Origin of the sequence: Streptomyces sp. NPDC085927, from assembly GCF_044540975.1 — a bacterium.
In the GTDB taxonomy this organism is placed as follows: domain Bacteria; phylum Actinomycetota; class Actinomycetes; order Streptomycetales; family Streptomycetaceae; genus Streptomyces; species Streptomyces hirsutus.
This window is the reverse complement of record NZ_JBITSN010000002.1, coordinates 200,010-256,863: the sequence shown is the minus strand read 5'-3', so window position 1 is coordinate 256,863 and position 56,854 is coordinate 200,010. Positions and strand designations below refer to the sequence as shown.

General features: G+C 70.3%; 51 protein-coding genes and 1 tRNA gene (2 of these 52 only partly in view). 27 read left to right on the top strand and 25 right to left on the bottom strand.

What is annotated here, in order from left to right; genetic code table 11:
- A protein-coding gene (locus ACIF80_RS06090) for a thioesterase II family protein (protein ID WP_399799956.1) crosses the window boundary here: on the bottom strand, positions 1–737 show its 5' portion. 40 nt of this gene lie to the left of the window's left edge; 737 of the gene's 777 nt are visible here — the first part of the coding sequence; it begins with the start codon at positions 735–737; the stop codon falls past the left edge of the window.
- Complete coding sequence (locus ACIF80_RS06085) at positions 734–1,729, bottom strand: LLM class flavin-dependent oxidoreductase (protein ID WP_399799954.1); 996 nt, start codon at positions 1,727–1,729, stop codon at positions 734–736. The genes ACIF80_RS06090 and ACIF80_RS06085 overlap by 4 nt, the downstream gene beginning before the upstream one ends.
- Before the next feature lie 198 nt (positions 1,730–1,927).
- On the opposite strand from ACIF80_RS06085, the gene ACIF80_RS06080 reads away from it, so the two are divergent.
- The gene (locus ACIF80_RS06080) at positions 1,928–2,293 is read left to right on the top strand and encodes a PaaI family thioesterase (RefSeq protein WP_399801191.1); all 366 of its coding nucleotides are present in this window, start codon (positions 1,928–1,930) and stop codon (positions 2,291–2,293) included.
- Between the two features lie 62 nt (positions 2,294–2,355).
- Here ACIF80_RS06080 and ACIF80_RS06075 read toward each other — a convergent pair whose 3' ends face one another.
- The 4 genes from ACIF80_RS06075 to ACIF80_RS06060 all read right to left on the bottom strand — a co-directional run bounded on the left by ACIF80_RS06075 (position 2,356) and on the right by ACIF80_RS06060 (position 8,253).
- A complete protein-coding gene (locus ACIF80_RS06075; protein ID WP_399799952.1) occupies positions 2,356–2,481 on the bottom strand; it encodes a hypothetical protein in 126 nt (41 codons plus the stop codon).
- 62 nt (positions 2,482–2,543) lie between these two features.
- Positions 2,544–3,224, bottom strand: a complete 681-nt coding sequence (locus ACIF80_RS06070) for a maleylpyruvate isomerase N-terminal domain-containing protein (RefSeq protein WP_399799950.1) — start codon at positions 3,222–3,224, stop codon at positions 2,544–2,546.
- A 218-nt stretch (positions 3,225–3,442) separates the two neighbouring features.
- Positions 3,443–7,975 carry a type I polyketide synthase gene (locus ACIF80_RS06065; protein ID WP_399799947.1) on the bottom strand — a complete coding sequence of 1,511 codons (4,533 nt, stop codon included), beginning with the start codon at positions 7,973–7,975 and terminating at the stop codon, positions 3,443–3,445.
- Between the two features lie 32 nt (positions 7,976–8,007).
- Positions 8,008–8,253, bottom strand: coding sequence for an acyl carrier protein (locus ACIF80_RS06060; RefSeq protein ID WP_399799944.1), 246 nt, complete (start codon positions 8,251–8,253; stop codon positions 8,008–8,010).
- A 227-nt stretch (positions 8,254–8,480) separates the two neighbouring features.
- Between ACIF80_RS06060 and ACIF80_RS06055 the strand changes: the two genes are divergently transcribed.
- A complete protein-coding gene (locus tag ACIF80_RS06055) occupies positions 8,481–9,038 on the top strand; it encodes a carboxymuconolactone decarboxylase family protein (protein ID WP_399799941.1) in 558 nt (185 codons plus the stop codon).
- 91 nt (positions 9,039–9,129) lie between these two features.
- On the opposite strand, the gene ACIF80_RS06050 is transcribed toward ACIF80_RS06055, so the two are convergent.
- Positions 9,130–9,221 (bottom strand) — tRNA-OTHER (locus ACIF80_RS06050).
- Between the two features lie 174 nt (positions 9,222–9,395).
- Here ACIF80_RS06050 and ACIF80_RS06045 point away from each other — a divergent pair.
- Positions 9,396–10,391, top strand: a complete 996-nt coding sequence (locus ACIF80_RS06045) for a DUF2156 domain-containing protein (protein WP_399799938.1) — start codon at positions 9,396–9,398, stop codon at positions 10,389–10,391.
- Positions 10,392–10,449: 58 nt separating this feature from the next.
- On the top strand, positions 10,450–10,620 hold the full coding sequence (locus tag ACIF80_RS06040) for a hypothetical protein (RefSeq protein WP_399799936.1): 171 nt from the start codon (positions 10,450–10,452) through the stop codon (positions 10,618–10,620).
- Positions 10,621–10,761: 141 nt separating this feature from the next.
- On the opposite strand, the gene serS is transcribed toward ACIF80_RS06040, so the two are convergent.
- Complete coding sequence (gene serS / locus ACIF80_RS06035; protein ID WP_399799933.1) at positions 10,762–12,039, bottom strand: serine--tRNA ligase; 1,278 nt, start codon at positions 12,037–12,039, stop codon at positions 10,762–10,764.
- 199 nt (positions 12,040–12,238) lie between these two features.
- A complete protein-coding gene (locus ACIF80_RS06030; protein ID WP_399799929.1) occupies positions 12,239–12,793 on the bottom strand; it encodes a flavin reductase family protein in 555 nt (184 codons plus the stop codon).
- A 697-nt stretch (positions 12,794–13,490) separates the two neighbouring features.
- Between ACIF80_RS06030 and ACIF80_RS06025 the strand changes: the two genes are divergently transcribed.
- On the top strand, positions 13,491–15,095 hold the full coding sequence (locus tag ACIF80_RS06025; RefSeq protein WP_399801189.1) for a long-chain-fatty-acid--CoA ligase: 1,605 nt from the start codon (positions 13,491–13,493) through the stop codon (positions 15,093–15,095).
- Between the two features lie 8 nt (positions 15,096–15,103).
- On the opposite strand, the gene ACIF80_RS06020 is transcribed toward ACIF80_RS06025, so the two are convergent.
- A complete protein-coding gene (locus ACIF80_RS06020; protein ID WP_399799927.1) occupies positions 15,104–15,418 on the bottom strand; it encodes a helix-turn-helix domain-containing protein in 315 nt (104 codons plus the stop codon).
- A gap of 607 nt (positions 15,419–16,025) precedes the next feature.
- Complete coding sequence (locus ACIF80_RS06015) at positions 16,026–16,601, bottom strand: TetR/AcrR family transcriptional regulator (protein WP_399799924.1); 576 nt, start codon at positions 16,599–16,601, stop codon at positions 16,026–16,028.
- A 75-nt stretch (positions 16,602–16,676) separates the two neighbouring features.
- On the opposite strand from ACIF80_RS06015, the gene ACIF80_RS06010 reads away from it, so the two are divergent.
- Entirely contained in the window at positions 16,677–17,750 is a 1,074-nt protein-coding gene (locus tag ACIF80_RS06010) for a zinc-binding dehydrogenase (RefSeq protein WP_399799921.1), read from the top strand.
- Positions 17,751–17,938: 188 nt separating this feature from the next.
- Here ACIF80_RS06010 and ACIF80_RS06005 read toward each other — a convergent pair whose 3' ends face one another.
- Positions 17,939–19,765: a flavin-containing monooxygenase gene (locus tag ACIF80_RS06005; protein ID WP_399799918.1), complete on the bottom strand. Its 1,827-nt coding sequence runs from the start codon at positions 19,763–19,765 to the stop codon at positions 17,939–17,941.
- 212 nt (positions 19,766–19,977) lie between these two features.
- Here ACIF80_RS06005 and ACIF80_RS06000 point away from each other — a divergent pair, with 212 nt between their 5' ends.
- Positions 19,978–21,015, top strand: a complete 1,038-nt coding sequence (locus ACIF80_RS06000; protein ID WP_399799915.1) for an SMP-30/gluconolactonase/LRE family protein — start codon at positions 19,978–19,980, stop codon at positions 21,013–21,015.
- Positions 21,016–21,027: 12 nt separating this feature from the next.
- Here ACIF80_RS06000 and ACIF80_RS05995 read toward each other — a convergent pair whose 3' ends face one another.
- The gene (locus ACIF80_RS05995) at positions 21,028–21,657 is read right to left on the bottom strand and encodes a TetR/AcrR family transcriptional regulator (RefSeq protein WP_399799912.1); all 630 of its coding nucleotides are present in this window, start codon (positions 21,655–21,657) and stop codon (positions 21,028–21,030) included.
- A 9-nt stretch (positions 21,658–21,666) separates the two neighbouring features.
- Positions 21,667–22,098 (bottom strand): ATP-binding protein, encoded by a 432-nt coding sequence (locus tag ACIF80_RS05990; protein ID WP_399799910.1) that lies wholly within the window; start codon positions 22,096–22,098, stop codon positions 21,667–21,669.
- A gap of 107 nt (positions 22,099–22,205) precedes the next feature.
- Between ACIF80_RS05990 and ACIF80_RS05985 the strand changes: the two genes are divergently transcribed.
- The 4 genes from ACIF80_RS05985 to ACIF80_RS05970 all read left to right on the top strand — a co-directional run bounded on the left by ACIF80_RS05985 (position 22,206) and on the right by ACIF80_RS05970 (position 25,701).
- Positions 22,206–23,054, top strand: a complete 849-nt coding sequence (locus ACIF80_RS05985) for a helix-turn-helix domain-containing protein (RefSeq protein WP_399799907.1) — start codon at positions 22,206–22,208, stop codon at positions 23,052–23,054.
- Positions 23,014–23,211, top strand: a complete 198-nt coding sequence (locus tag ACIF80_RS05980) for a DUF397 domain-containing protein (RefSeq protein WP_399799905.1) — start codon at positions 23,014–23,016, stop codon at positions 23,209–23,211. Before ACIF80_RS05985 ends, ACIF80_RS05980 begins: the two co-directional genes overlap by 41 nt.
- A 121-nt stretch (positions 23,212–23,332) precedes the next feature.
- On the top strand, positions 23,333–25,015 hold the full coding sequence (locus tag ACIF80_RS05975) for a DUF262 domain-containing protein (RefSeq protein ID WP_399799903.1): 1,683 nt from the start codon (positions 23,333–23,335) through the stop codon (positions 25,013–25,015).
- A 14-nt stretch (positions 25,016–25,029) separates the two neighbouring features.
- Positions 25,030–25,701, top strand: a complete 672-nt coding sequence (locus ACIF80_RS05970; RefSeq protein ID WP_399799900.1) for a RadC family protein — start codon at positions 25,030–25,032, stop codon at positions 25,699–25,701.
- Positions 25,702–25,714: 13 nt separating this feature from the next.
- On the opposite strand, the gene ACIF80_RS05965 is transcribed toward ACIF80_RS05970, so the two are convergent.
- The 6 genes from ACIF80_RS05965 to ACIF80_RS05940 all read right to left on the bottom strand — a co-directional run bounded on the left by ACIF80_RS05965 (position 25,715) and on the right by ACIF80_RS05940 (position 33,226).
- Positions 25,715–26,713, bottom strand: coding sequence for a restriction endonuclease subunit S (locus ACIF80_RS05965; RefSeq protein ID WP_399799897.1), 999 nt, complete (start codon positions 26,711–26,713; stop codon positions 25,715–25,717).
- A gap of 137 nt (positions 26,714–26,850) precedes the next feature.
- Entirely contained in the window at positions 26,851–28,359 is a 1,509-nt protein-coding gene (locus tag ACIF80_RS05960; RefSeq protein ID WP_399799895.1) for an N-6 DNA methylase, read from the bottom strand.
- A 50-nt stretch (positions 28,360–28,409) separates the two neighbouring features.
- A complete protein-coding gene (locus tag ACIF80_RS05955) occupies positions 28,410–29,291 on the bottom strand; it encodes a nucleotidyl transferase AbiEii/AbiGii toxin family protein (RefSeq protein ID WP_399799892.1) in 882 nt (293 codons plus the stop codon).
- On the bottom strand, positions 29,288–29,887 hold the full coding sequence (locus tag ACIF80_RS05950; RefSeq protein WP_399799890.1) for a hypothetical protein: 600 nt from the start codon (positions 29,885–29,887) through the stop codon (positions 29,288–29,290). Before ACIF80_RS05950 ends, ACIF80_RS05955 begins: the two co-directional genes overlap by 4 nt.
- 102 nt (positions 29,888–29,989) lie before the next feature.
- The gene (gene hsdR, locus ACIF80_RS05945) at positions 29,990–32,491 is read right to left on the bottom strand and encodes an EcoAI/FtnUII family type I restriction enzme subunit R (RefSeq protein WP_399799887.1); all 2,502 of its coding nucleotides are present in this window, start codon (positions 32,489–32,491) and stop codon (positions 29,990–29,992) included.
- 75 nt (positions 32,492–32,566) lie between these two features.
- The gene (locus ACIF80_RS05940) at positions 32,567–33,226 is read right to left on the bottom strand and encodes a pirin family protein (protein WP_399799885.1); all 660 of its coding nucleotides are present in this window, start codon (positions 33,224–33,226) and stop codon (positions 32,567–32,569) included.
- A gap of 290 nt (positions 33,227–33,516) precedes the next feature.
- Between ACIF80_RS05940 and ACIF80_RS05935 the strand changes: the two genes are divergently transcribed.
- The 5 genes from ACIF80_RS05935 to ACIF80_RS05915 all read left to right on the top strand — a co-directional run bounded on the left by ACIF80_RS05935 (position 33,517) and on the right by ACIF80_RS05915 (position 38,539).
- Positions 33,517–34,722 carry a helix-turn-helix domain-containing protein gene (locus ACIF80_RS05935; RefSeq protein ID WP_326752513.1) on the top strand — a complete coding sequence of 402 codons (1,206 nt, stop codon included), beginning with the start codon at positions 33,517–33,519 and terminating at the stop codon, positions 34,720–34,722.
- An 89-nt stretch (positions 34,723–34,811) separates the two neighbouring features.
- Positions 34,812–35,756 (top strand): ACP S-malonyltransferase, encoded by a 945-nt coding sequence (locus tag ACIF80_RS05930; RefSeq protein WP_399801187.1) that lies wholly within the window; start codon positions 34,812–34,814, stop codon positions 35,754–35,756.
- 22 nt (positions 35,757–35,778) lie between these two features.
- Positions 35,779–36,780 (top strand): ketoacyl-ACP synthase III, encoded by a 1,002-nt coding sequence (locus tag ACIF80_RS05925; RefSeq protein ID WP_399799883.1) that lies wholly within the window; start codon positions 35,779–35,781, stop codon positions 36,778–36,780.
- Positions 36,781–36,883: 103 nt separating this feature from the next.
- Positions 36,884–37,132 (top strand): acyl carrier protein, encoded by a 249-nt coding sequence (locus ACIF80_RS05920; RefSeq protein ID WP_004988657.1) that lies wholly within the window; start codon positions 36,884–36,886, stop codon positions 37,130–37,132.
- Between the two features lie 135 nt (positions 37,133–37,267).
- Entirely contained in the window at positions 37,268–38,539 is a 1,272-nt protein-coding gene (locus tag ACIF80_RS05915; protein WP_399799882.1) for a beta-ketoacyl-[acyl-carrier-protein] synthase family protein, read from the top strand.
- Between the two features lie 193 nt (positions 38,540–38,732).
- Here the strand turns inward: ACIF80_RS05915 and ACIF80_RS05910 are convergent, their stop codons facing one another.
- Positions 38,733–39,227 carry a DUF3145 domain-containing protein gene (locus ACIF80_RS05910; protein ID WP_381212611.1) on the bottom strand — a complete coding sequence of 165 codons (495 nt, stop codon included), beginning with the start codon at positions 39,225–39,227 and terminating at the stop codon, positions 38,733–38,735.
- A gap of 339 nt (positions 39,228–39,566) precedes the next feature.
- Here ACIF80_RS05910 and ACIF80_RS05905 point away from each other — a divergent pair, with 339 nt between their 5' ends.
- Both ACIF80_RS05905 and ACIF80_RS05900 read left to right on the top strand, forming a co-directional pair.
- A complete protein-coding gene (locus ACIF80_RS05905) occupies positions 39,567–40,493 on the top strand; it encodes an SGNH/GDSL hydrolase family protein (RefSeq protein ID WP_399799878.1) in 927 nt (308 codons plus the stop codon).
- 15 nt (positions 40,494–40,508) lie between these two features.
- On the top strand, positions 40,509–41,522 hold the full coding sequence (locus ACIF80_RS05900) for an aldose epimerase family protein (RefSeq protein WP_399799876.1): 1,014 nt from the start codon (positions 40,509–40,511) through the stop codon (positions 41,520–41,522).
- A gap of 242 nt (positions 41,523–41,764) precedes the next feature.
- Here ACIF80_RS05900 and ACIF80_RS05895 read toward each other — a convergent pair whose 3' ends face one another.
- Together ACIF80_RS05895 and ACIF80_RS05890 are read right to left on the bottom strand one after the other, a co-directional pair.
- Positions 41,765–42,592, bottom strand: coding sequence for an EI24 domain-containing protein (locus ACIF80_RS05895; protein ID WP_399799874.1), 828 nt, complete (start codon positions 42,590–42,592; stop codon positions 41,765–41,767).
- Positions 42,593–42,757: 165 nt separating this feature from the next.
- Complete coding sequence (locus tag ACIF80_RS05890) at positions 42,758–43,780, bottom strand: NADP-dependent oxidoreductase (RefSeq protein WP_399799872.1); 1,023 nt, start codon at positions 43,778–43,780, stop codon at positions 42,758–42,760.
- Positions 43,781–43,872: 92 nt separating this feature from the next.
- On the opposite strand from ACIF80_RS05890, the gene ACIF80_RS05885 reads away from it, so the two are divergent.
- Positions 43,873–44,340: a MarR family winged helix-turn-helix transcriptional regulator gene (locus ACIF80_RS05885; protein WP_399799869.1), complete on the top strand. Its 468-nt coding sequence runs from the start codon at positions 43,873–43,875 to the stop codon at positions 44,338–44,340.
- Between the two features lie 7 nt (positions 44,341–44,347).
- Here ACIF80_RS05885 and ACIF80_RS05880 read toward each other — a convergent pair whose 3' ends face one another.
- Positions 44,348–44,818, bottom strand: a complete 471-nt coding sequence (locus ACIF80_RS05880; RefSeq protein ID WP_399799867.1) for a hypothetical protein — start codon at positions 44,816–44,818, stop codon at positions 44,348–44,350.
- A 653-nt stretch (positions 44,819–45,471) separates the two neighbouring features.
- On the opposite strand from ACIF80_RS05880, the gene ACIF80_RS05875 reads away from it, so the two are divergent.
- From ACIF80_RS05875 to ACIF80_RS05840, 8 genes are all read left to right on the top strand, one after another.
- The gene (locus ACIF80_RS05875) at positions 45,472–46,635 is read left to right on the top strand and encodes a mandelate racemase/muconate lactonizing enzyme family protein (RefSeq protein ID WP_326752523.1); all 1,164 of its coding nucleotides are present in this window, start codon (positions 45,472–45,474) and stop codon (positions 46,633–46,635) included.
- Complete coding sequence (locus tag ACIF80_RS05870) at positions 46,632–47,693, top strand: zinc-binding dehydrogenase (protein WP_399799865.1); 1,062 nt, start codon at positions 46,632–46,634, stop codon at positions 47,691–47,693. Before ACIF80_RS05875 ends, ACIF80_RS05870 begins: the two co-directional genes overlap by 4 nt.
- 184 nt (positions 47,694–47,877) lie before the next feature.
- Positions 47,878–48,846, top strand: coding sequence for a hypothetical protein (locus ACIF80_RS05865; RefSeq protein ID WP_399799862.1), 969 nt, complete (start codon positions 47,878–47,880; stop codon positions 48,844–48,846).
- Between the two features lie 189 nt (positions 48,847–49,035).
- Positions 49,036–50,148, top strand: coding sequence for a multiple monosaccharide ABC transporter substrate-binding protein (chvE, locus tag ACIF80_RS05860; RefSeq protein WP_399799860.1), 1,113 nt, complete (start codon positions 49,036–49,038; stop codon positions 50,146–50,148).
- A 46-nt stretch (positions 50,149–50,194) separates the two neighbouring features.
- Positions 50,195–51,754 (top strand): multiple monosaccharide ABC transporter ATP-binding protein, encoded by a 1,560-nt coding sequence (gene mmsA, locus ACIF80_RS05855; RefSeq protein ID WP_399799858.1) that lies wholly within the window; start codon positions 50,195–50,197, stop codon positions 51,752–51,754.
- Complete coding sequence (mmsB, locus tag ACIF80_RS05850) at positions 51,751–52,995, top strand: multiple monosaccharide ABC transporter permease (RefSeq protein ID WP_399799856.1); 1,245 nt, start codon at positions 51,751–51,753, stop codon at positions 52,993–52,995. Before mmsA ends, mmsB begins: the two co-directional genes overlap by 4 nt.
- 55 nt (positions 52,996–53,050) lie before the next feature.
- A complete protein-coding gene (locus tag ACIF80_RS05845; protein ID WP_399799853.1) occupies positions 53,051–54,229 on the top strand; it encodes an aldose epimerase family protein in 1,179 nt (392 codons plus the stop codon).
- A 239-nt stretch (positions 54,230–54,468) separates the two neighbouring features.
- Positions 54,469–56,223, top strand: a complete 1,755-nt coding sequence (locus tag ACIF80_RS05840; protein WP_399799851.1) for a pyridoxal phosphate-dependent aminotransferase — start codon at positions 54,469–54,471, stop codon at positions 56,221–56,223.
- Positions 56,224–56,299: 76 nt separating this feature from the next.
- Here ACIF80_RS05840 and ACIF80_RS05835 read toward each other — a convergent pair whose 3' ends face one another.
- Positions 56,300–56,854 carry the end of a family 43 glycosylhydrolase gene (locus tag ACIF80_RS05835; protein WP_399799849.1) on the bottom strand. 879 nt of this gene lie beyond the right edge of the window, so only the last 555 of its 1,434 coding nucleotides appear in the window; its start codon lies beyond the right edge, outside the window — the gene reads right to left on this strand; it ends in the stop codon at positions 56,300–56,302.

Below are 56,854 nucleotides of genomic sequence, written 5' to 3'. Positions count from 1 at the left end.
CTGTGCTGGACGGCGACCGCGTGGTCGAAGAGGTAGAAGTGCCCACCCGGGAAGAGGGTGGAGCCGAGGAAGGGTGAACCGCGCCGCGCCCAGGTGTCCATGCCCCCGGCCGGGAGCAGCGGGTCGTCCGTTCCGCCGTACGCGGCGACGGGGCAGGGAGCGGGCGCCAGGTCGTCCTGGAAGCCGCCCGCCGCGAGGAGGTCCCCGCGCAGGGCCGGCAGGACGGTCGCCAGCACGGCCGGGTCGAGGGTCGCCCCGCGCGGCATCATCCCCAGCTCCGCCACCCGGTCCAGCAACTCCTCGTCCGACATGTCGGCCACGCTCTCCCGGGGCGGCCCCATCCCGGGCCCGGGAGCCCAGCCGGATGCCCCGAGGAGGGTCGGAGCGGGACCTCCGTCGGCCACCAGGGCGACCGCCAGCCGGTAGGCGAGCAGCGCGCCGAAGCTGTGTCCGAAGAGCAGGTACGGTCTGCCGTCGAGCTCCCCCTCGAAGGGGTCCTGGAGCACCTCCACGATCGAGTCCAGGTCGTCCATGGCCTCTTCGCGCAGGCGTTCCTGACGCCCCGGCAGCTGGACGAAGCGGGCCTCGAACTCGGGGGGCAGGGTGGCCGACCAGGAGCGGTACTGCGCCGCCGAACCGCCCGCGTGCGGGAACACGAAGACCGTGTACGGCGTGTCGTGGCCGGCCTCCGAGCCGGTGAACCAACGGGCCCGGGACGGGCCCCCGGTGGCGCTCACGCTCCCTCCGGTACGGCTTGCCGGACGGCGGGCAGCAGTACCTCGGCGATCTCCTTCAACTGGGTCTCCGGGCGCAGCGAGCCGATCCGGATCACGATGTGACGGGCGCCCTGGCGCACATAGCCCGCGAGCCACTCCGCGCAGCTCTCGCTCGACCCCCAGGCGTATGCCTGGATGGTGGACATCTGCTCCAGCGAGCGGCCGTAGTAGTGCTCGATGTAGTCCTCCAGACCGGCTCGGGCCCGCCGCTCGTCCGGGTCCACGCTGATGGTCGCGTACAGGCCGGGGGTGACCGCGCCCTCGGGCCGGCCGGCCGCCCGGCGCAGTTCCTCGATGCGCCGCCAGGCCACTCCGTACGCCTCGGCCGAGGGCAGGAACGGCATCCAGCCGTCGTAGAGCCGGGCGACCCGGTCCAGTACCCGGGGGGTGTCGCTGCCCGCGAGCCACAGGGGCGGGCCGTCGGGACGGGGCGGGCTGACGAGCCGGTCCAGGCCGGTGGCCTGCCAGTAGCGACCCTCGAACGCCTCCGGGGCGCCGGGGCGGTCGCTCGCCCAACAGGTGCGCCACAAGGCGGCGATCTCGTCGAGCCGCCCCGCCCGGCCGGCGAACGAGGCGCCCACCGCGGCGAACTCGTCCTCGGTCTCCGGGACGGGGAACCCCGATCCGAGACCGAGCACGAGTCGAGCGCCGCTGACGTGGTCGAGGCTGCTGACCATGTTGGCGCCGATCAGCGGGTGGCGCAGCGCGGGTGTCAGCGCGGCCGTCCCCAGGGTGATGCCGCGGGTCGCCGCGGCGACGGCGGACAGCACCACCAGGGGGTCCAGCCGCGGGCGGGCGGTGAGCGAGTCCCCCGTCCACAGGGAGTCGAAGCCGAGATCCTCGGCCCGCCGGGCGAAGTCCAGGAGCGGCGAGGCACTGTAGTCGCCGAGTATCGCCTGCTCTCGGGTGGGCAGCAGGACCCCTGTACGGACCGGCTGACGGACGACGCCCATCGCGCACCTCTTCCTTCTTCGATCAAAAGAACGGTTGTCACGATCCAACCAGCCCCGCCTGACGGGCTACTGACAGTCAGCTGGAGGTCAGTCAGCTGCAGTAGAGTCGGCCCTTCCCCGGCCGGGAGACATCCGTACAACCGCGAGGAGCCCGCAGTGACCCAGCCCGCCGCGCCTCTGGACGACCTGCTCGACCTGATGCCGTACGCGAGGACCACCGGAGTGCGGCTGACGGAGGCAAGCGCCTCGCTGGTCCGCGGCAGCCTGTCGTGGGCGCCCGAACTGTGCACGGCCATGGGTGTGCTCCACGGCGGTGCGGTGATGACGCTGGCGGACAGCGTGGGGGCGGTGTGCGCGTACCTGAACCTGCCGGCCGGCGCGACGACCTCCACGGTGGAGTCGAAGACGAACTTCTTCCGGGGAGTGCGCTCGGGCGCCCTCGAGGCGGTGGCACGGCCGCTGCACACGGGTGCGTCGTTCATCGTCGTCCAGACGGACCTCATCGACGACACAGGCCGTGCGGTCGGCCTGACCATTCAGTCGCAGGCCGTGCGGTCGGCCTGACCGGCGGGAGGGCAGGGCCCCGCCCCATGTACGGGCGGCCATGGCGCGAGACGCGTCGGGCGTCAGCTGACGACGTGCTCCAGCCAGTCCGCCATCACGTCGCCGTCGCCGGTCGTCCGGACACCGGGTGCGGAGAGCGGCACACGTCGCTTCAGCAGGGGCAGCAGGAGTTCGCCCGGGGCCTCCACGGTGACGTCGGGCCGTCCGGAGCCGGGCTCCAGCAGGACGGGGCCGGAGGGGGCGAGGTGGATCAGCCACTCTCCGGGCCCCCGGTGGAGCCGACGGCTCTCACCAGGATCCGTTCGCCGGATTTCCGCAGCCGTGCGAACCGCGGGTCGAAGAAGGGGGTGGAGGACGGGTGCGCCACGACTTCGAGTGTGAAGCCGGCCAACTGTTCGGCCACGTCGCGGTCGAGCTCGGGAGTGACGCCGAGCATCGCCTCGGCGTCCAGGCGGTGGACCCCCGCCTCCAGCGCGCCCCAGGCGGCCCAGAACCGGGACCGCGGTTCGCCGACACAGGTCCACACCGGACGGTCCGGACCGCCGGCCAGGAGCGCGTCGACCAGGGCGTCCGCCGACTCGGCGAGCGGGTCGCCGGTGTGTTCCCCGGCGATGCGCTCGCCTAGCGGTGTCTTGCGGTGGGCTCGGGTCAGGCCGTCGACGTACACCGGCCACGGAGCCTCGGAGTCCATGGCGTCGTCGGGAATGTCCCGCAGGAACTCGTGCGGGGGTTTGAACTCGGCCGTCCCGCTGTTCAGCAGGCCCGCCACCCAGGTGAAGGCCGCGTGCACGTGTGCGGCGAGGTGCGCGGCGTCCCAGCCCGGGCAGTGCGGAACCGGAGTTTCCGGGTCGACCCGGCCCAGCGCGGTGAACAGGTGCGCGCACTGCCGGCGGATGTCGTCGCACAGGCGGGTGTGGTCGATCCAGTACATGGGGTCTCCTCGGGGCTCCGGGCGTCCGGCCCGGGCGGGACGCCGCAGACCGCGCGGCCCCGGTGCGGGGTCGCGCGGTCTGCGGTGCCGTGCGGTGTGCGGTGCCGTGCGGTGTGCGGTGCCGTGCGGCGCGCGGTCTCCGGCCGGCCCGGGCCACGGCCCGCGAGGGCCGCCGGTTCCGCGCGGTCACCCGGCCCGTCGGAGTGCCGTGGGCCCGGTCACGGGAGCGGAGCGGCCTCGGTGGGCAACAGCGTCTCGATGTATGCGCTCAGCAGATCGACCCGGGGTTGCTCGAAGGCGACGGACGTGGGCAGGGTGACCCGGAACGTCGCCTCCAGGGTGTTGCGGATGTCGACCGCGTTGAGGGAGTCCATTCCCAGGACGGCCAGTTCGGCGTCCGGTTCGAGGTCGTCGGCGTCGCCGAAGCGCAGCACGTCGGCGATCGTGCTCCGCACGATCGTGTTGATCGCGGCGGTCCGGGCCGGGCCGGGTGTCTTCGGCAGGGCGCCGGGGTCGCCGGATCCGCCGGTCGTGGCCCGGTCGGTGACCAGTTCGTCGAAGAGCGCGTTCGCGGGCCTGTGCGAGACGAAGCGGTCCCAGTCGCAGCGGCCCACCAGGACATGGGTCCGTCCCGCGTCCAGCAGACCGGGGAACAGGCCCGTCGCCTCCGTCGCGTCGAGGGGCACGATGCCCTGTGCCGCCCAGTTCCTGACCGGCGCGGTGCCCGGATCGCGTGGGGCCCAGGGGCCCCAGTCGACGGCGAGCGCGGGCAGGTCCGCGCAGGCGCGCAGGGCCGCCAAGTGGGAGAGGAAGGCATCGCCCGCGCTGGGACCGGCAGCGAGCGCCGAGCCGATCGTCGCGCCGGCGGTGGAGCAGAGCAGGAAGAAGTCCGGACGGTGCGACCGGGCCGTCGCCTCGTGCAGCAGATAGGCCCCGTAGACCTTGGTCGTGAAGACCGTGTCCAGGTGGTGCCAGGTGTGTTCCGTCGCCGGCAGGTGGGCGCTCTCCGCCGCCGCGTGTACGACGCCTCCCACCGTCCGCCCGGTGTCGGCCAGTTCCGTGAAGATCCGGTCGACGTCCGGGGCCGAGCCGATGTCGCACCGGCGGACCGTCACGGTGACGCCGTCGCCCAGCTCGGGCGCCTCCCCCCCGGTGCGGCTCAGCAGCAGCAGATCGCGGGCCCCGAGCGCGACGAGCCGCCGCGCGAGATGCAGTCCGACGGTGCCGAGTCCGCCCGCCACCACGTAGGTGCGGTCGGGCCGGATCCCGATCGGGTGGTCCTGATCCGGCGCGGGCCCGGCCGGGCGCAGCCGACGTACCCAGCGCCGTCCGTCCCGGTGGGCCACCTCGAACTCGGTGTCCTGTGTCGACGACCACTCGTCGATCAGCGGACGCGCCGACTCCGCACCGGACTGCAGGTCCATCAGTTTCACCCGGTACGCGGGACGCTCGGCGGCCAGGCCACGGGCGAACCCCCACAGGGTGGCCGCCGCCGACACCGCGGGCGGTCCGTCCGTCCCCGGGTCGCCGGGCAGTATGTGCGCGCCCTCGGTGACCAGCCACAGGCGTCGTCCGTCCCCGAACCGCTCGCGTTCCAGGACGTCCAGCAGGGCCAGCAGTTCGCTGTAGTTGAGCGCGCACTCGGCCCGCAGCCGCTCCACGCCCGTGGTGTCCTCCGGGGCGGGGCGCCAGAACCAGACCACGTCGCGGGGCGGGCCGTCGCGCAGTGCCACCGCGAGTTCGTCGAGGTCCGCCGGACAGCTCGCTTCGACACCCGCCCGCAGGGCGTGGTCCATGACACGGGAACGCAGTTCCCCGGGGGCCCCGAGCAGCAGGACGCCGCACTTGCCGTCCGGTTCACCGACCGCCCGGGCGACCCAGTGCTGTTCGTGGAGGAGCGGCAGCACGGCGTCGGCCCCGGGGCTGGAGTTCCGCTCGGCCGCCCACGCGGCCTCGGCCTGCCGGCGCTGCGGGGTGGGCAGCCAGTACGGCTTGCGGTCGAACGGGTAGGTGGGCAACTGGACCCGGGTGCGGGGCGCGTCCCGGTGATAGCTGGTCCACGCGACCGGCACCCCGGCCCGGTATGCCCCGGCCAGCGAGCGCCGGATCATGTCGCCGGTGCTGTCGTCGCGGAAGGTGCTGCTCAGCCAGACGTGCTCCTGGTCGGTCGCGGTGGTCCTGGCCAGTGAGGTGAGGGCGGTGGAGGGGCCCATCTCGACGAAGACGTGGCGTCCGCGCCGTTCCACCGCCTGGACGCACGCCTCGAACTGCACCGGCTCCAGCAGGTGGCGTATCCAGTAGTCGGGGGTGCCCATCTCGCCGGTCCTGGCCACCCGGCCCGTCAGGTTGGAGACGACGGCCATGGTGGGCGTGCGGAACTCCACTGTCGCGAGTTCGGCGCGGAACTCGTCGGTGATCTCGCTCATGAGGTCGCAGTGGTAGGGGGCCGCGCCCCGCAGCGGTGTCACTTTCACGCCCTGCTCCGCCAGGCGTTGCCCGGCGTCGGCCAGCGACGCGGTACCGCCGGTGAGCAGACACTGGGCCGGGCCGTTGACGGCTCCGACGGCGAGGTCCGGGTAGCGTTCCAGGAGCGGTTCGACGTCGGCGGCGCGGGCCCCCACCGCCGCCATGCCGCCCTTGCCCTGGAGGCGGCCGCTCAGCCGTCCGCGGGCGGCGACCAGCCGTGCCGCGTCCTCCAGGGAGAACAGTCCGGCGGTCGCGGCGGCGGCGTACTCGCCCAGGCTGTGTCCCACGAGCACCGATGGGCGGACGCCCCAGGACAGCCACAGCCGTGCCATGGCGTACTCCAGGCTGAACAGGGCCGGCTGCAGATGACGCGCCTCGTGGACACGTCCCGGCGCATCGTCCTCACCGCGTATCAGCGCGCCGGGGGGCAGGCCGGTCAGCGGGGTGAAGACCCGGTCGCAGGCGTCGATCGCGTCCCGGAAGACGGAGTACTGGCGGTAGAGAGCCCCGCCCATCCCCGCATACTGCGTTCCGGTCCCGGAGAACAGGTAGGCGACCTTCGGGGTCGCGGACCGCCCGCCCGGCTCGGCGCTCCCAAGGTCCGCGAGGCGCTTGCGGAGGGTTCGCGCGAGGTCGTCGCGATCGTGGACCACGTCGGCGACACGGTGGCGGAAGTGCGCCCGGCCGGTGTTGGAGGTCCGGCACAGGTCGGCGACGGGGACGTCGGGGTGCCGTTCCAGGTGCTCCAGGTGCCGTTCGACGAGCCGGCGCAGCGAAGTGCGGCTCTTGGCGGAGAGCGTGATGACGTCGCTGGACGGCGCCTCGGTGACGGTCCGCGCCGCGACGGTGTCCGCGTCGGCGACGGTGTCCGCGTCGGCGGTGGTGGCCTCCGGTGCGCGGTCCCGGGGCGGTCCCTCCAGGACGACCGAGGCGATGGTGCCGGTCACGCCGAAGCTGTTGACCAGGGCCCGTCCCGCCCCGTCGCCCGGCCACGGTCCTGCTTCGGTGGGGACCGCGAAGGGGGCGTCGTCCCAAGCGATGAAGGGGGACGGGGCGGTGAGGTTGAGGTGGGGGTAGACCGTCCGTTCGCGGAGCTGGAGGATCGTCTTGATGAGCCCGCCGACGCCCGCGGCGCCCTCCATGTGGCCGATGTTGGTCTTCAGGGACCCGACGAGCACCGGGTCGCTCCCGCTGTGCGAGGCCCCGAAGACTCCGGTGATCGCGTCCGTCTCGGTGGGATCGCCCAGCGCGGTGCCCGTGCCGTGCGCCTCGACGTACTGGATGTCTCCCGGCGTCAGCCGGCTCCTGGTCAGCGCGGCCCGCATGACCTCTTCCTGCGCGGCGCCGTTCGGGGCCGTCAGGCCGGCGCTCTCGCCGTCCTGCCGGACGGCGGATCCGCGGATCACGGCGTGCACCGTGTCGCCGTCCCGCCGGGCGTCGCCGAGCTTCTTGAGGACGAGCACCCCGCAGCCCTCGGCGCGGGCGTATCCGTCCGCGGCCTCGTCGAACGTCTTGCACTGTCCGTCGGACGACAGCATCCCGCCGAGGGCCAGGACGGCCTGGCTGCGGGCGTTGTGTATCACGTTCACCCCGCCGACCAGCGCGATGCCGCACTCCCCCGCGCGTAGCGCCTGCACAGCCAGGTGGGCGGCGACCAGGGAGGACGAACACGTGGTGTCGATCGACATGCTGGGTCCGCGCAGCCCGAGGACGTACGACAGCCGCCCCGACACACCACTGTGGGTGAGTCCGGGCGCGAGGTACGGGGTGAGGTCGGCGGCGGCGAGGTCGGTCGCCTCGAAGACGTAGTCGAGCGAGGTGACCCCCATGAAGACCCCGCTGTCGCTGTGCCGCAGGGCGAGCGGGTCGATGCCCGCGTGCTCCAGTGCCTCCCAGGCCGTCTCGAGGGCCAACCGCTGCTGAGGAGCGACGTACGGCGCCTCCTTCGGCGACACGGAGAAGAAGGCGGCGTCGAACTGGTCGACGCCCTCGACGAATCCGCCGCACGGGGGGCCGTCCAGCAGGCCTGCGCCCGAATCGGCGTCGTGGGTCATCTCCCTGCGTTCACCCGCGGGCAACGGCCCGATGCCCGAGCGGCCCTCCCGGAGGAAGTCGGCGAAGGCGTCGACGTCGTCGTTCCCGCCCGGACAGCGCAGCCCCATCCCCACCACCGCGATGGGCTCGTACTTCTCGCGCAGCAGGCCGGCGAGCTGCTCGTCCTTGCTCCGCAGTTCGCTCAGCGCGGCGGCCAGCTCCTCCTGGGCCCCCTCCGACGTCTGTGCCATGGTTCTCCTCCAGCCGGGATCGGGCGGTCGCCTCAGTCCGTCAGATGGTCGATCAGCTGCTCGGGGGTCGGCCGGCGGAAGAGCACGGTCGTCTGGATCTCGCACGCGAGCTTCTGCTCCAGCGTCGCCTTCACCTCGCTCATCTTCAGCGAGGTGAGTCCCAGATCGAAGAATCCGGACTCCAGCGGCAATTCATCCTCGTCCGCCATGAAAAGTACGGACTTGAGTTCCCTGACCACCAGGTCCTCGATTATCTCCCGACGCTCATGTGCAGGCATGAGCACCAATTCACTCATAACAGGAACCGGCCGAGACACTTTTCCTCCGACCTTCGGATGAACACCATGCGCCTCATACAAACAATGACCCCTGATATGCCGATGACACATCACTGACAAGCACACGCCCGCACCCGGTCCCGAACTCAGCCCGTTTACCGGCGCGGTCGACGCGATGTACTTTCTTTCCGTACCACCGACGCATTCGATCTTGAGGAGCACCCACGATGCAGCGCATTCCCTGCCTAGGCCCCGAGGCACTTCCCGAACCCCTGCGCTCTCTCGACGAGGGACGCATCATCAATCTGTTCAAGGTCCTCGCTCACGCACCGAACGCGGTGGAGCCGATCGCCCGGGTCGCCGCGGCGCTCCTGGCCGCGGGGGGCCTCGGCCCGGTCGACCGGGAACTGGTCATCCTGACCTGCGCGATGCGCTACGAGTCCGAGTACGAGTGGGCCCAGCACGTCCCGCTGTCCCGGGCCGCCGGCGTCACCGATGAGCAGCGGGCCGCGCTGCGCCGCGGCGACCACGACGCGGCCGCCTTCAGCCCCGCCCAGCGAGGGCTCCTCCGGTTCGCCGCTGCGGCTGCGGACAGTCCGCAGGTCAGCGACGCGGTCTATGCGGGCGCGAGCCTCCACTACGACGATGAGCAACTGGTGGAGACCCTGATCCTGGTCGGGTTCTACTTCCTGGTGGCGCGGGTGTGCACCGTGGTGGACGTGGAGATCGACGCGCCCGAGGGCGAGGACGTCCTGCGCATGGCGAGGCTCATGCGGGCGGGCTGAGGCCGCGCGGCCGCCCACCCGTCCCGGCGCACGAAAGTGCCCGCTCCCCGGAACTCGGTCCCGGGAGGCGGGCACGTGGCCCCGTCAAGGGCGGAGAGGGCAGGATTCGAACCTGCGCAGGCCGTAAAGCCCCGCCTGAAGACCAGCTCCAGGCTCCCGATAAGCCACTCCGGGCACCTCTCCATGTTTCCGGTTTCCGTATCCGTCCGCCGGTCACAAGAACAACGATGACGGAAGCAACTGACAGATCCCTGACATGCTCCTGACGTCCTTCGGGACTTCTTTTCCGGTCTTCCGCCGGACGATCCTCCGGTGTTTTACTCGCAGAACCATGGCGATTCCGGAGGGAGAACAAAAATGACTACCGCCACCACGGACGATCTGCTTCTGAGAGCCGTCCGTTCACATACCGGAAGCGAGAATCCAAGCGCCTTCCTTGCGCTCAACAGCGGAAACAGTACATTCACCGCGCCCGGCCTGGACGGCGTGATCGTCTATCGCCGCACCGGCCGTCACGCGGTCCAGTTCGGCGGCCCGTTCGCGGCCGACGAGGCATACGACCCCCTGCTCGCCTCCTTTCGCCGGCAGATGGAGGAGGAGGGTCTGAGTCTCGTCGGTGTCCAGCTCCAGCGCGCCGACGCCGAGCGGTACGCCCGGCACGGATTCACCGTCAATCAGATCGGCGCGTCCTGGGCCGTGGCCCTGGAGGACTTCAGTCTGCGCGGCACCCGTTTCATGCAGCTGCGCAACAAGATCTCGCGGGCGCACCGCAACGGCCTGGTGATCAAGGAGGTCGTTGCCGCGGACCGGCCGGACCAACTCGCGACGATCGACAAGGCGTGGCTGGGCGGCAAGGACGGAGCCGGCCAACTGGAGTTCCTGGTCGGTGAGATCGGTGGCGCGGTGCAACCGCTGCGCAGGCTGTTCACCGGCACCATCGACGGTGCCCCGGTCGCGTACATCTCGTACTCGCCCGTCTACGGCGAACGGGCGGGCTGGATGCACGATCTGAGCCGGCGGATCCCGGGAGGCTCGCCCGGGCTGATGGAAGCCGTCAACGCACATGCGATCGAGGTGTTCCGCTCCGAGGGGGTGCGGTGGCTGCACTTCGGTTTCACTCCCTTCACCGGTCTGGACCCCCGTCACGAACTCGACTCCCACAGCCCGGCGTTCCAGTGGCTGATGCACGCCCTGTGGGCGGAGGGGGCGGCTCTCTACCCGGCGCAGACGCAGCTCGCGTACAAGCAGAAGTGGGCGCCGGACACGGTGATCCCGGAGTACGTCGCCTTCGACGGCCCGCGCGCCTCGCTCTCCTCCTTCGCTCACATCTTCCGTGCGTGCAAAGCTTTCTGACGCCGCTTCACCGAACGTGACCGCCCGTACGATCCCCCCGGACGAGGAGCCGAGAGCAGTGAGTGACAGCGACGGGAACACCACGACCGAGACCCTCCAGCACGCCATGGTCGAGAAGCTGATGGCCATCATCGGGGCCCCCGACGACGAGGACGTGGCGAAGTCCGCCGACCTGGTCGTCCAGGCACTCGACACCCGCCTGAGCGAGACCCTGCCCGCCGTCCCCTGAGCATCCGCCTCACGGGGACGTGAGGGAGGGCGGGGCCCGGATGTCCTCCCGGGCCCCGCCCTCCCTCACGTCCTCCGGCGACCGGCACCGCACGCTTCCCCGCCGACCGGCCGTCCCGCGTCGCCTCTCCCAGTGACCGGCCTACCGCGTCGCCTCCTCCGGGGTGATCTCGCGGAACCCGGTGTAGGGGACGAGGGCCTCGGGGATGCGCACCGAGCCGTCCTCCCGCACTCCCTGCTCCAGCAGGGCGGCGACGGTACGGCCGATCGGCAGCGCCGAGCCGTTGAGTGTGGCGACCGGGTTCTTGCGACCGCCCTTCCCGTTGTGGCGGATGTCGGCGCGGCGCCCTTGGAAGGTGCCGCAGTCGGAGACCGAGGAGACCTCGCGGAAGGTGCCGCTGCCCGGCAGCCACACCTCGATGTCGTACGTCATCCGGGCCGAGAAGCCGAGGTCTCCCGCAGGCAACAGCATCACCCGGTAGGAGAGTTCGAGGCGACGCAGGCACTCCTCCGCGTGACCGACCATGAGGTCCAGTTGTTCCTGCGCGTCATCGAGGGCACAGATCCGCACCAGTTCGACCTTCTCGAACTGGTGCAGCCGCAGAATCCCCCGTGTGTCCTGCCCGTACGCGCCCGCCTCCGCGCGGAAGCACGGGGTGCAAGCGGTGAAGGCGTACGGCAGGTCTCGGGTGTCCAGGATCCGGCCGGCCAGCAGATTGGTGAGCGGCACCTCCGCGGTGGGTATCAAGAACATCTCCCGGTCACCGACCCGGGTGCGGAACAGGTCCTGCTCGAACTTGGGGAGTTGCCCCGTCCCCGTCATCGTGTCACGGCTGACGAGATAGGGCACGGAGTACTCGGTGTAGCCGTGCTCCGACGTGTGCATGTCGAGGAAGAAGTCGGCCAGGGCCCGTTCCAGCCGGGCGCCGGCACCGCGGCCGACGCTGAAGCGAGCACCGGACAGGCCTGCCGCAGCCTGCGCGTCCAGGATGTTCAGGGACTCGCCGATGTCGGTGTGGTGGCGGGCGCCGGTCTCGCGCGGCGGTGGCCCACCCCGGCGCACCTCCACCGCCTCTTTCTCGCTGCTGCCCGAAGGAACCGCGTCCAGAGGAATATTGGGAATGCCGAGCAGCATCTCGTGGAGCTCGGCCGCCACCGTCCGAGCGGCGGCCTCCGCCTGCTGGACATCGGCCCGCAGGGCCCGGGCGGTCTCCTTCTCCGCCTCCGAGGGCGGCCCCGTGCGCCCGCGGGCACGCGAGATGGCGTTCAGTTCGGTCCTCAGCCGGGTCACTTCGGCCTGGGTCTCGGCGCGGGCACGCGTCGCCTTCTCCAGTACCGCCGGATCAAGGACGTACCGGCGGCGGGCCAACCGCTCCACGGCCGCCGGCCCTTGAGCGAGCAGCTCGTTGGGGTCATGCACGAGATCTCCTGGGATGAGCGCGAAGTAGCGGGCACGCCGTTGGCGTACGGGCGTGGGGCATGGTGGGCACGGGGGTACGCGCGACGCCCGGGCGCACCCGGGCGTACGCGGCCGCACGGGCCGGTGACAGGCGACTGGGCCGGGCCGGGGCCACCGCGCCGGACAGGGGCCGGGAACGGCGCCCCCGGCCCGGGCCGCTTCAGAGCAAGGGCTCCACCCGCGCCGGCTTCAGGTGACCGGCGTACAGATCACCCGCGTAGCTGAGCAGCGGAGGTCCGTCGGCGGTCCTGGCACGGACGACGTAGCCGAGCAGCAACTCGCCCTCTCCGACCGCCACTTTGGAGTGGAAACGGCAGCTGTAATGGGCGATTCCCCCCGCAAGCAGCGGGGCGTTCGCGTACGAGTCCGGCTGCCATCGCAGTCCGTCGAACTGCTCGCTGCCCCCGGGGCGGCCGCTGTCGGCGAACCAGCGTGCCACGTCGGCCTGTTCGGCGCCGAGCACGGTGATCGCGTAGCGGCCCTCGCGGGCGGTGAGCCGCGCGAAGGACGATCCGGTCCGCAGCACCACCCCCACCAGCAGGGGATGGCGGGACACCAGGGTCACCGTGCTCGCCGTGGTGCCGTGCATCCTCTCCTCGGTGGCGACCGTCAGCACCGACACCGGGGACGCCAGGTGGTACATGCCCCGCCGGCGTTCCGCGGGGTCCTGACGCACCGGCCCGCGGGCGTCGCGTACGGCGGCTGCGGTGCTCATCGCACGTCCCTCCGCCACTGATCGGCGCGGTGCTGTGCGAGGCCGTGCGGTGTCCCGGTGGGGGTTTCGTGGTCCATAAATCAATCAGCTCCCGGGGATTCAATGAGATGGAGCGGTACGGCGCCCCCGTCGGGGCGCCCGAAACTGCGCGGCCGGCCTGGACGACACCCCGTGCCTGCCGCTGCCCGGCCCCGCCGCGTTCAGGAGGGGGAGGCGGCCGGCGGAGACCCGTTCGGCGGTCCGGGTCCGGCAGTCGTGCGAGTGGAGGTCAGGAGGCGGCCCGTGCCGTCGCACCAGGCATCCCGCTGCGCAACTCCGTGGGGGAAGTCGTGGTGCATCCGTCCGAGGAGCCCGTCGTGAACTCCTCGGGGGGAACCAGTCGAATCCGTGATCATCTGTGCAGAGGGCGAGACCCTCGTCGAGTCGAACCGATCGTGGCAGCCGGAACTGACTCTCCCCTGACACCCGCCTGACCGGCCACGGCTCCATGAAACGTCAGCCGACCGTCAGCAGGCACTGCTTTCATCACCGGTGGATCCACCCGCGCGAGTGCGCCGCACCGCCGACCGCTCACCGAACCCGCAGGCCCCTCTCACCTCAGATCCCGGCGCCGCCGAGGCGTCCCCGGGAAAGGCCTCTTGGTCTCCCCCATTGGCGTGCCGCCGTCTGCGGCCCCCACAGACGAAGGACAGGACCCATTCCAAAGACAGAAACGGGAAGCTGGACACTCCACCACACCTCCCGCGAGCACGCCGGCATCCGTCCGCACCATCCGGCGATCGTCTGCGACGGCCGGAGCACCGACTACGCCACGCTGCACTGTGAAAGCAACCGGGCGGCGCGGGCGCTGCGCGCCGCCGGGGTGCGGCGAGGAGACCGAGTCGCCTATCTCGGTCAGGAGTCCGAGTACTACTACCTGGTGATCCTCGCCTGTGTGAAGATCGGGGCAGTCCTGGTACCGGTCAACTGGCGGCTCACCCCGCCCGAGATCAACCACATCCTCCGGGACTCCGAGGTGGCCCTCCTCTTCGTCGGCGCCGGATTCCGGGAGACCGCCGACGAGGCCCTCGGCCGGCTGACGGGACTTCGCGCGATCGTAAGCGTGGACAGGGACGGCACCGCCACGCCGGAGCGGGGCGCCGGGCTCCGCTCCTGGGCCGCCGGACACCCCGACGCCGACCTGGACCCGGGGACCGGGCCCGACGACCCCGCCGTGCAGATCTACACGAGCGGCACCACCGGGCTGCCCAAGGGAACGGTGCTCGCACACCGCAGCTTCTTCACCCTGCCGCACGCGATGCGTGAGCACGGGGTCGACTGGATCGACTGGCTGCCCGAGGATGTCGCGCTCGTCTCGCTGCCCGGCTTCGGCATCGCCGGCATCGGGTGGTTCATGCACACCTTCAACGCCGGCGGCACCAACGTGGTCATGCCGCAGTTCGACCCGCAGGAGGCGGTCCGGCTGATCCGTGTCCACCGGGTCACCACCACCTTCGCTGCACCGGCCATGCTCCAGGCCATGCTGGGCGAACGGAGCGCGACCCCCGAGGCGTTCACCTCCCTGCGCAAGATCGCGTACGGTGCCGCCCCGATGTCCGAAGCGCTGCTGAAGCAGTGCATGGAGATGTTCACCTGCGAGTTCGCCCAGATCTACGCCAGCACCGAGACCGGCAGTGTCGCCGTGTGCCTGCCTCCGGAGGACCACCACCGCGGTGATGCCGCGCTGCTGCGCTCGGTGGGCAGACCGTGCCCGGGCAACGAGGTGAAGGTGATCGGCCCGGACGGCGCCGAACTGCCGCCCGGAGGTATCGGTGAGGTCTGCGTCCGCACACCCTCGCGGATGCTCGGCTACTGGAACCTGCCGGAGGCCACCGACCGGACCCTGATCGGCGAGTGGCTGCACATGGGCGACGCCGGCTACTTCGACGACGACGGCTATCTCCATCTGTGCGACCGGATGAACGACACGATCATCGTCGCCGGGCAGAACATCTATCCGGCCGAGGTCGAGAAGGCGCTCGCCGCCCATCCGACCGTCCAGGACTCCGCCGTCGTGGGACTGCCCCACCCGCGCTGGGGCGAGGCCGTGCACGCCTGCGTCGTCCTGCGTCCCGGCTCGACCGCCTCTCCGCGCGAACTCCTATTGTCCCTGCGCGGCCGACTGGCCGACTACAAGACTCCTGCCGCGTACCACTTCGTGGACGCGCTGCCCCGCAATCCCTCGGGCAAGATACTGCGCCGGTCGGTGCGCGAGGAACTCACAGCACGGATCGACGCCACCACCCCGGAGGACACCCGCTGACCCTGCGATCACCCGCGAAGTCGAGAACGGTACTCGCCCGGGGCGATGCCTCGGGCACGCCGGGAGGCACGGCTGAAGGTGTGCGGCGAGCCGTATCCGACCGCACCGGCTGTCCACTCGCCCGGCTCATCCGTATCGCGGAGCCGGACGGACGCCAGGTCCATGCGCCACTGTGGTGTCACGTACGCGGCCGACGTCTGCCCGAAGGCGGAGCGGAAGTGTCTGGACAGCGTCGCCCGGGAGACGCTCGTCGCGGCGGCCCGGGTCTGTGTGGTCCAGGGGTGTTCCGGTCGCGCATGGACGCATGCCAGGGCGTCGCGCATGAACCGTTCCGGTTCGAATGGAGACCCAGTTCCATGTACGGATCAGAGCCGTGGCACGTCCTTCCTCCTCCCCCCTGAGATGCGCAAGCGCGTGGTGCGCATGGTCGCCGAGGTCCGTGACGACTACCCGACCGAGTCCGCCGCGATCAACGCGGTCATGGCGAAGCCGGGAACCGGCTCGCGCCGGCCAGCATGTTTCGCACGTCCCGGTCATGCGTCACTCCGGCACCCACCTCAGACATCAGTTCGAACGTCAGCCGATCCGATCTGCCAACCTCGTATCACGAATTCCGTGAACACCAGACTTCCCACAGCGCCCCCACCTTGATCGAAGGCGAAAACCTCCGCCACGGCGAAGGTGAGCCCTTTCCCACCTGGCCGTCCGAGCCCGGATCCATCGCTCGGCGATCGGGGCACCCGAAAGGTCGTTGAGCCACTCGGTACGCCATTGGGGACGATGAATACTCCCCGGCAATCCTCCGGCACTCGTGGAGATTCACCGGAGCACGCGCCCCCACGTCATCGGCGCTTCAGCCGAAGCACGCATCAAGCGCTTCACGGACAAGGGTCACAGGGGTGCGGATCGGCGCGAATCGCTCGGCGCCGCTCATCGGCGCGGTGGTGCGCCGGCTCGGACGAGGGCTCGTGCCAGGTCGGTGCTTTCCGAAAGGGTGTCGAGCGGGAGCGGCTGCGTGGCGAGAGTGCCCTCGTGCAGCACGAGGAGCCGGGTGGCGAGGGTGGCGGGCTTCGAGCAGCCCGCCGCGGTGGCGAGTTCCTCGAACAGGTTCCGCAGCCAGAGCTTCTGGTTCGCGGCGATGCGGTACGCGGGGTGCGAGGGGTCCGGGAGTTCGGCCAGCGCGTTGATGAACGCGCATCCGCGGAGGTTGGTCTCGCTCCAGGTCCGCAGCGCGCGGAAGGGCGCGGTGACGGCCTCGACGGGGTCGTCGCAGGCATCGACGGCGGCCCGGACGAGTGACTGCCAGCGCCGGTCGCGTTCCGCGAGGTAGATCGCCACGAGGTGGTCCTTCGAACCGAACCGGTTGTACAGGGTCCGCTTGGTCACGCCCGAGTGCTCAGCGATCAGATCCACGCCGACCGCCGTGATCCCGCGGTTGTAGAACAGCTCCTCGGCAGCCGCCACGATGCGGCGGCCCGCCGGTGTCATGGGCTGCGCTTCCTGCATCGGACGCCTCTTTACCGATCGGTGTACCGTGGCCAAAAGTTTACAGATCGGTATACCCATGAGGAGGTCTGAGTGATGGGTGTGTCCGAGACCATGCGCGCGGTGCGGATCGCAGAGCACGGAGGGCCGGAGGTCCTTGAGCTGACGGAGGTGGCCGTGCCCGCCCCGCAGGCAGGAGAGGTGCTGGTCCGGGTCAGCGCCGTAGCGCTGAACAACACCGACCTGTGGACCCGGGAGGGTGCCTACGGCCGTCCGGGAGACCCGGAGGCGCTGTCGGGATGGCGGGGCCCGATCGACTTCCCGCGCATCCAGGGCGCCGACGTGGCCGGCCGGGTCGTGGCAGTCGGCGCCGATGTGGACGAGAACCTCGTCGGTCGCCGAGTGGTCGTCGACCCGGCGATCTACGACAGCGAAGGGCCGGACGCGAACCCGGTGGGCCTGATGGGGAGCGAACGCGACGGCGGTTACGCCGAGTACGTGACCGCGTCGGCGGAGCGTGTGCATGACGTGACGGAATCCCCCCTCACGGACGATCAGCTCGCGACGTTGCCGACCGCCTACGGCACGGCTCTGGGCATGATCGAGCGGGGCCGGCTGCGGGAGGGGGAGACCGTCCTGGTCTCGGGAGCGTCCGGCGGTGTCGGCATCGCGCTGGTGCAGATCGCCCGTGCGCGCGGCGCGAGGGTAATCGCCATCAGTAGCGGATCCAAGATCGGTTCAGTGCGCGAGGCGGGCGCCCACGAAGTCGTCGACCGCGCACGAGACGTCGCCGAGCAGATCCGCGCTGTCGCCCCGGGGGGCGTCGACGTCGCACTCGACGTCGTCGCCGGGGACCTGGTGGGTGAGGGGTTGCCACTGCTGCGCGAAGGTGGCCGGTGGGTCGTCGCCGGTGCACTCGGCGGGTACGACGTGACCTTTGACGTGCGCCGGCTCTATCTGCACAACGCGCAGGTGATCGGCTCCTCGATGCACACGCCCACGCACTTCGACCTCCTGATGGGTTTGGCTCGCCGGGCCGAGATCCAGCCCGTCGTCGCCGCGACGTTCCCCCTGGACCAGGCCGCTCGGGCGCAGGAGGAGCTCGCCCGCAGGGATCACGTGGGAAAGATCGTCATGCGCCCCCAGGTCGTGGGCCGCGCGACTGACTGAGCCTGCCGTCCCGGCCCTGACGGCCCAGCGCGCGGCCTCGCCGCTCGCCGTGCTTGCCGGTCACTGCGTCGCTGTCGTGATCACCGGCGCGGGTCCCGGCCGGCCGGCGCTCACCTGAGCACCCGGTACGCAGTCGGGCTCGATGTGTTCACAAAATCCGCGCCGGTGATGCCCTCACCTCCGCCCGCTCACCGCTCCCGGGCAGGCATCCTCGGCCGGAGGATGTCGTCGATCGAGTCCTCGCGCCACTGCTCGAGGAGTCGGTGGAAGGCGTGGGCGCCGTGGGGGTAGGCGGTGGGGCCGTTGGGGCGGCCCCGTCCTTCCAGGTTGTAGTAGCCGGGGGTGCACTCGGCGTGGAACCACTCGTGGTCGGGGGCGTCCTTCGCCAGGACGGCGAGCCAGGCGTCCTCGATCTCGCGGGGCGGTTCGACGAGCGCGCCCTTGGCTTCGGCGGCGGCGACGAGGGCGGCGGCGTGGACGGCCTGTTCGTCCAGGACGTGGGTGAAGTTGACGCTGCTGGCGTTCTGCAGGGACCCCATCTGGATCAGGTTCGGGAAGCCGTTGCTGGTGAAGCCGTGCAGGGTGCGCGGGCCCTGCTGCGCCCAGGCGTGCAGGAGCTGGGTGCCGCCCCGGCCGTGCACCGGGAGCTTGCCGGAGAGGACGCCCGACGTCCCGACGGAGAAACCCGTGGCGAAGATCAGGCAGTCCAGGTCGTACGTCGTGTCGCCGACCACCACGCCGTTCTCGGTGACGCGCTCGATGCCGTGGGTGTCGGCGGTGTCGACCAGAGTGACGTTGTCGCGGTTGAAGGCCTGGTAGTACTTGTCGGAGAAGGTGGGGCGCTTGCAGGCGTACCGGTACCAGGGCTTGAGCTTCTCCGCCGTGTCCGGATCGGTGACGGTCCGCTCGACGCGGGTGCGGAGTTCGTTCATCTTGGCGGCGTCGGCCGCCTCGTAGGCCGCTTCGAAGGCCTCCCGGTCGTCCTGGCGGCGGAAACTCGGCAGGAGCTTCTCCAGGAGGCCGGCGGACTCGGTCCAGCGGTCGGCGACGAGGTCCTGGCCGACCGGTTCGCCCGAGACGATGCGGAGGTAGTTCTCGCGGCGCTCGCGCGCCCAGCCCTCGCGGTCGGCGCCGACGTCCTGGGCGGTGGTGCGGCGGTTGGCGCGGACGTCCACGGTGGAGGGGGTGCGCTGGAAGACGTAGACGTGCGCGGCGTCCTCGGCCAGCATCGGGATGGCCTGGATGCCGGTGGCGCCGGTGCCGACGACGCCCACCCGCTTGTCCGCGAGGCCGGTCATGCCGCCGTCCGGGGTGCCGCCGGTGTAGGCGTAGTCCCACCGCGAGGTGTGGAAGGTGTGGCCCTTGAAGTCCTGGATGCCGGGGATCCCGGGGAGCTTCGGCGTGGACAGGGTGCCGGTGGAGGTGACGACGTACGTAGCCCGGAACGCGTCGCCGCGGTCGGTGGTCACGAGCCATGTCTCACTGGCCTCGTCCCAGGTCAGCGAGGTGACCGAGGTGGAGAACAGGGCGTTCTCGTAGAGGCCGAACTGCTGGGCGATGCGCACGGCGTGGCGGCGGATCTCCTCGCCGGGGGCGTACTTCCACTCCGGGACGTATCCGGTCTCGTCGAGCATCGGCAGGTACACGTGCGACTCGATGTCGCAGTGGATGCCCGGGTACCGGTTCCAGTACCAGGTGCCCCCGAAGTCGCCGCCCGTCTCGACGACGCGGACGGACTCCACGCCCTGCTGCCGCATCCGCGCTCCGGCGAGGATGCCGCCGAATCCGCCGCCGACCACGGCGACGTCGACGGTGTCGTGCAGCGGCTCGCGCTCGACGACCTCACCGGCGTAGGGGTCGGCGGCGTAGTAGCCGAACTCGGCTTCGGGGGCCTGGTACTGGGCGGCGCCGTCCGGGCGTACGCGTCGCTCGCGCTCGGAGCGGTAGCGCTGCCTCAGCGCGTCCAGCTCCTCGCGGGACGGAGCCTGGTAGGGCGGCATGTGAGGGATCGTCATGTGGGGGGACCTGCCTCAATCCTCTGTTGTTCCGGCCGCGCCGACCTGTGCGGTCGTCGGCTCCGCTACGGTAACAACTACCGGACAGCACTGTCCGGTTGGATTTCGGACGCGCGGTGGCGCGTACCGGCCCGTCTCCGCCTCACTGCCGCCGGCACCCTCGACCCCACTCCCCCCACCCCCCACACAGCCGACAGGAAGAGTGACCCCCCATGCGACGACTTCCCCTCCGTTCCCTCGCCGTGCTCGCCGCCATCGGTTCCCTCGCCCTCACCGGATGCGGTACGCAGACGGGTGACGCCGGTGAGCAGACCGCCGGTGCTCCCGGCACGGGCGGCCGGAGCATTCGCGCGCAGCAGGTGATGCAGTTGACGGAGGTGCACGAGCAGACCGGGATGACGCTGCTGGAGGGGCCGACCTTCGGTGCGGACGGCTCTCTGTTCGTCGTCGACGTCACCGCGCCCGAGGGCGAGCCCAAGGTGATGCGCGTCGACGTCCGGAAGAAGACGAAGCGGGCGGTGCACACCGACGGGCGCGGGGCGTACACCTCGGCGCAGTTCAGCCCGTACGACGGACGGCTCTACCTGACCGACTTCGCGCACGGCGAGGTCGTGAGCCTGAACCCGGACGACCCGGACGACAGCGACCTGCGGACCTTCTTCTCCGGTGAGGTCGACGGGGCGCCGATGAACCCCGACGACATCGCCTTCGACCAGGACGGCAACCTGTACGTCAGCGACTCGCGCGGTCTGACCGAGGGCAAGGCGCTCGGCCGGGTGGTGCGGATCGACCGCGACGGCGAGGAGGCCACCGTGCTGGCCGACGGCCTCGCCGCGACGAACGGGATCTCGTTCGACGCGGAGTACCGCGGGCTGTGGTTCAGCGAGCTGACGGAGAACCGGATCTCGTACCTCCCCGTCGGCGCCAAGGGCGGGGTCACCGCCCGGCACACCGCCATCCGGGTCGACGGCGGGATCGCGACGACCGACTCGATCGCCGTGGACGCGGACGGCAACCTCTACCAGGCGCTGCACGGCCGGCCCGCGATGGTCGTGTACGACCGGCACGGTGAGCGCCTGGCGACGGTCGAGGTGCCCGCGCGCGCCGCCGGGGGCCTGGAGTCGGCGACGAACGTGGCGATCACGCCCGGCGGGACCAAGGCGTACATGACCGTCAGCGGGCCCGCGGGCGGGTACCTGTACACCTTCGACGCGCTGGCGAAGGGCACCCGGCAGTCCAACGGCGGCTGACGGCGACCGGCTTCACCCCGAGTAGGGCCGCACCGGCCCCACCTCGACGCCGAGGAGCCGCCAGGCCGCCAGCGCCCTGCGCTCCCGTTCCTCGCGGGAAGGGCCGGTGACGGCGCCGGAGACCATGGCGACGGCGAGCATGAGGTCGTCCGCCGCGGCCGGCCGATGGCCGCCGTCGTCGTCGGGCAGGTGGGCGCGCAGGGCGCGTTCGACCCGCCGGGACAGGGCCAGGGCGTGCGCGCGGACGCCGGAGTGACGGTCCGATCCGTCGGCGTGCAGGAGGCCGATGAACGCGGCCGACTCCTTCAGATGCCAGGTGAGGACACCGAGCACACCGGCGAGGGTCGCGTCCTCGGCCGCGGCCGCCTGCTCGACCTGGCGGACGTTCTCCTCCAGGACCGCGGTCGTCACGGCGGCCCGGTCGGGGAAGTGCCGGTACAGGACGCCCTGCCCGACGCCGGCGCGGCGGGCGATCGCGGACAGCGGGGCGTCCAGGCCGTGCTCCGCGTAGATCTCCCGGGCGGCGACGACCAGCGCGGCACGGTTGCGGGCGGCGGCCTTCGGCCCGTGGTTGGCGGGCCGCCGCTCTTCGTTCGCGGGGTTCGCGGGCCGCCGCCGGTCCGGCGCGGGATGCTGCGTCATCCCGGAAGGCTACGACAACGCCCGCCCGCCACCATCGCGGACAGGTGCAGGCTTGACGTCGCATTCGAACCACACGGTCTTGCCACCACCGGTCGGAGACGACGTCACACCCCACCGGTCGGTCACCGCCTCGACGAGCAGAAGCCCTCGCCCGCCCTCGGCCAGCACGTCCCGGCCCGCCGGCACCGGCAGTCGCGGGCACCTGTCGGAGACCTCCACCCTCACCGCGCCCGGCAACAGAAGGAAGCAGATGCCGCAACGACGGTCGGGCACGTGCCGGATGACGTTGGCGAGGATTTCCGACACCGCGAGTTCGGCCGCATCGGCCACCTCCAGCAGACCCGAACCCTTGAGATAGAGCCGCAGGATGCGGCGCAGATGCCGGACCGAGTGCTCACCCAACGCGAACTCGGCCCGATAGTGCGTCTCGAAGTCCGTCATATGCGGACCAGTTGCGTGATTCACACCACCAGATTGCAACGCAGCACATACGCTCGACTACGCAAGGAAATCAACGCCGAGAGGCGTTTCAGGCCGGAGGCACCACCGTGGCCAACATCCAGACGCTCGACCCCACGGCGTCCCCCCTCGACTACTACGGCTGGGAACTGCGCCGCCAGCGCGAGGCCCACGGTCTCAAGCAGGGCCAGCTCGGCGAGATCATCTTCTGCACGGGCTCGCTGATCTGTCAGATCGAGACCACGAAAAAGGTCCCCACCCGCGACTTCTCCGAACGGGTGGACGCGGCCCTCGGCACGGACGGCTTGTTCTCCCGCCTGATCGGCCTGGTACTGCGCAGCCAACTGCCCACCTGGTTCCAGCCGTACGCGGAGATGGAGGCGAAGGCGGCGTACATCTCGACGTACCAGGCGCAGGTGGTCTACGGGCTGTTGCAGACGGAGGAGTATGCGCGGGCGGTGCTCGCCACCGGAGCACCGGATGATCTGGAAGGTCTAGTAACCGCCCGGATGGAACGCCAGCGCATCCTGGAACGAGAACAGCCGCCGCTGGTCTGGGTGGTTCTGGATGAGGCGGTGCTACACCGGCCGATCGGCGGCACTGGTGTCATGCGACGCCAACTGGCTCACTTGTTGAGGTTCACCGGTCATCGATGGGTGCATGTGCAGGTGTTGCCGAACAAGGCTGGCGAACACGCCAGCCTCGCTGGCTCGTTCAACTTCCTCCGCTTCGAAGAAGATTTGGATGTGGTCTACACAGAGGACGTCATCTCCGGCCACATGACGGCCAACTCCGAAACCATCAAAGAGGCCGCGCTCCGTTACGCTCGCGTGCAGGCCGCTGCCCTCTCCGTGGAGGACTCGGCGGAACTGATCGCCCGCCTGATGGAGGACCGCTATGGAGACCGCCCCCAGCCCGAGGAACAACCCGTGGCGTAAGTCCAGCCACAGCGGCAACACCGGCGGCGACTGCGTCGAGGTCGCCGCCACCTGCCGCACCGGCTCCGTCCCCGTCCGCGACAGCAAGAACCCGTCCGGCCCGGTCGTCACCGTCGGCGCCAGCGCCTGGCAGGCGTTCGTCGACGGACTGCGGTAATCCACAGACCTGCTCGACTGTCAGTGCCTCCCCCTACTCTCGACTGCGTGGCCGCTCGTGCGGCGGAGGTCGTCAGGTAGGGGGACATGCGGTGGGAACGTCGTCGACGTCTGCGGCTCGGGTGCGCGCGCCCGAGCCCACGATCGCACCCATCACCTCACTCGCTTCACGGGTTCTGTCGGGCGACATCGTTTTACCCAAGTTCCAGCGGGCGTTCGTCTGGACCCCGCAGCAGATCCTGTACCTGCTCGACTCGGTGCGCCGGAACTACCCCATCGGCAGCCTTCTCATGTGGCGTACGACGGCCAAGCTGGCCAGCGGACATGAGATCGCGGGCCTGGACACCGTGCCCCAGCACGAGGGCGCCCCGGTGCACTACGTCCTCGACGGGCAACAGCGGCTAGCCAGCCTCGTCGGCGCGCTGCACGGTTCCGGGGCGATATGGGAAATCGCGTACGACCTGGAGCGCGAGGAGTTCCTGCACCTCACGGAGGACGCCCCGACCGGGCCGCACATCCTTCCGGTCCGGGACCTCACCTCGGTCGGCGCGATCCTCACGTGGATCCAACGGGACAACCCGAGCAGCGAGCTTCAGCGCCGCGCCCAGGCGCTGAGCGAGCAGTTCGCGCACTACCAGGTGCCGATGGTGACACTGCTCGATGTCTCCGAGGAGGACTCGGCCCGGATCTTCGAGCGGATCAACAGCACGGGCACGTCCATGGACATCGTCGACCTGATCCGGGCCGGTACCTGGTCGAAGGACTTCGACCTCAAGGACGAGATCGAGCAGCTTCTCCAGGTGCTCGACGCCAAGAAGTACGGCCGGGTCGACGCCAAGACCATGCTGCGGACGATCTCGGCGGCGGCGGGCTTCGGCTTCTCCACCAAGTCCATCCACCAGCTGCGCGGCCTCAGCCGTCAGCAGCTCCAGGACGCTGTCGCCGATGCGGGAAAGGCTGCTGCACGAGCCGTGGACTTCCTCTCCACCGAGATCCGCACACCGCAGGCCGAAGCGCTGCCCTACTACAACCAGTTCGCCGTCCTGGTCGAGCTGTTCAGGCAGCTGCCCAAGCCGACCGCGGCCCAGTACGAGGCCGTGACGCGATGGTTCTGGCTGACGGCGAGCAGCGAGTACTTCAAGGGGTGGCGGGGGGCCCAGATGGCGCCGGACCTGTCGGCCGTCACCGAGTTCGCGGCGGGGCGCTCGACGGAGGTGGAGACGGCAGCCGCGCTTCCCCGAGCCCTCCTCTGGCAGCGTGCGCAGTTCTCCCGGCAGAACGCCCCCAGCAAGCTTCTGGTGCTGCTGATGTCGTACGAGAAGCCGGTCGACCTGAACACGGGCCTCGTCATCGACGTGGCCGACGCGCTGTCCTGGCAGAACGGGAAGCAGTTCCACCACTTCTTCCCGCGTGCGTACCTGAAGAAGGAAGGAGTGAAGGCAGGGAGGGACAACGTCTGCGGCAACCTGATCATGCTCAGCGCGATCACCAACAACTGGATTTCCGACCGCCACCCCTCCGCCTACCTCAAGGACCTGGCCGACTGGCACGGCGAGGACGTCCTGCGGGAGCGCCTGCGCACCTGCCTGATCGAGGAGGACGCCTACCAGGCCGCGCTGCGTGACGACTACGACGCTTTCCTGCGGGCCCGGTCGGAGACGCTGCACCGCCGACTCATGGAGCTCATCGGCTCGGCGGCGGGAAGCAGCGGAGACGGAGACGCGTCCGCTCCTTCGCCCGACCTGGAGTCCGACCCGCCGGTAGTTGCCAACTCAGAGCCCCTCGACCGGGACTCGGTGGACTGAGGAGGTGCGGGGCAATGGTGCGCATGCGGGACGTTCCGGCCCGGGACCGGCCGCGCGAACGGCTGTTGGCGCGGGGCGCGGAGGCGTTGTCCGACCGTGAACTGCTCGCGTTGCTGCTGGGCGCGGGAGTCCCCGGCCAGGACGCGGTGGAACTGGCCGGGCAACTGATCCACCGGCACGGCGGCCTGTACGCACTGTCCCGGCTCCCCGCGCACGAGCTGGCGGCCGGCCTGCCCGGAATCGGCCCGGCGAAGGCAGCACGGGTCGCTGCGGCGTTCCAGTTGGGCCGCCGGGCCGCGCCACCGTCGCCTTCGGCCCGGCAACGGGTGCGTGGATCAGCCGACTTAGCGATGATCGCGGCTCCCCTCCTCCACGGCCTGCGGCACGAACGCGTCGTCGTGGTCGTCTGCGACGGGTCGGGCTCGGTCCTGCGCACGGCCGTCCTCACGGAGGGCGCGACGGACCGCAGTCTGATCCCGGTCCGCGATGTCCTGGCCCTGGTCCTCGCGGCGGGCGGCACATCCTTCGGCGTGGCCCACAACCACCCCACGGGTTGCACCGACCCCAGCGAGGCCGACCGCCGTGCAACGACCCGCCTGGCTGCGGGTGCTGCGGCGGTCGGCCTGCGCTTCCTGGACCACGTGGTGGTCACGGACGGGGGGTGGCGGCGGGTGCCACCCGAGTGAAGCGTGTCTCTGGCTACAGCCGCCCGGAGAAGGCGGCATCGAGCAGTGTCCGCCGAAGCGTGGCAAGCTGCTCCACCTGCGCTGCGCCGCCGTCAGCCACCCTGCGGGCGAGGGTGAGCTGTTTCGCGATGCGTCGCTGTTCGGAGAGGCTCGGAAGCGGGACCTCAGTTGCCAGCAACGTGGCCGGAGTAGTCCGCTTGCGTCGGACCATGGACCCACGTGGCGTCAGCTTGGCCCACAGTTCGGGCCAAGCCAGCAGGTGTTCCATGTACTCACTATCAACTGCGTCTTCGATCAAGCTGAAGACGGGATATTCTGGCGAGACATACGTGTCGGCGAAGTCATCACTGACCACGGCAAGCGCACCCTCCCAAGCATTCAGCTTACTCATGACAATCTGGCCCGCCTGAATCTGCGCAAAGCGCGTGTACGCCGTATCACTGCCCTGAATGGCTGGGCGTTTAATCAAGCCACGCCCGAAGCTGTAGATTCCGGTGATGAGATAAGTGGAATCCGGTTCGACATCAATGAACTTATTATCCGCCAGCAGAGCCTTGGCCAATGGGGCGGCCTGCTCGATGGAACGAAACAGCGCGTCGGCGTGTTGAAGAGTCAAGCTGGTCGACGCATTTTTCATATTCCCCACTCGCGCAATTCGATTCATGGCATCGTCAAGCTTATCGGCGACGCGACGCTGCTCAGCCAGATCAGGAAGCGGTGCCACGATATTTTCAAACGACTTCATACTCAGAGTTCGATTCCTGTCCGCCGAACCAGGTGACGCTTGCCCAATCTGAGCCAAACCGCGTGCACTTAGAAAATAGTACCGCAAGTAACGAATTTCCACGTCATCACGTTGAGGTACATAGAACAGGAAACGGCTGGAAGCAACTGCTTTAACATCTTCCTCGGACGTGACGGCAATAGCGCCTTCCCAAGCCTTGATGTTACTCAACACCAACGCGTTAGCATCAAAAGAGAAGTGTCGCAGCTTGGTCAGATCACTCCCCATGACAGGAGCGTATCGGATTACACCCTTACCGAAAGACCGCATACCCAGAGCCACATATTCTTGATCCGGGTTAATTTCAACAGGGTTCCTCGATAGGCGAAGGACATCGCCCATCCGCACATTACGTGTGCTGGAAGTCATCGCTGCTCCCCCAGCCCCGCGCGCAGTTCCTTCAGCAGCTTCAGAATTTCGGTCTCCGTCTTCACCAACTCGTCCACCAGCTCTTCCGGTGTCCGGTGCTGCAAGTCGTCCCCCACGTGCGGGTTGGCGATGTCCAGGTTGAAGCCGGAGGCGACGATGTCCGACGCGGGAACGACCCACGCCTGCTCGCCCACCTCGCGCCCCGCACGCTCTTTGCCGCCCCACCATTCGACGCACGGCTCGAACTCCTCGAACCGCATCGGCTTCGTCTTGGTGTAGCCCCGGCGCCCCTCCGGGAGCGGGACCTCATAGAACCAGACCTCCTGCGTCGGGCCGGTCTTCTCGAAGAAGAGGATGTTGGACGGGATCTGCGTGTAGGGAGCGAAGACGCCCTGCGGGAGGCGGACGACGGTGTGAAGGTTGCAGTCCTTCATCAGCTTCTTCTTGATCTTCGCGCCGATGGAGTTCTCCCCCGTCGCGAAGAGACTGCCGTTGGGCAGAACGATCGCGCACCGGCCGCCGAGCTTGAGCTGGTCGAGGATCGAGTAGAGGAAGAGCCAGGCCGTCTCCTGGGTGCGGAAGCCGTCCGGGAACGCCTTGACGACCGTCGCTTCCTCCTCACCGCCGAAGGGCGGGTTGGTGAGGACCACGTTCACCTTGTCGGCGGCGTTGGAGTTCCGCATCTCCAGCAGCGAGTTGCCGCGCCGTACGTGCGGCGCGTCGATGCCGTGCAGCAGCAGGTTCATCGAACCCAGCAGGTACGGCAGCGGCTTCTTCTCGATGCCCCGGATGTCCCTGTGCAACTGCCTGCGCTGGGTGTCCGTCTTGACCCGGCCCTTCAGTGCCTCGTACGCCTGGACCAGGAACCCGCCGGTGCCGCTGGCCGGGTCGAGGATCGACTCGCCCAGTTCGAGGAAGGACTGCTGCACCATGAAGCGGTTGACCGGACGGGGAGTGTAGAACTCACCCGAGTCGCCGGCCGCGTCCCGCATCTCCTTGAGGATCGACTCGTAGACGAACGCCATGGTGTGGATGTCGTCGGTCGAGACGAAGTGGATCTGGTTGACGATGTTGACCAAATCCCGCAGCAGCGTGCCCGACTGCATGCGGTTGACGACGTCCTTGAAGATGGTCGAGATGACGTTGCGCGGGTCCTCCGCATCATCGCCGACCAGGCCCGCCAGGTGCGGGATGAGCTTCTCGTTGACGAAGAACTTCAGCTCGTCGCCACTGAAGTCCGGGTCGGTCGCCCAGTCCTCCCAGCGGTAGGGCTCCTCGATGGCACGCCGGTAGCCGTCCGGGTCCAGCGCCTCGCCCTCCTGCTCCACGCGCTCGTCGAACGCCTTGAGGAAGAGCAGCCAGGAGAGCTGGGGCAGCCGGTCCAGGTCGCCGTTCATCCCGGCGTCCTTGCGCATCGTGTCGCGCGCGGACTTGATCAGGGAGGCGAGGCGTGCCTGGGATGTGCCCGGGGACTTCTCCGCCGTTTTCTTCGTGGTCGCTGCCATGTCAGCTCAGCCGGTCTCTCTGTTCGGGTCGGGAAAAGGTAGGTAGTTCGTCAACGTGCTTCATCGGCGAGGGCCTCCGCCCACAGTCCGCGCACCAGCGCGAGTGCCGCGTCCAGCGTCGGCGGGATGCCTGTGGTCAGCTCCTGCGCCAGCTCCGGGTAGCTTTCGCGCCACCGGGGCGGAGGGTCGGGGAGCGCGTCCGGAACGTCGTGAGTGTCCCGGACGGCGAAGACATGTCGTACGGCCGCAACCAGCGCCGCGTCCCCCGGCAGGCCGTCCTCGGCCAGCAGGACGAGGTCCGCGAGATCCTTGACGCGCGTATTGGGCCGGCCCCCGTAGTCGCGGGTGAAAGCGTGCAGCTTCTCCGCGAAGTGCTGGCGGCGGTCCACAGCCTCTATCGTCCGCTGCGGCATGCCGGCGAAGGCGAGGGCGTTGGGGAGTGGAAGGCGCTCGGTCCGGGCGATCTCCTCGCCCCGGTCCACCACGTCCACGCGGACGCCCGCGAAGAGCTTTCCCGCGAGATGCGCCTCGACGGAGAACCGCCAGCCTCCCCGCCCTGCCGTGTCCGCGGTCAGCGGGACGGGCACACCGACACGGAAGCGGAACCAGTCCCCGTCGAGGTCGGCGGACAGGGCTTCGATCAGCAGCTCCCTGACCTCGTCACCGTCGGCGTCCGAACCGTCCTCGGGCCGCAGCGCCAGGTCCAGGTCCTTGGTGGTGCGGGCGCGGCCGGTCAGCCGGAACTCCATCGCCGCACCGCCCTTGAGGACCCAGCCGCCGACCGGGTCCTCCGCTAGACGCGCCGCCATCCGGTCGAAGACGACGAGGCGACGGCGACGGCTCAGGTCCGTGCCGGATGCGTCCGCGTCCTGCTTCAGCCGCGCCTCCAGCGCCCGGCGCAGGTCCGTGGCATCGCGGTAGCGACCGCTCACGACAGTGCCCCCAAAGCTCGCTCCACACCCAGTTCGGCACGTGCGCCCAGCAGCTGTGCCGCATGCAGCAGTTTCCGGCGGGTCACGATCCCCTGCTCCAGCGCATCGGCCACCGCACCGTCGATCACGTCCTGGTCGTCATCGTCCGCCGCACACTCGGCGATCGCACGCGACGGGACCGTCACCCGGTAGCCCGTCCGGTCCTCGACGTCCGAATCCGCCAGCTCGGCACGGTGCAGAATCACCGCGTCCGACTTCTGCCGGAAGCGACGCGGCACGGTGAGGTGGATGCGAGACGGGTTGGCCGTACCGAGGTCATGGACGGCGAGGGCGGTCGCGTGCGAGACGACCGCCCGCCCCTTGCTCCAGAGCGACCAGCGCACCAGCTGCTCGTCACCCTCGCCCGGCAGATCGCTGAACTCCCGGAACCGGTAGAGAGCCCGGTCGATCACCAGCCAGTTGCCGTGCTGGGCGTGATAGCGCTGAGCCTGGTACGAGTAGCCGGCTTCCAGCGCCTGCGCGGCGGTGAAGTAGCCGCGCTGTCCGGCGGCGGTCCGCCAGAGGGCTGCGCGGCTGTCCGTACGGTCTCTGAGCACCAGGCCACCCTAGCAGCATCGCTTAACTCAAAGACCACTTTAGTTTAGCGAGAAGGATTGACGCAGAACTAAAGTATTTTTGTCGTTTCCCGAGCGTATCGCCTACACAGCCGACAGAAGGCGGGCCGCCAACTGGTCTATGGCCTCGTGCGCCTCGCGGGGGCCACCGAACCGCCGGGCCAGGTCCACCACGCGGCCCATCGAGTCGAAGGGCGGCACCTTCAGCGTGTCCACCTTCAGCTGCGGGGACCCCGCCTCGGCGAACTTCACCAGCATCGCCTCCAGCACCTCCCGGGCCTGCTCCCCGAAGGAGTCCAGGAACTCTCCGTGCTCCCGGCGGAACCAGGTCAGCCGCTCGTCCCGGCTCACCACGGCGAGCCCTTCCCAGGCCGCGCTCACCAGCAGATCCACCGGGTCCACGTCGGGCTTGCCCAGCTCCTCGGGCAGTTCCTCCACGTCGATGTCGGCCTCCCGGAGGGCTTCCATCAGGACGGCACGGCTCTTGGCCCGCGCCCACTGGGTACGCAACTGCGCCGGATCCAGATCCAGTTCGAGCACCTGGTTGTGCACCCACTGCTCGACGCTCACCAGCCGCATGGTCACGCCGTCGTCAGCGAGCTGATAACGCCGCTCGCCCAACTTGTAGACGTCCACACCACGCACCCGGTAGCGCTTGCCGCGCGCCTGGATGCGATCGACCTCATCCTGATCGGTGACCGTGTCGCCGTCGTCACCGTTCAGGTCGAACGAGCCGCCGTCCTGGTGCTCGTACTCCGCCTGCGGCTCGGCGACCGACTCTCCGTCACTGTCGTCCGCCTCCTCGGCCGGCGGAGTGATGTCCTCGACATCCACCAGCTCACCCTGATCGTCGGCCGTCTCCCGGAGCAGCTTCAGCGGCGGGCCGTCGAACGCCTTGTCCTCGAAGAGCCGGGTCGCCTCCACGAAGTCGATGATGTCGAAGGACTCCTTGCCGATCTCCGGACACAGCCGGGTGCCACGCCCGATGACCTGCTTGAACTCCGGCATGGAGGCCATCCGCCGGAACAGCACCACGTTGCGCACCGCGGGCAGATCCACACCCGTGGACAGCAGCTTGGACGTCACCGCGATGACCGGCTGGTTGGAATCCGCCTTTCGGAACTCCTCCAGGGACTCACCGACATGGGGCCAATCCGCGCTGGTGATCCGCTTGACGAAGTCCGGAAGGACGGCGACCTCGTCGGAGGCGATGTTATGCAGAGCGGTACGCATCCGGCCGGCGTGATCATTGTTCTCGCAGAACACGAGCGTCTTGCCCAGCCGTCCGTCCTCGGCGTTCTTGCGAAGGTAGTCGATGAGGTACTGAGCCGCCGTCTCGGTCCTCTCCAGGATCACCATGACCCGCTCGAACTCCTTCGGGCCGTACAGGTCGTCGGGGATCTCGCGGCCGTAGACGTCCTTCTTGCCCGACTCGGGTCGGTAGCCTTCCACGTCCACGTTCAGCCGGACCCTGCGCACCCGGTAGGGCGAGAGGAAACCGTCTTCGATGCCGTCCCGGAGCGAGTACGTGTAGACGGGGTTGCCGAAGTAGTCGAAGGTGTCGGTCTTCTTGCCGCTGTCCCTGACCGGCGTGGCGGTCAGCCCGATCTGCACAGCGGGCGAGAAGTGCTCCAGCACCTTGCGCCACCGCGAGTCGCTGCTCGCACTGCCCCGGTGGCACTCGTCGACGATGACGATGTCGAAGTAGTCCGGCGGGTACTCCCGGAACAGCTCGGTCTGCGCCTCCCCCTGCTCCAGGGACTGGTAGAGCGCGAAGTAGATCTTCCGGCCGCGCCTGGCCTCACCACCACCGATCTTGTGGACGTCGTCCTCGCCGAACACCGGCAGGAAGTAACGGTCCTTGGGGTCGTCGACCAGCATGTTGCGGTCCGCGAGGTAGAGCACCCGGGGCTTGCGCCCTCCGAACGCTCCGGGAGCCTCGGAGAGCCGGGCCACCAGTTGGAGGGCGAGCATGGTCTTGCCCGTACCGGTGGCCAGTACCAGCAGGATGCGGCGCTCGTCCCGGGCAAGCGCCGCGAGTGCCCGGGTGATGGCGACCCGCTGGTAGTAGCGCGGACGCTTCACCGAGTTGTCGGTGTTGCGGAGGGTGTAGTCGTACGGGGCCGACATCAGCTCCTCGCCCGCCTCAGTGCCACGGACTCCCTGATCGCGCAGGAAACGCGCCCAGAGCTCGGCGGGCGACGGGAACCGGTCGACGGACCGGATGGCCGGCTTGTCCCCACTGAAGTCGATCTCCACGATGTTGCGGCCGTTGGTGGCGTACGCGAAGGACAGGCCCAGCTTGCGCGCGTAACGGCGGGCCTGTTCCACCCCGTTCTCCTCGCTGAGCCGGTACCGCTTGGCCTCCACGACGGCGATCGGCACATCGGGGATGTACTCGAGCACATAGTCGGCGGCCAGTGCCGCCCCCCGCTTGTGGCGCCTACGCGTCGGCACCAACCGGCCGTCGTTGATCCGGTACTGCGGACGGATCTGCTTCTCGCTCCACCCCGCTGCCCGCAGAGCAGGAAGGACGAACCGCTTGCAGGTCTCGTCCTCGTTCAACTTGTATGCGTCGATCCCCATGAGGACAGGTGTACTTCACGCGTCTGACAATCGTGCCGAAACCGCGAGATCAACTCATGGCGCCTTCAAGCCACTTCATAGACTCCGCATCTCCCACAGCAGCAGCTCGGACGCGGTCACGGCGACCGCCTGGGCGCCCTTCGGGTCCGTGAGGCGGGCCGCGTCCCCCGGTCCCAGCCGGGCCTCGTCCAGGAGGACTTCACCGCGCACGACATGGGCGTACACGTACCCGGCGTCCGGTACGGCGGTCCGCTCCCCCGCCGTCAGCCGGCGGACGTGGAGCATGGCGCCCGCCTCGGGGAGGGCGTACGGGGTGGAGTCGGCGATGCCGCGGACGACCTCGTAGGAGGGGGTGCCGCCGGGTTCCAGCGGGGCCAGCCACATCTGGAGGAAGGTCAGGGGCCCGGGGCCGTCGTTGCGTTCCACGTGCCGTACGCCGGAGGCGGCGCTCAGGCGCTGGACGTCGCCGGGGCGGACGAGCGTCTCGCGGCCGGTGGAGTCGCGGTGGGTCAGCTCGCCCTCCACCACCCACGTGACGATCTCGGTGTGGCTGTGCGGGTGCTCGTCGAAGCCGGCGCCGGGGGCGAGCCGCTCCTCGTTGCAGGCGATCACCGCGCCGAAGCGGAGGTGGTCGGGGTCGTAGTGCGGGCCGAAGGAGAAGGCGTGCCGGCTCTCGATCCCGGCCGCCGGATCGCCGCCCTGGAAGCGCTCGTTCGCGCGCCGTACGTCCGTCACGCGCTCCACGGTAGCCCCGGCGCGAGCCCTTGGGCCCGGCAGGGAGCCGACGGAAGACCGAAGGGGAACCCGCCGGGGGCCGGGGGGAGCTCCGACGGGGTCCGAAGGGAGCTCTGACGCAGTCCGACGAAGGCCTGGCGGGAAACTCGGCGAAGACCCGGCGGGAGTGCGGCGGGAGACCGGGCGACGGCCCGACCGCAGCCCGGCGGGAGCCCTCGGGAACCCCGGGGGCGGCCCCGCGCGAGACCCGGCCACACGTTCCGGTGTCCGGATGAGGCAGTCTTGTCACCGTGCCCGAACCCGAAACCAGCAAGCCCGAAACCCCGGCAGGCCCCGCCCACCCGCATCCCGCGACGCTGAAGCGACTGGAGAAGTCGTCCGGCCACCTCGCCGCGCAGGCCATCCTGCGGATGGACGAGACACTGCCCTGGTACCGGGCGATGCCACCGGAGAACCGTTCCTGGATCGGGTTGGTCGCCCAGGCGGGCATCGCCGCCTTCACCGAGTGGTTCCGGCGTCCCGAGGCGCCGCAGGCCATCTCCACCGACGTCTTCGGGACCGCGCCGCGCGAGCTGACCCGGGCCATCACGCTGCGGCAGACCGTGGAGATGGTGCGCACCACCATCGAGGTCATGGAGACGGCCATCGACGAGGTGGCCGCGCCGGGTGACGAATCGGTGCTGCGCGAGGCGCTCCTGGTGTACGCGCGGGAGATCGCGTTCGCCACCGCCCAGGTGTACGCGCAGGCGGCCGAGGCGCGGGGCGCCTGGGACGCGCGGCTGGAGTCGCTGGTCGTGAACGCGGTGCTCAGCGGCGAGGCCGACGAGGGCGCCGTGTCGCGGGCCGCCGCCCTGGGGTGGAACTCGCCGGAACATGTGTGCGTGCTGCTCGGCACCGCGCCCGACGGCGACTCGGAACTGACCGTGGAGGCGATCCGGCGGGCCGCCCGGCACGCCAAGCTCCAGGTGCTGACAGGGGTGCTCGGGGACCGGCTGGTGGTGATCGCGGGCGGCAGCGACAACCCGCTGGCCGTCGCCAAGTCGCTGATCGGGCCGTACGCGCAGGGTCCGGTGGTGGCGGGTCCGGTGGTGCCGGACCTCCAGGCGGCGACCCGGTCCGCACAGGCCGCCGCGGCGGGCCTGAAGGCGTGTTCCGCCTGGCAGGACGCGCCGCGTCCGGTGCTGGCCGACGACCTGCTGCCGGAGCGGGCGATTGCCGGTGACACCGCGGCCCGTGAGCAGTTGGTGGAGGAGATCTACAGACCGCTCGAGGAGACCGGGGCCGCGCTGCTGGAGACGCTCAGCGTCTACCTGGAGCAGGCCAGCAGCCTCGAAGGGGCCGCTCGGATGCTGTTCGTGCACCCCAATACCGTGCGTTACCGGCTCCGACGTGTGACGGACGTCACCGGATGGTCACCCTCCGATGTACGCTCTGCGTTCACACTGCGGGTCGCGCTGATCCTGGGACGTCTGGTCGACGGCGATCTTCAGCTCTAACCTCTTGTCGGGGTTCCACAAAACCCCCTCGTGTTCTTCGTCCCTGTCCCCACGGGCGGCTTCGGCCGTCGTCAAGAGAGAGTGTGAGAGTGCTCGTACTCGTCGCTCCCGGCCAGGGCGCTCAGACGCCCGGCTTCCTGACTGAATGGCTCGACCTTCCCGGTGCCGCGGACCGCGTCGCCGCCTGGTCCGACGCCATCGGACTCGACCTCGCCCACTACGGCACCGAGGCCGACGCGGACGCGATCCGCGACACGGCCGTCGCCCAGCCGCTGCTGGTCGCGGCCGGGCTGCTGTCCGTCTCGGCGCTGGGTACCGGTACGGACGACGCCGCCTCCGCGGTGGCGCGGATCGCGCCCGGCGCGGTCGCCGGTCACAGCGTCGGTGAGTTCACCGCGGCCGCGTTCGCCGGTGTCCTCGACGACACGGCCGCACTGAGCCTGGTCCGCAAGCGGGGTCTGGCCATGGCCGACGCCGCCGCGATCACCGAGACCGGCATGGCGGCGCTGCTCGGCGGCGACCCGGACGTCACCGTGGCACACCTGGAGAAGCTGGGGCTGACCCCGGCGAACATCAACGGCGCGGGCCAGATCGTGGCGGCCGGCACCAGGGAACAGCTGGCCGCGCTGGAGGCGGACAAGCCGGAGGGCGTGCGCCGGGTCGTCGCGCTCAAGGTGGCCGGCGCCTTCCACACGCACCACATGGGCCCCGCGGTCGACACGCTGGCGAAGGCGGCCGAGGACCTGACGCCGGGCGACCCGAAGGCCGTCTACGTGTCGAACAAGGACGGTGCGACGGTCGCGACCGGTGCCGAGGTGCTGGAGCGCCTGGTCGGCCAGGTGGCGAACCCGGTGCGCTGGGACCTGTGCATGGAGACGTTCAAAGAGCTCGGGGTGACCGCGCTGATCGAGGTGTGCCCCGGGGGGACCCTGACCGGCCTCGCCAAGCGTGCACTGCCCGGCGTCGCGACGCTCGCCCTGAAGACCCCCGCCGACCTCGACGCCGCCCGCGCGCTCGTAGCCGAGCACGCCTGACGCCCTTAGGAGCAGAATCCGCATGGCGAAGATCAAGCCCAGTAAGGGTGCCCCGTACGCCCGCATCCTGGGTGTGGGCGGCTACCGGCCCACCCGGGTCGTGCCGAACGAGGTGATCCTGGAGACGATCGACTCGTCCGACGAGTGGATCCGCTCGCGTTCCGGCATCGAGACGCGGCACTGGGCGTCGCCCGAGGAGACCGTCGCGGCGATGTCCGTCGAGGCGTCGGGCAAGGCGATCGCCGACGCGGGCATCGACGCCGGGCAGATCGGCGCCGTGGTCGTCTCGACCGTGTCGCACTTCAAGCAGACCCCGGCCGTGGCCACCCAGATCGCGGACCTGCTGGGCACGGACAAGGCCGCCGCCTTCGACATCTCGGCCGGCTGCGCGGGCTTCGGCTACGGCCTCACCCTCGCCAAGGGCATGGTGGTGGAAGGTTCCGCCGAGTACGTGCTCGTCATCGGTGTGGAGCGGCTGAGCGACCTGACCGACCTGGAGGACCGGGCCACCGCCTTCCTGTTCGGTGACGGCGCGGGCGCGGTCGTCGTCGGCCCGTCCAAGGAGCCCGCGATCGGCCCGACCGTGTGGGGCTCGGAGGGCGACAAGTCCGAGGTCATCAAGCAGACCGTGGCGTGGACGGACTACCGCGACGGCGAGGTCGAGAAGTTCCCCGCGATCACGCAGGAGGGCCAGGCGGTGTTCCGCTGGGCCGTGTTCGAGATGGCGAAGGTCGCCCAGCAGGCGCTGGACGCGGCCGGGATCACCTCGGACGACCTGGACGTCTTCATCCCGCACCAGGCCAATGTGCGGATCATCGACTCGATGGTGAAGACCCTCAAACTGCCGGAGCACGTCACGGTCGCCCGTGACATCCGTACCACCGGCAACACCTCGGCCGCCTCGATCCCGCTCGCGATGGAGCGGCTCCTGGCGACCGGCGAGGCGAAGAGCGGCGACACCGCGCTCGTCATCGGCTTCGGGGCGGGTCTCGTCTACGCCGCTACGGTCGTTACCCTCCCTTAGGCACTCCGTGCCGGATCATCCGGTCCGGCACGGAACACCGCACCACCCGCCGCTGTCGCGGCGGGCGCCACACCCTCAGGAATCACAGCGAAGGAGCGCCATCATGGCCGCCACTCAGGAAGAGATCGTCGCCGGTCTCGCGGAGATCGTGAACGAGATCGCCGGCATCCCGGTTGAGGACGTCCAGCTGGACAAGTCCTTCACCGACGACCTGGACGTCGACTCGCTGTCCATGGTCGAGGTCGTCGTCGCCGCCGAAGAGCGCTTCGACGTCAAGATCCCGGACGACGACGTCAAGAACCTCAAGACCGTCGGCGACGCGACCGAATACATCCTCAAGCACCAGGCCTGAGCGCTGCGAGCCTTCCGTCCGGGGCGTGCCGGATTCGGCATGCCCCGGACGGAAGGCCCGAGGCCGGGAACCCCGGCCCCGCCACCCGGCGGTGGCGCCGTACGAATCCTCGTATCCGTTGGAGAAAGAATTCCGATGAGCTCGACCAATCGCACCGTGGTCGTCACCGGTATCGGCGCAACCACACCGTTGGGTGGCGACGCGGCCTCGACCTGGGAGGGTCTGGTCGCCGGACGTTCCGGAGTCAAGCCCCTCGAGCAGGAGTGGGCCGCCGACCAGGCGGTCCGTATCGCGGCCCCCGTGGCCGTGGAGCCCACCGAGACCATCCCGCGGCCGCAGGCCCGCCGCCTGGACCGCTCGGCGCAGTTCGCGCTGGTCGCGGCCAAGGAGGCGTGGGCCGACGCCGGCTTCGAGGGCAAGGCCGGTGAGGACCCGAACGTCGCCCCGGAGCGGCTCGGCACGGTCATCGCCTCCGGCATCGGCGGCGTGACGACCCTGCTCGACCAGTACGACGTGCTCAAGGAGAAGGGCGTCCGCCGCGTCTCCCCGCACACCGTCCCCATGCTGATGCCGAACGGCCCGTCGGCCAACGTCGGCCTGCTCGTGGGCGCCCAGGCGGGCGTGCACACCCCCGTCTCGGCCTGCGCCTCGGGCGCGGAGGCCATCGGCTACGCCATCGAGATGATCCGTTCCGGCCGTGCCGACGTCGTCGTCGCGGGAGGCACGGAGGCGGCGATCCACCCGCTGCCGATCGCCGCGTTCGGCAACATGATGGCGATGTCCAAGAACAACGACGACCCGCAGGGCGCCTCGCGGCCGTACGACGTCGGCCGGGACGGCTTCGTCCTCGGCGAGGGCGCGGGCGTGATCGTCCTGGAGTCCGCCGAGCACGCCGCCGCGCGCGGCGCCCGCGTCTACGCGGAGGCGGTCGGCCAGGGCATCTCGGCGGACGGCCACGACATCGTGCAGCCGGAGCCGGAGGGCCGCGGCATCTCGCACGCCCTGCAGAACCTGCTGGACTCCAACGACCTGGACCCGTCCGAGATCGTGCACGTCAACGCGCACGCCACCTCGACGCCGGCCGGTGACATCGCCGAACTGAAGGCGCTGCGCAAGGTGTTCGGCGACGACGTCGACCACATGGCGGTCTCCGCCACCAAGTCGATGACCGGGCACCTGCTCGGCGGCGCCGGTGGCGTGGAGTCGGTGGCGACGGTGCTCGCGCTGTACCACCGGGTGGCCCCGCCCACCATCAACATCGACACCCTCGACCCCGAGGCCGAGGCGAACGCGGACGTGGTCCGCGGCGAGGCGCGCAAGCTGCCCGTCGAGGGCCGTATCGCCGCCCTCAACGACTCGTTCGGGTTCGGCGGGCACAACGTGGTGCTGGCGTTCCGGTCGGTCTGACCGGCGCCGGTACGCCGGGTGCGTACGCGCGAAGGGCCCCACCTCGTGAGGTGGGGCCCTTCGGTGTGTCGGGGAGGGCGGGGTACGCCCGTACGGGGGTACCGCGTACTGGCCGTACGGGGGTACCGCATACGGGCGTACGGGCGTACTCGGTACGGAGTACGGGGGTACCGGGCGCTGGGTGCCGGTGCGGTCAGACGACCTGGTGGAGCCAGCGGACCGGGGCGCCCTCGCCCGCGTAGCGGAACGGTTCCAGCTCGTCGTCCCAGGGCTTGCCGAGGAGCTTGGCGATCTCGGCCTCCAGGTCGGTCTCGCCGTGCTGGGACCTGGCCAGGGCGGCGCGCAGCCGGTCCTCGGGGATCATGATGTCGCCGTGGATGCCGGTGACGGCGTGGAAGATGCCGAGGTCGGGGGTGCAGCTGTAGCGCTCGCCCTCGGCCGTGGGGCAGGGCTCCGAGGTGACCTCGAAGCGCAGCAGTTGCCAGCCGCGCAGTGCCGAGGCGAGCTTGGAGGCGGTACCGGCCTGGCCCTTCCAGGAGAACTCCGAGCGCCAGGTGCCGGGGGCGGCGGGCTGCCGGATCCAGTCCAGGCTGACGCGCACGCCGAGCACCCCCGCGACGGCCCACTCGACGTGTGGGCACAGCGCGCGCGGCGCGGAGTGCACGTACAGGACTCCACGTGTCGTCACCGGAACCTCCGGGCAGAGCGGGACAGGTCGGAAAGGGCCGATCAGCGGGTGGCCGGGAGGACCACGTCGATGCCGAGGCTACCGTGTGGCGAGGGAAGGAGTGTGACGTACCGTCCGTCCCGGTACCCGGAAATCGCCGCCATTCACCCGGCAGGCCGACAACCCCGGGGCGCCGGCCCCGGATCATGTGAGCCGTTCCATATGCGCCGTTCCGTCTGAGGCGTTCCGCCCGGACGGACAGCCGGGCGGGCAATCGGGTGGACAGCCGGGCGGGCGGGAACTCTCGCGCGTTGTTATGCATGGGGAGACGGTGACCACGATGTGCGGGGAGGCTGTGGGATGGACCAGGGGACACGGTGGAAGGGGCCGGAGCGGGGCGGCCGTTCGCGGGCCGTGCTCGCCGCCGTGGCGGCCGCCGCCGTGCTGGGGACCGCCGGCTGCGACGCCGTCGGCGGCGACGGGGCCGCTCCGTCCGGCAGCGGGGCGAAGAAGGCCGCACCGGCCCCGTCGCCCACCCCTGTCTGGGACACCAGCCCCGCCTCCGTGGCCGCCGTGGGCGATTCGATCACGACCGGTTTCGACGCGTGCGCGGTGCTGACGGACTGTCCCGAGGTGTCGTGGGCGACGGGCAGCAGCAAGAAGGTCGACAGTCTGGCGGTGCGGCTGCTGGGCCCGGCGGGGGCGGCCGAGCGGAGCTGGAACTACGCGGTCACCGGGGCGCGGATGGCGGACCTGCCCGGTCAGATGGCCCGGGCGGTGGGCCGGGAGCCGGAGTTGGTGGCGGTGATGGCCGGGGCGAACGACGCCTGCCGGGCCACGACGTCGGCGATGACGCCGGTGGCCGACTTCCGCGCGGACTTCGAGGAGGCGATACGCACCCTGCGCAAGGCGCTGCCCAAGGCCCAGGTGTACGTGGCGAGCGTGCCGGACCTGAAGCGGCTGTGGTCGCAGGGGCGGACCAGCGAGATGGGCAAGCAGGTGTGGAAGCTCGGCATCTGCCCGTCGATGCTGGGCGATCCGGACGCCCTGGACGCGGCGGCGACCGAGCGGCGCGAGACGGTGCAGGGCCGGGTGGAGGAGTACAACAAGGCGCTGGAGGAGGTCTGCGCCGAGGACGACCGGTGCCGCTACGACGGCGGCGCGGTGTACGAGTACAGGTTCGGCACCACGCAGTTGAGCCGCTGGGACTGGTTCCACCCCAGCATCGACGGTCAGGCCCGGCTGGCGGAGATCGCCCACCGTACGGTCACGGCGGCGAAGCCGTGACTTATCGTTTCGCACATGAACGAACTCTTCGGCACACTTTCCGACGGCACCCCGGTGCACCGCTGGACCCTGGAGCGGGCCGGCGTACGCGTCCGGGTGCTGTCGTACGGCGGGATCGTGCAGGCCGTCGAGGTGCCGGACCGGAAGGGGCGGTCCGGGAACGTGGTGCTGGGCTTCTCCGGCCTGGAGGGCTACCTCGCCCATCCGGAGCCGTACTTGGGCGCCCTGATCGGGCGGTACGCCAACCGCATCGCGGGCGCCCGCTTCCCGCTGGACGGCCGGGTCCACACGCTCGCCCCGAACAACGGGCCGAACTCGCTGCACGGCGGTGAGCGGGGCTTCGACAAGCGCGTGTGGGACGTGACGCCGGTTCCGCACGGGCTGCGCCTGACCCTGGTCTCCGCGGACGGCGAGGAGGGCTTCCCGGGCCGCCTGGAGATGTCGGTGACGTACAGCCTGGACGAGCGGGGCGCGCTGGGGATCGCGTACGAGGCGGTGACGGACGCGCCGACGGTGGTGAACCCGACGAACCACTCGTACTGGAACCTGGCCGGCACCGGGCCCGACGCCGGCTCCGGCCCTCGCTCCGGCTCCGGCTCCGGCGGTGCGGCCGGGCACGAACTGCGGCTCGCCGCCTCCCGCTTCACCCCCGTCGACGCGGATCTGATCCCCGCCGGCGACCACCAGGACGTGACCGGCACCCGCTTCGACTTCCGCGAGGCGCGCAGGACCGGCACCGGGTACGACCACAACTACGTGCTCGACAAGGGCGTGACGCCCGCACCGGTGGAGGTCGCCGAACTGTACGAACCGGGTTCCGGGCGGGTGCTCACGGTGGCGACCACCGAACCCGGGATGCAGGTCTACACCGCCGACCACATCGGGGAGCCCTTCACGCCCGGCGCCGGCATCGCGCTGGAGACGCAGCACTTCCCGGACTCCCCGAACCGGCCCGGCTTCCCGAGCACGGTCCTGCGGCCGGGCGGGACGTTCCGCTCGGAGACGGTGTACGGCTTCGCCGTGCGGTAGCGGGGCCCGCTCGCCCGGGTACGTCCGCCCGGGTCCGTCCGGGGCGGCGCACATGAGCCCCGGCCCGGGGTCAGGGTCCCGGACCGGGGCTGCTCATGCAGAGGGATACCCCGGCCGACGGGAGCTACCCCGATCCAGACGTTAATCGTCGCGGTGATCCCGCGGTCCGGGATCGGGCAATCGATCGGGAGTTCGTACGAATCCTTCACAAAGGACCACGATGTGGTCACCTCGTCCCACTCTCAGTACCCGTCCCGGCCGATCGGCGGAGACGGCTGCGCCGGCGCCCCGGGCGTCTTGGCGCCGGCGTCGGCGTCGGCCCTGGTCTCCTCGCCGAGGAGGTCCCGTGCCATGAGGGTGGCGCCGGCGACCGCGCCCGGCATCAGGAAGACGGCGACGAACGGGACGAGGAACGCCAGTCCCAGCGGCGTGCCGAAGCCCCAGACGAGGGTCTTGCGGCCCCTCAGCAGGGCCAGCCGCGCCCGCAGGTCGACCCCGCGCCGCTGCAGGGCCACCGCCGTCAGCTCCTCCGTGAGGAAGAACCCGGTGACCATGAACCCGATCACCGGTACGACGGTCTGCCCGAGGAACGGGACGAACCCGAGCCCGAAGAGCAGCACCGCCCAGAGCAGGGCCCGCACGACGATGCGGAGGCTGTCCCGGCCGGAGATCCACAGCTCCCGCCACAGCGGCAGATGGGACTCGGGGGCGGTGCCGTCGGGCGAGACGTCCCGGTCGACCTTCTCGGAGAGGCTCTCGTAGAAGGGCTGGCCGATGAGCAGGGTCACCGCGGTGAAGGTGATGACGGAGAGCAGCAGGCCGAGCGCGAAGAGGAGGGCGGTGAGCAGTCCGCGGAACAGTCCGAGCCAGGGGCTGGACCAGTCGTCCGCGAACGGTGTCGCCCAGCCGACGAAGTCCGCTCCCCATATGCCCAGCACGAGCAGTGCCGCCACGTAGAGCACCAGCGTGATCAGTCCCGGCAGCAGGCCGAAACCGTACTGCTTGCCGTGCCGGGCGACCCAGCGCTGGCCCTTCAGGAGATACCGGAAACCCACCCCAAGATCGCGCATGGGGGAACTATAGGGGCCCGTCGCCGGCGTGTCGTCGGCCGGTGGTCCGGTCGTCGGCCGGCACCCGGCCGGTCGCCGGCCGGGCGTCACCTTCAGGGCCGGTGCGGGACGGAGGGACGGCCGCTCGCCGTCCCTCCGTCCCGCACCGGCGCCCGCCCTCCGGCGTCAGAGCTTGACGATCATCTTTCCGGTGTTGTCGCCGCGCAGGACGCCCAGGAACGCCTCGAGGTTGTTCTCGATGCCCTCGACGACGGTCTCCCGGTACTTGAGCTCGCCCGAGGCGATCCGGCCGCCGACCTCCCGCACGAACTCCGGCCGCAGGTCGTTGTGGTCGCTCACCAGGAAGCCCTCGATGCGGCCCCGGGTCTGGATGAGGCGGGCGAGGTTGCGCGGGCCGGGCGCCGGCTCCGTGTTGTTGTAGACGGAGATCATCCCGCACACGGCGATCCGTCCGCCCCGGTTCAGCGAACCGATGGCGGCCTCCAGGTGGTCCCCGCCGACGTTGTCGAAGTAGACGTCGATGCCGTCCGGCGCGGCTTCGCGCAGTTGCCGGCTCACCGGGCCGTTCTTGTAGTTGAACGCGGCGTCGAACCCGTACTCCTCGACGAGCAGGGCGACCTTCTCGTCGGATCCGGCGGAGCCGATCACCCGCGAGGCCCCCTTGAGCTTCGCGAGCTGCCCCACCTGGCTGCCGACGGCACCGGCGGCGCCGGACACGAAGACGGTGTCGCCCTCCTTGAAGGAGGCGATGCGCAGCAGCCCCGCGTACGCGGTGAACCCCGGCATGCCCAGCACGCCCAGGTAGGTGGAGAGCGGCGCGACCCCGGCGTCCACCTTGACGGCGCTCTTCGCGTCCACCAGCGCGTACTCGCGCCAGCCGAGGCCGTGCAGTACGTGGTCGCCGACGGCCAGCCCTTCCGCGCCGGAGGCGACGACCTCGCCGACGGCGCCGCCCTCCATGGCCTCGCCCACCGCGTACGGCGCCACGTAGGACTTGGCGTCACTCATCCGGCCGCGCATGTAGGGGTCGACGGAGAGGTACATGTTCCGGACCAGCACCTGGCCCTCCCCCGGCGTGGGGATCTCCGCCTCGACCAGGGCGAAGTCCTCGTGCTTCGGCCAGCCCACGGGCCGGCTCGTCAGGTGCCATGCGCGGCCGGTGGTGGGGAGCGTGGGGGTGTCGGACATGGGGTGGCGCCTCTCCTCGAAGTGTTTCATCACCTGAAACAACCATGCCGTTGAATATTTCAGGATGTCAAGCATGTGGGTACCCTGGAGGCATGGCCGCCACACCCAGTTCCCCCGGACGCCCCGACGACCTGACCCTGGAGGTCGTCGGCCTCATCGGCTCGGTGGTCGCCCGCTACCACGAGGAGTACGAGGAGGCGGCGGCCGGACACGACCTCACCGGCGCGCAGGCCCGGCTCCTGAGTCTGCTCTGCCTGGAGCCCCTGCCGATGCGGAAGCTCGCCCACCGCCTGAAGTGCGAGCCGTCGAACGTCACCGGGATCGTCGACCGCCTGGAGTCCCGCGGTCTGGCCGAACGCCGCCCGGACCCGGCGGACCGCCGCGTGAAGGTGGCGGCGGCGACGGAGGAGGGCCGCAAGGTGGCCCGCGGCCTGCGCGATTCGCTGCGTTTCGCCCGCGAGCCGCTGGCCGCCCTCACGGACGAGGAACGCCGCTCCCTGCGCGACATCCTGCGGACGATGCTGGACACCGAAGGGACGGCGCCCGGAGGCCGGGAGTGAGCGGCCGTCAGGTGCACCACCACAGGAAGCGGCTGCAGGTCTCCGAGGGTTCCGGCTCCGGTTCCGGGTCCGGGTCCGGCTCGGGGTCCGGTTCGGGTTTCGTGGGGGCCGGGTCCGGATCGCCCGGGGTGTCCGGCTGAGCCGGGGACTCCTGCGGCCCGCCCGCCGTCGGGTCGGCCGGGGAGGCGTCCGCGGACGCCGACGGGGCCGCCTCGCCGGACTCGTCCTCCACCTCCGCCGATTCCTCGCCCGTCGGCGACTGCGAGACCGACGGCGAACCGGACGCCTCCGGGGAGGAGGACGTCACGGACGCGTCCCCGCCCGGAGCGCCGCTCGACTGCGGCGCCGGCTCGGTCCCGACCGACCCGCCGTCCGGTGTCTCGTCCCCGGCCACCGCCGGCTCGGACTTCGTCCCGGGCGCGTCCAGCCCCAGCTCCGCGAGGCTCAGCGCGCCCGCGGCCAGGACGAACCCCGCCACGACCAGCAACGAACGCCGCCGTCGCCTGCGGTGCGCCGCGGCCTTGCGGTCCCGGCGGCTCGTGCCCGGCCCTGGACCTTCGCCCCCTTCGTCCGCGGCCTCGTCCGCGGGGTCCGCGGTGTCCTCGGGCAGAGGGGGCGCGGGGTTCCCGTCCCGCCGTTTCCCGGGCCCGGCGGTCCCGTCGGCCCCACCGGTCCCGGCAGGCTCCGGGGCCGCCCCCGGGTCCGGCTCGCGCCCGCGGTCCGGCCGAGGTCCGGGTTCCGGCTCCGGCTCCGAGGGGTCGTTCTCGTACGCCGTCCGGGAGGCTTCGGAGGCCTCCGGGCGAGCCTGGAGGGTCTGGGCGGGGGTGCCGCACCCAGGGCAGGCGAGGGCGCCGTTGAGGTGCCTTCGGCACGGGTGGCAGTAGTCCATGACGCGTGAAGGCTAAGTTCCGCTCACGTCCGGTTCCTAGAGCAAGCTGTGAAGGTTTGGTAGGGACGCCTGCCCATAGGTTTCGAAACTGTCGAAACCGTTATGCGCGCGACCCATTGACACCCCCGCCACCCCGTCCTTACTGTCACGCCAGCATTTCGAACGCGTGACGAAATATCGAACACGTCGCACCGCACCATCGAACGATCACAGGGTCCACAACGCAGCGAGGGGCAACTGCCGTGCGTATCACCGGAATCAGCACACACGTGGTCGGGACGCCGTGGCGCAACCTGACGTACGTCCAGGTGCACACCGACGAGGGGATCACGGGAGTCGGCGAGACCCGGATGCTGGGGCACACCGACGCCCTGCTGGGTTATCTGAAGGAAGCCGAGGTCAACCACATTCTCGGCTCGGACCCGTTCGCTGTCGAGGACCTGGTCCGCCGGATGAAGTACGGCGACTTCGGCCGGGCCGGCGAGATCGTGATGTCCGGTATCGCCGTCGTCGAGATGGCCTGCTGGGACATCAAGGGCAAGGCTCTCGGCGTCCCCGTCTGGCAGCTGCTCGGCGGCAGGGTGACCGACAAGGTCAAGGCGTACGCCAACGGCTGGTACACCACCGAGCGCACCCCGGAGGCGTACCACAAGGCCGCGCAGGCGGTGGTGGAGCGCGGCTACCGGGCCCTGAAGATCGACCCGTTCGGCACCGGGCACTTCGAACTCGACCACAAGGAGACCCTGTACGCCGTCTCCCTGATCGAGGCGGTCCGCGACGCCATCGGTCCCGAGACCGAGCTGATGCTGGAGATGCACGGCCGCTTCTCCCCCGCCACCGCCGTCCGCCTCGCGAGGGAGCTGGCGCCGTTCGACCCGGCCTGGCTGGAGGAGCCGGTGCCGCCGGAGAACCTCAAGGCGCTGGAGAAGGTCGCCGCCAAGGTCGACATCCCCCTCGCCACCGGCGAACGCGTCCACGACCGCATCGAGTTCCGTGAGCTGTTCGAGAGCCAGGCGGTCGACATCCTGCAGCCGGACGTCGGCCACATCGGCGGCATCTGGGAGACGCGCAAGCTCGCCGCGACCGCCGAGACCCACTACATGCTGGTCGCGCCGCACAACGTCGGTGGTCCGGTGCTCACCGCCGCGTCCCTCCAAGTCGGTTTCACCTCGCCGAACTTCAAGATCCTGGAGCACTTCAACGACTTCGCCGACGCGGAGATCAAGAAGGTCGTCAAGGGCGCCCCGCAGGTGAACCCTCAGGACGGCTGCTTCCACCTCTCCGACGCCCCCGGCCTCGGTGTGGAGCTGGACGTCGACGCGGCGGCCGAGTTCCCGCAGCAGCAGGCCCGGTTCGACCTGTGGGCCGAGGGCTGGGAGCAGCGCAAGCCCAAGGGCACGAAGTGACCGGGCGGGCGGACGGCCCCTCGGCCACTTCCCCGGCCACCCGCGCGGCCGGGGACTCCGTGGCCGTGGTCGTCGACGGCCCCGGCGCGCACCGCCTGGTCGCGCACGAGCCGCGCGACCCCGGCCCCGGCGAGGCGCTGGTCCGGGTGCACGCGACCGGCATCTGCGGCAGTGACCGCGAGGTGTACCAGGGCAACCGCCCCGAGGGGTACGTGCGCTACCCGCTCACGCCGGGCCACGAGTGGTCCGGGACCGTGGAGCGGGTGGGTGCGGGCGTGCCCGCCTCGCTCACCGGCCGCAAGGTCGTGGGAGAGGGTTTCCGGAACTGCCAGGTGTGCGACCGCTGTCACGCCGGCGAGACGACGCTGTGCTCGGCGGGCTACGAGGAGACCGGGTTCACCCGGCCGGGGGCGATGGCCGCCACGCTGACCCTGCCGGCCCGCCTGCTGCACGTCCTGCCGGACGGTGCCGATCTCACCGCGGCGGCGCTGCTGGAGCCGGCGGCCTGTATCGCCGCCGCCGCGCTCAAGGCGAACGCCGTGCCCGGGGAGCGGGTCGCCGTGGTCGGGACGGGGACCCTCGGCATGTTCGCGGTGCAGTTCCTGCGCGCGAACTCCCCGGCCGAACTGCTGGTCGTCGGTACCCGCGGCGACCGGGAGGAGCTGTCCCGGCGGTACGGCGCCACCGATTTCCGCACCAAGGACCGGCCGCTCCCGGACGACTTCGACGTGGTGATCGAGACCGCCGGGTCCGCCGACGCGGCCCGCACGGCCGCCGCGCTGCTGAGGCGCGGCGGGCGGCTCGTCCTGACGGGCATCCCGGCGCCGGGCGCGGACGGTCTCGACCCGACGGACCTGGTCGTACGGCAGCTGGAGGTGCACACCGTCTTCGGGGCACCGCCGGACGCCTGGGCGCACACGGTGCGGGTGTTCGCCGCCGGGCTGCTCGATCCGCTACCGCTGGTCACGCACGAGCTGCCGCTGGCCGGGTTCTCGGAGGCCATCGAGCTGGTGGGATCCGGCGACCCGAAGGTGGGCAAGGTGCTGTTGCGCCCCTAGGGCGCCCGGCCGTGGGGGGGGGGGGGGGGGGGGGCCCCCCCCCCCCCCCCCGCCCCCCCCCCCCCCCCCCCCCCCCCCCCCCCCGCTTCCTCCTGCCGCCCGCCCCCTCCCGTCGACCGCGTCCCGCCCGCTTCCTCCCGCGGGTCGCGAACCTCGTCCGACATACCGAACCAAAGGACATCCTGTGACCGACGCTTCCGCCAAGCCGGCCCGCAGGCCCGGTGAGCAGGCGCTCACCGCGCTCGGCCTGGGCGCTCCCGCCCCCGACCCCGCCGACGCCTCGCCGCACTCCTTCCCCGGCGGTGGCCGCTGGCGCACCGAGGTTCCCTCCTGCGAGGGGCCCGAGGCGCTGGCGGTGGTCCTGAAGGAGGCCTCCCGGCTGGACGTGCCGATCCACCGGATCAGCCAGGGCAGCGGCGTCTGGATGCTGACCGACGCCGAGATCACCGAGATGGTCAAGGCCACCGCCGAACGGGACATCGAGCTCTGCCTGTTCACCGGCCCGCGCGGCACCTGGGACATCGGCGGCTCCACCCGTACCGACTCGCGCGGCGCCGGACTGCGCGCCCGGGGCCACGACGCGGTCGCCGGCTGTGTCGAGGACGCCGTGCGGGCGACGGAGCTGGGCGTCAAGTGCCTGCTCGTCGCCGACGAGGGGGTGCTGTGGACGCTGCACCGGGCGCGGGCGGCCGGGATCATTCCGCAGGACACCACACTGAAGGTCTCGGCCCTCATCGGACCGGTCAACCCGGCCTCGTACGCGGTGTACGAGCAGCTCGGCGCCGACTCGGTCAACGTGCCCAGCGACCTGACGCTCGATCACCTCACCGAGATCAGAAGGGTCTCGGCCACCCCGATGGACATGTACATCGAGGCCCCCGACGACCTCGGCGGCTACGTCCGGATGTACGAGGTGGCCGAACTGATCCGGCGCGGTGCGCCGTTGTACCTGAAGTTCGGCCTGTCCAAGGCGCCCGGGATCTATCCGTACGGGCACCACATGCGGGACGTCACCCTCGCCAGTGCCAAGGAGCGGGTGCGGCGCGGACGGCTGGCCCTGGACCTGCTCGCCCGCCACGGCGCGGACGGTGACATGGCCCCGCTCGGTTCACGGCTCCCGGGGGATCTGCGCAGGTTCGGCATCTCGTCATAACGTTCCGGAAACTCGGCTTCACAGAAGCAGACACAGACGCGCACAATCCCACACACCCCTTTCTCGGGATTGCCCAGCACCCTCTTCGCACCGCACCGCCCCGCACCACAACTTCATCGCCAAATCCCTTGGCCCGAAAGTGACTTCGCACCCCCGGGCCGCCCTGCACACACATCAAGGATGATGATCATGCGTAACCGCAGAGCCGCCGTCGCCGCCGTGGCCACCGCCGCCTCCCTCGCCCTCACCCTGTCCGCCTGCGGCCAGAGCGGCGAGGGCGGAAGCGAGGAGGACAAGGGAGACTCCAAGGGAGCGACCATCGGCATCGCGATGCCGACCAAGTCCTCCGAGCGCTGGATAGCCGACGGCGACAACGTCGTGAAGGACCTGGAGTCCAAGGGCTACAAGACCAAGCTGGTCTTCGGCGAGGACGACCCGGACCAGCAGGTCGCCCAGGTCGAGAACCTGATCACGCAGGACGTCAAGGCGCTGATCGTCGCGGCGATCGACAACAAGTCGCTGAACAACGTCCTGCAGCAGGCCAAGGACGCCGACATCCCGGTGATCTCCTACGACCGCCTGATCCTCGGCACGGAGAACGTCGACTACTACGCCTCGTTCGACAACGAGAAGGTCGGCGAACTCCAGGGCGACTACATCGTCGACAAGCTCGGCCTGAAGGACGGCAGCGAGAAGGGCCCCTTCAACATCGAGCTGTTCGCCGGCTCCAACGACGACAACAACACCCGCTACTTCTTCCAGGGCGCGATGAACGTCCTGCAGCCCTACATCGACAAGAAGCAGCTCGTCGTCCGGTCCGGCCAGACCGAGCTGAACCAGGTCACCACCCTGCGCTGGGACGGCGGCACCGCCCAGAAGCGCATGGACGACATCCTGACCTCGTCCTACAAGAGCGGGCGGGTCGACGCGGTCCTCTCCCCGTACGACGGCATCTCCATCGGCATCCTGTCGGCGCTGAAGTCGGACGACTACGGCTCCAAGAACAAGCCGCTGCCGATCGTCACCGGCCAGGACGCCGAGGTCGCCTCGGTGAAGTCGATCATCGCCGACCAGCAGTCCATGACGGTCTACAAGGACACCCGCGAGCTCGCCAAGGTCGCCACGAACATGGTCGACGCGCTCCTGACGGACAAGAAGCCCGAGGTCAACGACACCAAGACCTACGACAACGGGGCGAAGGTCGTGCCGGCCTACCTGCTGGAGCCGGTCGCCGTGGACAAGGCCAACTACCAGGAGACCGTGGTCGACTCCGGCTACGTCAAGGAGAGCGACCTCAAGTAGCCGGTCCCGGCACACCGCCGTCACCTACGGATTGGAAGGCACGACCATGGCGGGACCCGTCCTGGAAATGCGCTCGATCGTCAAGACCTTTCCCGGCGTCAAGGCGCTGTCGGACGTCACCCTGACCGTCCGGCAGGGCGAGGTCCACGCCATCTGCGGCGAGAACGGCGCCGGCAAGTCGACCCTCATGAAGGTCCTCTCCGGCGTCCACCCGCACGGCACCTACGAGGGGGAGGTGCTCTTCGAGGAGAAACCCTGCCGGTTCAAGGACATCAGGGCCAGCGAGCAGCAGGGCATCGTCATCATCCACCAGGAGCTCGCCCTGGTGCCGTACCTCTCCATCGCGGAGAACATCTTCCTCGGCAACGAGCACGCCCGGCGCGGCCGCATCGACTGGCACGAGACGCTGCGGCACGCGACCGAGCTGCTGCGCCGGGTGGGGCTCGACGACCACCCGGACACCCGGGTCGCCGACATCGGCGTGGGCAAGCAGCAACTGGTGGAGATCGCCAAGGCGTTGTCGAAGAAGGTGAAGCTGCTCATCCTCGACGAGCCGACCTCGGCGCTCAACGACGAGGACAGCGGCAAGCTGCTCGACCTGATCCTCCAGCTGAAGGAACAGGGCATCACCTCGATCATCATCTCCCACAAGCTGAACGAGATCCGCACGGTCGCCGACTCGGTGACGATCCTGCGGGACGGGCGGACCATCGAGACGCTCGACGTGAAGGCCGCGGAGACCACCGAGGACCGGATCATCAGCGGAATGGTCGGCCGCGACCTCGAGCACCGCTTCCCGGAGCGGACCCCGCACCACCCCGAGGAGGGCACCGCCCCCGCCCTCGAGGTGCGCAACTGGACCGTGCACCACCCGATCGACCAGCAGCGCAAGGTCGTCGACGACGTGTCGCTGCAGGTCCGGCGCGGCGAGATCGTCGGCATCGCCGGCCTGATGGGCGCCGGCCGCACCGAGCTGGCGATGAGCCTGTTCGGCCGCACCTACGGCCGGTACGCGGGCGGCACGGTCCTGCGGGACGGTGAGGAGATCCGGACCAAGACCGTCCCCGAGGCGGTGCGGCACGGCATCGCGTACGTCACCGAGGACCGCAAGCACTACGGCCTGAACCTCATCGACACCATCAACCGCAACATCTCGCTCAGCGCGCTGGGCAAGGTCGCCAGGCGGGGCGTCGTGGACGAGCACGAGGAACGCCAGGTCGCCGAGGGCTTCCGCACGTCCATGAACATCAAGGCGCCGACGGTCTTCGAGCCGGTGGGCAAGCTGTCCGGCGGCAACCAGCAGAAGGTCGTCCTCAGCAAGTGGATCTTCGCGGGTCCCGAGGTGCTGATCCTGGACGAGCCGACCCGCGGCATCGACGTCGGCGCCAAGTACGAGATCTACACGGTCATCGACCAACTGGCCGCCGAGGGCAAGGCGGTCGTCTTCATCTCCTCCGAGCTGCCCGAACTGCTCGGCATGTGCGACCGCATCTACACGATGGCCGCCGGGCGGCTGACCGGGGAGTTCTCGCGGGCCGAGGCGTCCCAGGAATCGCTGATGCGTCGGATGACGAAGGACAAAAAGGACAAAGAGGTAACCCGATGAGCACGGATGTCACCGACAAGACCCCGGCCGCCGCGCCGCCGGGCAGGAACGGGGCGGGCACCGGTGACGGCCTGCTCCAGCTGATGCTGGACGGCATGCGCCGCAACATGCGCCAGTACGGCATGCTGATCGCCCTCGGCCTGATCGTGGCGCTGTTCGCGGTGTGGACCGAGGGCGACCTGCTGCTGCCGCGCAACGTGTCCAACCTGGTGCTGCAGAACAGCTACATCCTGATCCTCGCGATCGGCATGATGCTGGTCATCATCGCCGGCCACATCGACCTGTCGGTCGGCTCGCTGACGGCGTTCGTCGGCTCGATGGCCGCCGTGTTCATGGTCCGCAACGACCTGCCCTGGCCCGTCGCGGTGCTGCTGTGCCTGGCGGTGGGCGCGATCGCGGGCGCGGTACAGGGGTGGTTCATCGCGTACGGCGGGCTGCCGTCGTTCATCGTGACCCTGGCGGGCATGCTCACCTTCCGCGGTCTGACCGAGATCTTCCTCGACGGCCAGACCCTCGGCCCGTTCCCCAAGGGGCTGCAGACGACCGCCAACGGCTTCCTGCCCGAGGTCGGACCGGACACGAACTATCACAACCTCACCCTGCTGCTGGGCCTCGGACTGATAGCCCTCGTGGTGCTCCAGGAGGTCCGCGACCGGCGCCGCCAGCAGGAGTTCGCCCTCGACGTCCTGCCCGCCAAACTGTTCCTGCTGAAGCTGGTGGCGCTCACCGCCGCCATCCTCACCGTCACGCTGCTGCTGGCCAGCTACAAGGGCGCCCCGATCGTGCTGCTGATCCTCGGCGCGCTGCTCGTCGGCTTCGGCTACGTGATGCGCAACGCCGTCATCGGCCGCCACATCTACGCCATCGGCGGCAACCTGCCCGCGGCCAAGCTGTCGGGTGTGCGGGACAAGAAGGTCACCTTCCTGGTCTTCCTGAACATGGGCATGCTCGCGGCCCTGGCGGGTCTGGTCTTCGCCGCCCGCTTCAACGCGGCCTCGCCCAAGGCCGGCCTCAACTTCGAACTCGAGGCGATCGCGGCCGCGTTCATCGGCGGCGCGTCGATGAGCGGCGGTGTCGGCACCGTGCTCGGCGCGATCATCGGCGGTCTGGTCCTGGGCGTGCTGAACAACGGCATGAACCTCGTCGGCGTCGGCACCGACTGGCAGCAGGTCATCAAGGGCCTGGTGCTCCTGGCGGCGGTCGGCTTCGACGTGTGGAACAAGCGCAAGGTCGGATCGTAAGTCGGCTCGGGCCCCGCCGGAAGGCGGGGCCCTCTCCATGAGGGAGCTGCACACCATGGAACTGAACAGACGCACGGTCATCACGGGAGCGGCGGCCGCGGCCGCCGGGATCGCCGCCACCACGGCCGGCGGGACGGCGCACGCCTCGGACGGCGGCAACGGCCGGGGCACGGGCGCCGGAAAGCCCGTACGGACGCTCTTCGGCACACTCGCGGACGGCACGAAGGTGCACAGCTGGTCGCTGGCCAACGGCGGGACCCGGCTGAAGGTCCTGTCCTACGGCGGCATCGTCCAGTCCCTGGAGGTCCCCGACCGCCGGGGCCGCCACGCCAACGTCTCCCTCGGCTTCGACACCCTCGAGGAGTACGTCACCTCCAGCCCGTACTTCGGCGCCCTGATCGGCCGCTACGGCAACCGGATCGGCAAGGGCCGCTTCACCCTCGACGGCACGGCCCACCAGCTCTCCGTCAACGACGGCGCCAACAGCCTGCACGGGGGCGCCCAGGGCTTCGACAAGCGGGTCTGGGGCGTCGAACCGTTCACCGAGGGGTCCGACGTCGGACTGCGCCTGTCCTACGTCAGCGCCGACGGCGAGATGGGCTACCCGGGCACCCTGCGGACGAAGGTGACGTACACCCTCACCCGGCACGGCGACTGGCGCGTCGACTACGCGGCCACCACCGACCGGGCCACCGTCGTCAACCTCACCAGCCACGTCTACTGGAACCTCGCCGGCGAGAGCAGCGGCTCCGTCGGCGACCACGAGCTGTCCATCGCCGCCACCCGCTACACGCCGGTCGACGCGGGACTGATCCCCACGGGCGAACTGGCCCGGGTCGGCGGCACCCCCTTCGACTTCCGAAGCGCCAAACCGGTCGGCCGGGACCTCCGCGTCGCCCACCCCCAGGTGCTGTACGGCCAGGGGTTCGACCACAACTGGGTGCTCGACAAGGGCGTCACCGCCCGCCCCGGGCACGCCGCCACCCTGCGCGACCCGTCCTCCGGCCGCACCCTGCGGATCGCCACCACCGAGCCCGGACTGCAGTTCTACTCCGGCAACTTCCTCGACGGCACCCTCGTCGGCACCGGCGGGCGGGTCTACCGGCAGGGCGACGGGCTGTGCCTGGAGACCCAGCACTTCCCGGACTCGCCGAACCGGCCGTCGTTCCCGTCGACCGTGCTGCGGCCAGGCGAGACGTACCGGACGACGACGGTCCATTCGTTCGACGCCTGAGCCCGACCACGGGGCCTGACCGGTCCTGACCCCGTCCTGACGGGCCTCGGGGGAGGCCGGTCCGGGGCGCGTGACGCATAAACCACGCCCGGGGTTCACGTCGTCACACTTTTTTCACACCGGTTGAACAGCGCCACACACCCCTCCGTATGTACGGGTGGCCCGCGCTCCCCCGCGCGGGCCACCCACGCATGACGGGCCCGGTACGTCCCCGGCGGGCCCGCCCACCCGGAGGTTCCATGGCCGACAACGTCACCTCGTTGTTCCGCAGCACCGCGGCGCACAGCCCTTCGATGGCTGCGCTGGCGCGGGAGAGCGACGGGGCCGGCCCGGTGGACTTCTGCATTCCGTGCAATCCGTATTTCCCCACCCCCGCCATGTTCGAGGACATGGCGGCGCGGCTGCGCGACATCATCACGTACTACCCGAGCAGCGCCGACACCATCACGGCCGAACTGTGCAGCCTGCTCCGGCTCCCGCCGCAGTGCGTGGCGATGGGCAACGGCTCGACGGAACTGATCACCTGGATCGACCACTTGCTGGTCCGCGAGTCCCTCGCCGTCCCCGTCCCCACCTTCGGCCGCTGGACCGACCAGCCCATGGAGACCGGCAAGCGGGTCGACATGTTCCCGCTCCAGGAGTCCAGCGGCTTCGCCCTCGACCTCGCCCAGTACGCCGAGTTCATCCGCGCGCGGGGCACCAAGGTCGCGGTGATCTGCAACCCCAACAATCCCGACGGCGGCTTCCTGCACAAGCACGCGGTCGTGCAGTTCATGGACGCGATGGCCGACCTCGACCTGGTGGTGATCGACGAGTCGTTCCTGGAGTTCGCCGACGCCGAGGTGGAACCGTCGGTGGTGCAGGAGGCGATGCTGCGCCCCAACGTCATCGTCCTGCGCAGCCTCGGCAAGAACTTCGGGCTGCACGGCATCCGGTTCGGCTACCTCGTCGCCAACCCCGCGCTCGCCGGCCGCGTCCGCTCGATGCTGCCGAAGTGGAACCTCAACTCCTTCGCCGAGCACGTGGTGTTCATGCTGAAGGAGCACGGCACCGAGTACCAGCAGAGCCTCCACCAGGTGCGCCGCGACCGGATGGACATGTCCGGCCAGCTCTCCTCACTGCCCGGTCTGACGGTCTACCCGTCCCAGGGCAACTTCCTCTTCGTGCGCCTCCCCGTGGGCGCCGAAGGCACCGTGGTGCGGGACCGCATGCTCACCGAGCACCGGCTCCTGGTCCGCGAGTGCGGCAACAAGATCGGCTCGTCCAGCCGCTTCCTGCGTCTCGTGGTACGTCCGCAGGTGGACGTACGCCGCCTGGTGTCCGGCCTGGAACAGGTGCTCTACGGGACCTCCAGGAGGGGAGCCGCCGTGCCCGAGCAGGCCACAGGGACCGGCTACAGCTCGGGCACGGCGGCGATAGACCGCCTGGTCAGCGAAACCAACGGCGCCGGTACCCAGGGCCTCGCCGCCCAGGCCATCGGCGCCGGTACGGGGGCGCCGGGTCTCCCCGCCGCTCCGGCCGCCGGCATCGGCATGCCGCTCCCCGCCGTCCCGTCCCCGGTTCCGGTGGGCACGGGCGGCGGGATGCCCATGCCGGCGGCAGCCTCGCCGGGGCCGCAGCAGATGCCCCAGCAGGCACCACAGCCCATGCAGGCCCCTCCCCTGCAGTCCCCGCCGGTGCCGCAGCAGCCGGTTCCCCAGCAGGCGCCTCAGCCGATGATTCCCCAGCAAGTGCCTCAGCAGATGCCGCAGCAGATGCCGCAGCACCCCCTGGCGGCTCCGGCTCAGGTACCCGCGCCCGCTCCGATGCCCGCCGCCGCGTCGTACTCGCCCCCGCAGATGCCCACCGGTCCCACGCCGCCCGGTGTCCCCGCCCGCGGCGGCCTGACGGCGGCGCAGGTCAGGGGTACCGACGGTCTGTCCCAGGCCCCGGCGTCCGGCTGGGGCGGAGCGCAGAGCTGGCCGGAGGCGGCGGGCATGGGCCAGCTGAGCTGACAGGCCCCCCACGGGACACACGGGACGCGTCGAGGTACCGCGAAGGCACCCCGACGCACCCGAGGTCCCGGGCCGGTCAGACCGGGTTGAGCCGCCACTGCTGGCAGGCGTTGTTCAGCCAGGTCCACTGCCGTACGTCGGCCGCGTCCGCGGTGGAGCAGCCGGCGACGTCGGCGACCTTGCCGGTGGCCTGGTTGAGGATCCGGACGTGGCCGCTGTCGGTGGCGACGAACCGGAACCGCTGGCAGGTGTTGTTCAGCCACGACCACTGGCGCAGGTCGGCCCCGTCGGCGGAAGAACAGTTCTCGGTGTCCAGCACCTTGCCGGTGGAGACGTTGACCAGCCGGTGCGTGTCGTCGCCGAGATCCTCCAGCCGCCAGCGCTGGTGGGCACCGCCGTTGCAGGCGTACTGCTGCACGTTGGCCCCGTCGACGGTCGAACTCCCGGCTACTTCCAGACACTTGCCGCTGTTGCGGTTGGTGAGGGTGTAGGTGGCGGTGACGGCCGAGGGCTCGCCCGAGGGGCCGGTCTGGCTCGCCCCGAGCCGTACGGGCGTACCGAGGTTCGGTGAGCCGTCGGAGTTCCAGGTGAACTTCTGGGCGCGGGCGGTGCGCCCGTTGTCGCATCCGTC

What these genes read in the sequence shown, in the direction of transcription:
- ACIF80_RS05905 (WP_399799878.1), top strand. Translation starts at nt 39,567, where the DNA reads ATGGACCAGGGGACACGGTGGAAGGGGCCGGAGCGGGGCGGCCGTTCG.
- ACIF80_RS06065 (WP_399799947.1), bottom strand. Translation starts at nt 7,975, where the DNA reads ATGGCACAGACGTCGGAGGGGGCCCAGGAGGAGCTGGCCGCCGCGCTG.
- ACIF80_RS06060 (WP_399799944.1), bottom strand. Translation starts at nt 8,253, where the DNA reads ATGCCTGCACATGAGCGTCGGGAGATAATCGAGGACCTGGTGGTCAGG.
- ACIF80_RS06000 (WP_399799915.1), top strand. Translation starts at nt 19,978, where the DNA reads ATGCGACGACTTCCCCTCCGTTCCCTCGCCGTGCTCGCCGCCATCGGT.
- ACIF80_RS05960 (WP_399799895.1), bottom strand. Translation starts at nt 28,359, where the DNA reads ATGGCAGCGACCACGAAGAAAACGGCGGAGAAGTCCCCGGGCACATCC.
- ACIF80_RS05840 (WP_399799851.1), top strand. Translation starts at nt 54,469, where the DNA reads ATGGCCGACAACGTCACCTCGTTGTTCCGCAGCACCGCGGCGCACAGC.
- chvE (WP_399799860.1), top strand. Translation starts at nt 49,036, where the DNA reads ATGCGTAACCGCAGAGCCGCCGTCGCCGCCGTGGCCACCGCCGCCTCC.
- ACIF80_RS06080 (WP_399801191.1), top strand. Translation starts at nt 1,928, where the DNA reads ATGCCGTACGCGAGGACCACCGGAGTGCGGCTGACGGAGGCAAGCGCC.
- hsdR (WP_399799887.1), bottom strand. Translation starts at nt 32,491, where the DNA reads ATGGGGATCGACGCATACAAGTTGAACGAGGACGAGACCTGCAAGCGG.
- ACIF80_RS06005 (WP_399799918.1), bottom strand. Translation starts at nt 19,765, where the DNA reads ATGACGATCCCTCACATGCCGCCCTACCAGGCTCCGTCCCGCGAGGAG.
- ACIF80_RS05845 (WP_399799853.1), top strand. Translation starts at nt 53,051, where the DNA reads ATGGAACTGAACAGACGCACGGTCATCACGGGAGCGGCGGCCGCGGCC.
- mmsB (WP_399799856.1), top strand. Translation starts at nt 51,751, where the DNA reads ATGAGCACGGATGTCACCGACAAGACCCCGGCCGCCGCGCCGCCGGGC.
- ACIF80_RS05990 (WP_399799910.1), bottom strand. Translation starts at nt 22,098, where the DNA reads ATGACGGACTTCGAGACGCACTATCGGGCCGAGTTCGCGTTGGGTGAG.
- ACIF80_RS05995 (WP_399799912.1), bottom strand. Translation starts at nt 21,657, where the DNA reads ATGACGCAGCATCCCGCGCCGGACCGGCGGCGGCCCGCGAACCCCGCG.
- ACIF80_RS05915 (WP_399799882.1), top strand. Translation starts at nt 37,268, where the DNA reads ATGAGCTCGACCAATCGCACCGTGGTCGTCACCGGTATCGGCGCAACC.
- ACIF80_RS05885 (WP_399799869.1), top strand. Translation starts at nt 43,873, where the DNA reads ATGGCCGCCACACCCAGTTCCCCCGGACGCCCCGACGACCTGACCCTG.
- ACIF80_RS06045 (WP_399799938.1), top strand. Translation starts at nt 9,396, where the DNA reads ATGACTACCGCCACCACGGACGATCTGCTTCTGAGAGCCGTCCGTTCA.
- ACIF80_RS06020 (WP_399799927.1), bottom strand. Translation starts at nt 15,418, where the DNA reads ATGCGCGACGCCCTGGCATGCGTCCATGCGCGACCGGAACACCCCTGG.
- ACIF80_RS05895 (WP_399799874.1), bottom strand. Translation starts at nt 42,592, where the DNA reads ATGCGCGATCTTGGGGTGGGTTTCCGGTATCTCCTGAAGGGCCAGCGC.
- ACIF80_RS06030 (WP_399799929.1), bottom strand. Translation starts at nt 12,793, where the DNA reads ATGAGCACCGCAGCCGCCGTACGCGACGCCCGCGGGCCGGTGCGTCAG.
- ACIF80_RS06010 (WP_399799921.1), top strand. Translation starts at nt 16,677, where the DNA reads ATGGGTGTGTCCGAGACCATGCGCGCGGTGCGGATCGCAGAGCACGGA.
- ACIF80_RS06055 (WP_399799941.1), top strand. Translation starts at nt 8,481, where the DNA reads ATGCAGCGCATTCCCTGCCTAGGCCCCGAGGCACTTCCCGAACCCCTG.
- ACIF80_RS05980 (WP_399799905.1), top strand. Translation starts at nt 23,014, where the DNA reads ATGGAGACCGCCCCCAGCCCGAGGAACAACCCGTGGCGTAAGTCCAGC.
- ACIF80_RS05890 (WP_399799872.1), bottom strand. Translation starts at nt 43,780, where the DNA reads ATGTCCGACACCCCCACGCTCCCCACCACCGGCCGCGCATGGCACCTG.
- ACIF80_RS06070 (WP_399799950.1), bottom strand. Translation starts at nt 3,224, where the DNA reads ATGTACTGGATCGACCACACCCGCCTGTGCGACGACATCCGCCGGCAG.
- ACIF80_RS05920 (WP_004988657.1), top strand. Translation starts at nt 36,884, where the DNA reads ATGGCCGCCACTCAGGAAGAGATCGTCGCCGGTCTCGCGGAGATCGTG.
- ACIF80_RS05965 (WP_399799897.1), bottom strand. Translation starts at nt 26,713, where the DNA reads ATGGGGAGTGATCTGACCAAGCTGCGACACTTCTCTTTTGATGCTAAC.
- ACIF80_RS05925 (WP_399799883.1), top strand. Translation starts at nt 35,779, where the DNA reads ATGGCGAAGATCAAGCCCAGTAAGGGTGCCCCGTACGCCCGCATCCTG.
- mmsA (WP_399799858.1), top strand. Translation starts at nt 50,195, where the DNA reads ATGGCGGGACCCGTCCTGGAAATGCGCTCGATCGTCAAGACCTTTCCC.
- ACIF80_RS05970 (WP_399799900.1), top strand. Translation starts at nt 25,030, where the DNA reads ATGGTGCGCATGCGGGACGTTCCGGCCCGGGACCGGCCGCGCGAACGG.
- ACIF80_RS06015 (WP_399799924.1), bottom strand. Translation starts at nt 16,601, where the DNA reads ATGCAGGAAGCGCAGCCCATGACACCGGCGGGCCGCCGCATCGTGGCG.
- ACIF80_RS05900 (WP_399799876.1), top strand. Translation starts at nt 40,509, where the DNA reads ATGAACGAACTCTTCGGCACACTTTCCGACGGCACCCCGGTGCACCGC.
- ACIF80_RS06085 (WP_399799954.1), bottom strand. Translation starts at nt 1,729, where the DNA reads ATGGGCGTCGTCCGTCAGCCGGTCCGTACAGGGGTCCTGCTGCCCACC.